Below are 57,671 nucleotides of genomic sequence, written 5' to 3'. Positions count from 1 at the left end.
TCGTCGGCAAACTCGGCCGCGCGCGTGCCGCATCCTGACGAAAAAACGTCTTGTACGAGGTGAGGTTGTGAACAAACAGCTCGATCGGAAAGCCGCAGGCATGCAAGGACTCCCGATATGCGGAAGGAACCCTTTCGTCGACGACTACGATGTCAAGGTCTGACGTCGATGTCCCTTCACCGCGTACATGGCTGCCGGCAAGCAATGCCGCTCGGCAAGCGGGAAAGTGTTCGGAGACGAACTGCATCGCGGCCTTTACTGCACGCTCACGCATGATGGTCACCGTGCTGAAATGACGTCGAAGTTGCCCATGTAAGGGCGAAGCGCTTCCGGAATCACGACAGAACCGTCGGCTTGCTGGTAGTTCTCGAGGATTGCGGCGACCGTGCGGCCGATGGCGAGTCCGGATCCGTTCAACGTATGGTAAAATTCCGGCTTCGCTTTCGGTTCGGGGCGATAGCGTAAGTTTGCGCGCCGCGCCTGGAAATCCTCAAAGTTCGAGCAAGAGGAGATTTCACGGTAAGTGTCATAGCTTGGCAGCCAAACTTCGATGTCGTATTTTTTCGCTGCGTGGAAGCCGAGATCGCCGGTGCACATGCTCATGACGCGATAAGGCAGCTCCAGCAGCTGCAAAACTTTTTCCGCGTGACCAGTGAGCTCTTCGAGCGCCGCATAAGAATCTTCCGGTTTTACAAGCTGCACGAGCTCGACTTTGTTGAATTGATGCTGGCGGATAAGTCCGCGCGTGTCACGGCCGGCAGAACCTGCTTCCGAACGAAAAGACGCGCTGTAAGCAACGAATTTTGCAGGTAAATCGTCTGCTTGTAAAATTTCTCCCGTGAAGTAATTCGTCACCGGCACCTCAGCCGTCGGAATCAAGAAGTAATCAAACTCGCGAATTTTGAACGCATCTTCCTCAAATTTCGGCAGCTGGCCGCTTCCCGTCATGCTGCCTCGGTTGACCAAGTACGGCGGGAGCATTTCTTCATAGCCGTGCTCCGACTGGTGCAAATCCATCATAAAATTAATGAGCGCCCGCTCGAGACGCGCTCCGAGTCCGCGATAAAACACGAATCGGCTGCCGGTCACCTTTGCTGCCCGTTCAAAGTCGAGAATGCCGAGATCGACGCCGACATCCCAGTGCGGCTTCACCTCAAAATCGAACGTCGGCACGTCGCCCCATTGGCGAATTTCGACGTTGTCATCCTCATCTTCGCCAATCGGCACGCTTTCATGCGGCACGTTCGGAATCGTCAGCAGGATTTGCTGCAAGTCCGCTTCCACTTCGTTCAACGATTCGTCCAATTGCTTAATTTCCTTGCCGACTTCCCGCATTTCGGCAATCTTGTCCGCGGCATCTTCTTTCGCCTTTTTCGCTTTCGCAATTTGTTCAGACACTTCATTTCTTTGCTGCTTCAACGTTTCCGTTTTTTGAATAAGTTCACGGCGTTTCTCATCAAGCGCCTCGAACCGATCCAGCGCGCTTAAATCTTCCCCGCGATGCTGCAACCGTTCCTTCACTTCGTCGAAATGATTGCGTACGTATTTTAAATCGAGCATTCCTGAAACCTCCTTCGAAAAATAAAAAAAACTCCCGTCCCTCGTAGGGACGGAAGTTGTCTTCCGCGTTGCCACCCTGATTGCCGTCCGAATTCGGTCGAACGGCCTCTCAAGTCCGTTATCGGCGGACAAACCGAAAATGCCTACCGCGAAAACGCGTCGTTTCGGCATTTTTCCTCAGAGACGGATTCGCGAACGCCTCAGATCGGTTTACACCTAACCACCGACTCTCTGGACTGAAGCCGTTTCGCTACTGATTCTCTTCATCGGATGTCAAAGCCTGTTCTCATTAATAAATTAATCTACACCATTTTCACCCGTTATGCAAGCTGCGTTTTCGCCTTCTCGACCATTTCGACAAAAAGTCCGTGAAAACGGGAATCTTCCGCCAGCTCCGGATGAAAAGCACACGTCAACAACCTCTCTTGGCGTGCAGCGACAATTTTATCCTCATGTTTCGAAAGCACCTCGACGGATTCCCCGACTTCGAGAATGTAAGGCGCCCGAATGAACACACCGGTAAAAGAACCTTCCAGTCCTTTGACGAGCAGCTCCGCTTCGAAACTCTCGCGCTGGCGGCCGAAGGCGTTGCGCTTCACTTTCATGTCCATCAAGCCAAGATGAACGCCGGAATGCCCTTCGATTTCTTTCGCCAGCAAAATGAGCCCCGCACAAGTACCGAAGATCGGCTTGCCTTCTTCCGAAAAGCCCTTCAAAGGCTCGATAAATCCGTATTTATCCATTAAACGGCGCATCGTCGTGCTCTCGCCGCCGGGCATGACAAGGCCGTCAATTTCCTCAAGCTGTTCCACGCGCTTGACGACGATCGTTTCCGCGCCGCACGCTTCAAGAGCCTTCACATGTTCTGGAACCGCCCCTTGAAGGCCAAGTACTCCAATTTTGACCATTTGCATTTCCCTTCTTCGTCCGAAACTTTAAAAACTACGGTCTTGCATGCGTTGTCCCGGTTCAAGCGTCGACATTTCGATGCCTTTCATCGCTTCGCCGAGATCCTTCGACAATTCGCCGATCAATTTGTAATCTTCATAATGCGTCGTCGCTTCAACGATGGCACGCGCGAATTTCTCCGGATTCTTCGATTTGAAAATACCGGATCCGACGAACACGCCGTCGGCACCGAGCTGCATCATCAAAGCCGCATCCGAAGGGGTCGCGATTCCGCCCGCGGCAAAGTTTACGACCGGCAAACGGCCTTTTTCGCGAATTTGCAAAAGCACGTCATAGGGAGCGCCCAAGTTTTTCGCTTCCGTCATGAGTTCGTCTTCCGACATGGCGACGACTTTCCTCACTTGCGACTGCACGACACGCATATGCCTAACGGCCTCCACGATGTTGCCCGTACCCGGCTCGCCTTTCGTCCGAAGCATCGAAGCCCCTTCGCCGATGCGGCGCGCAGCTTCACCCAAATCACGGCATCCGCATACAAACGGCACCGTAAATTCCCGTTTGTTGATGTGAAACTCTTCGTCCGCCGGCGTCAGCACTTCACTTTCATCAATGTAATCAGCTCCGAGCGCTTCCAACACACGCGCCTCTACGATATGTCCGATTCTCGCTTTCGCCATCACCGGAATCGAAACGGCGTTCATCACTTCTTCCACGATCGTTGGATCCGCCATACGCGCCACACCGCCGGCCGCGCGAATGTCCGCCGGGACCCGTTCCAAAGCCATAACCGCTACCGCTCCGGCTTCTTCAGCGATTTTTGCCTGTTCGGCATTCACAACGTCCATGATGACGCCGCCTTTTTGCATTTCAGCCATCCCTCTTTTTACCCGATCCGTACCTGTTTGTGCCATTCTGTTTCCCTCCGCATTTATAAAAGTCCGACTCCCTCATTCGATGAAGAGCCCTTATAACGAATCTCCGGCAAACGAAGACGAGGGAAGCCGCACACCTCGTCCATCGCCCAAGCCGAAGACTAGAGAAAACCTTATTTCCATTGTACTGTGCCCTTCCGAAAAAGACAATTTAAGCCGTTTGAAGCACAAAGCTGCGATTAAAACCAGCCTTTGATCATGTCACCGATCCCGGAAAAGAAATGAGAAAGGCCGTGTCCGATCGAGCGGAACATGAGACTGAACCAACTCGCTTTTTCGACTTGCCCCGTCGTCACAATCGCGCTTGCCGCTTGCGCTGCCTGTTGTTTCGTTAAGTATCCGTACGTATCCGTCTTTGTATTTTCAATTGTTACGGTACCGACTTGCTGCCCCTTTTTCACGGGAGCCGTGAGCGCGCCGTCTTTCGTGAACAATGACTCGTCAAAGGTCACTTTCGGTTTGTATTGATTCTTCGTGCCGCTGCGAATCAACAGTTGAATCGACTGTTTTGCTTCGATCCCGACTTGATCTTCTTTTCCTTTAACGACCGGAAGTTGTTTCTTGCCTTTCGGTTGATAGCCTTTGTTCAACAACGTCACTTTATGAAAGTTATTGAATCCGTAATCAAGCAACACTCTCGTCTGCGCAAATCGCTGTTTCAGCGAATCAGTTTTCATCACGACTGAAATCAAGTGAACATCGCCGCGTTCGGCATACGATGTGAAACAATAGCCCGCTTTGTCCGTATGTCCGGTCTTCAACCCGAGAACGCCTTCGTATTCAAACACGAGACCGGGAAGCATGAAATTCCAGTTCGGCATATTGATCGGCGATTCCACGCCTTTCGTGAACTTCGCTTTCGGAATGCTCGTATATTTGAGAACGTTCGGATGATCTTTGACGAGCCGATAGGCCAGCAAAGCCGCGTCGTGTGCGCTCATCACGTTCTCGTCATTCGGGCCGCCGAACGGCTCATGTCCCATGAGATCGCTGTTGTTCAGCCCCGTGCTGTTGACGAATTTCGTGTCTTTCAGCCCGAGTTCCTCGGCCTTCTCGTTCATCGCTTCGACGAATTTCTTCTCGCTGCCGTAAATTTTTCGGCCAATCGCAATCGTCGCCGAATTCGCCGAATAGATGGCCATTGCTTTATACAATTCCTGAACCGTATACGTTACATCTTTCCGAAGCGGGACGCCGGAAAGATTCCGGTTTTGCGACAATTTATAAATATAATCGTTAATCCGGACGGGCGTATCCCACGAGATTGTGCCTTTCTTGATAGCTTCGAGAATCAAATATTCAGCCATCATTTTCGTCATGCTTGCCGGAGACCGCTTCACGTCCGCGTTTTTTTCGTACAAAATTCTCCCCGTGTCAGCGTCGACAAGAATCGCCGACGGCGCTTTCACGTCAATCGGAGGCTCTGCTGCCTCAACCTTTGTAGTCGTAACGTTTGACATGACAGCTCCCGCCACCATTATGGCGAGTGTCATAACCAGCCCTCTTGGAATTAGGCTTTTCAACTTTCCCACACCTCCAGTACCTCTCACACAACCGCTATTTTATCATAAAAAAGAGACAGAGGAGAACCCCTGTCCGATGAAAAAATGTGTGGAAACTTTGCCCGTTTGTTCACAAACGGAGCCTTTCGACTTCCCTTTTGCATTAAACCGAGTAATTCGGCGCCTCTTTCGTAATGCTGACGTCATGCGGATGGCTTTCGCGCAATCCAGCACCGGTGATTCGCGTAAATTGCGCCTTTTCCCGCAAATCCTCGATCGTTGGCGTTCCACAATAACCCATGCCGGCGCGAATGCCTCCAACCAGCTGGTAAATCGTGTCTTCGAGCGGCCCTTTGTACGGGATCCGGCCTTCGATGCCTTCCGGAACGAGTTTCTTTTGGTTTTCCTGGAAGTAACGGTCGCTCGAGCCGCTTTCCATGGCACCGACCGAACCCATGCCGCGATATACTTTAAATTGGCGGCCTTGGTAGATTTCCCGTTCTCCCGGCGCCTCTTCGACACCGGCCAACAGACTGCCGAGCATGACTGCATGCCCGCCGGACGCCAATGCTTTTACGATGTCGCCGGAATACTTAATGCCGCCGTCGGCGATAATCGGGATGCCGTGTTTCCGTGCTTCCGTCGCGCAGTCGTAAATCGCGGTGATCTGAGGTACGCCGACGCCCGCAACGACCCGCGTCGTACAAATCGAACCCGGTCCGATGCCAACCTTCACGACGTTCGCCCCGGCTTCGATCAAATCGCGCGTACCTTCCGCCGTTGCCACGTTTCCGGCTATGATGTCAAGGTCTGGATACGCACCACGCACTTCACGAACCTTACTTAACACGCCTTCCGAATGGCCGTGCGCAGTATCGACGACAATCGCGTCAACACCAGCAGCAACAAGCTTATCCACGCGCAACAGCGCATCTGCAGTAACGCCGACCGCCGCGGCAACAATAAGACGGCCTTGGCTGTCTTTCGCCGCATTCGGAAACTCAATCGCTTTCTCGATGTCCTTGATCGTAATTAAGCCTTTCAATGTGCCGTCGGCATCGACGAGCGGAAGCTTTTCGATCTTATGCTTTTGCAACAGCAGCTCCGCTTCTTTCAACGTCGTTCCGACCGGAGCGGTGACGAGGTTTTCCTTCGTCATCACCTCTTTGATTTGAATCGAATAATCGTTGACGAAGCGCATGTCGCGGTTCGTGATGATGCCGACAAGCTTCTGGTTTTCATCAACGATCGGAACCCCGGAAATGCGGAATTTGCCCATCAAATGCTCCGCATCAAACACTTGATGCTCCGGTGTCAAATAGAACGGATTTGTGATGACCCCGCTTTCCGAGCGTTTCACGCGGTCCACGTGTTCCGCCTGCTTGTCGGAAGACATGTTTTTGTGAATGACACCGAGACCGCCTTGGCGCGCCATCGCGACGGCCATTTCCGCCTCTGTCACCGTGTCCATACCGGCGCTGATGATCGGAATTTGCAAGTTCAACCGTTCGCTCAACTGCGACTGCACGGAAACGTCGCGAGGCAAGATCGATGATCTTGCAGGCATAAGCAACACATCGTCAAAGGTTAAGCCTTCCTTTGCAAATTTGGATTCCCACACTTTTGCTCTCTCCCTTTTATCAACTCGTCTGTATGAAAAAACTCGGCTGGTGCCAAGCGTTGGTACCTGATCCTTTCGTTGCGGCCGCATAGGAAATACGGATGAGGCCGAAAAGATTATTAGTAGGTTATCAATTGGACACACTACTGTCAAGAAAGAGGGGATTCCATGGCCGAAAACCGATGGAACCGTCTATCTCCTTTTCAAACGGTTTCGTACACAAAGCCTTTTCTTCACCGCGCGTACGCGAACAGCAACGTGGAAAATCCGGAAAAACAAAGCTATCGCAACAGCTACCCGTTTCTGTATTACTTGCAGCACGGGAAAAAACATTATGAACTCGCCGGCAAGGCACCGGTCGAACTTCGCCCGTTATTGTTGTTTTATGGATTCACCCAGCTGATCAAAGCTTGTTTGCTCACCGTCGACCCGGACTATCCGAAGACTACCTCAGTGTTGGCGCATGGGGTTTCGACCCGTAAAAAAAAGAAAAAAAACTACCGTTTCTTCACCGATGAAGTGCGCATTCAAAAGTTCGGACTCGTGACGCATTTCGCCGAGCAATTGTTCGGCCGGAAAAACCTTGACGGAATCAAATTCTCGATGCGCGACTTGTTGGAACGTATCCCGGACTTAAACGATCTGTTCACCGACTTGGACTTCGAAGCCCCGTTTTACCTGCTGACGAAGGAAAACGACGGCAAACGAATGACTTTGTCAAACGCCATTCTCGACGATCTTCACATGACCGGCCACCGGTTTGTCGAGTTTTTGAACCGAAAACGATTCGGACCCGCAGCATTCGGCGCCGAAACGAAAAAAACGATCGCCTTGCATGTCGAAGGATCGATCGCTTGTCCGACATCGCTGTCCAACCGCAAATACTTGCCAAGAAAAAAAACGCATTACGACGGTCTCCCGGAAATGGTCGTCCATTGTTTGCTCTTGTATAACTTAAGCATGATTTGCCGATACGAAACAGAATGGTGGAATGAGTTGTTTCATCACGCTTCTGCCGAAGAACTGCCGTTCATTACGTCTTTTCTTGACGTTACGGAAAAAAAAATACCGCTGCTCGTGGAACGGTACTTACGGAGCCTTATGTGAGCAACGTTTCGATGGAAAGGTCGGGATGCTCCGCGAGCGACAAAAGTTCGCCGCTGTCTTCAAGGCGCACAAACGGCCGTGTCGGGTTGCGCGGCGGAATAAAGGCGATCTCACCGAAGCGCTGGTCGGTGAGACGAACCTTCGTTCCGACGGAATACGTCAACAGCGCTTTTGATAATTCTTGCAATACCCGCAAGTCATATTGACCGAACTCTTCTTTCGTCATCACTTCGAGCACTTGAAAAGGCGAGCGTTTCTCCCGGTAAGCCCGTTCGCACGTCATGGCGTGGTAGCTGTCGGCGACGGCGACGATCTTGCCGAACGGATGAATTTGCCTGCCGCTGATGCCGAGCGGATAACCGCTTCCATTCTCTCTTTCGTGATGTTGAGAAACAGCGAGGCTGACGCCTTCTTTCAACGCCGGAATCGCTTTGATCATATGATAGCTGTACACCGGGTGCTGGCGAATTTGCTCCCTCTCGCCGGGAGAAGGTTTGCCTTTGTTTTTCAAAAACGACAGCGACACGCGAGCCATCCCGCAGTCCGAAAGCGCCCCAGCCAATCCGACTTGCAATAGGTCCCCTTTCGAATACCCTAACCGCTTGGCCAAGTAAGCGGCCAAAACCCCGGTCGAAACCGCGTGATGGTACAAGTAATCGGCGCGCTTGTTGAACAGGTGAAGATGAAACACTTCCCGTTCGGCTTCCGCTGCTTTTTCCAACAATGGGATGAGCACGTTCCGGATTCGCTGAATGTCCACTTTTTGTCCGCTTTGCCACCGTTGAAAACAAAGTTTGTACTGGGCCACAGACGATAAATATTGATCAATGAACGGAGAATAGGTTGTAACGTCCTCTACCTTCTCTGACGCATTCTTCCGCTTTTCCACTTCTTCGACCGGCCGTTTATTAATCATAACTTCGCGAACAAAGAACGCTTCGAGCACTTGCAAATGTTCAGCGCTCAATTTCGTTTTCCTTCGCATAATCGGCTGTGCCGTTCCGACATACACGTCTTCGTCAAGAACATCTCCGGGCTTGAGCGCGAGACGCTTCACCTTCATTCTTCATCCTCACCTTCGGCACCGGTTTCGGAATCATGGTCTTCGTCTCTCATCACCCGTGCCACCGTGGAAACTTTTTCCCCGTCTTTCAAACGAATCAAGCGCACGCCTTGCGTATTTCGGCTCATCACCGAGATGCCTTCGACTTCCGTGCGAATGATCACGCCGGCAGCCGTAATGATCATAATATCTTCATCTATCGTGACAGGCTTCAAGGCCATCAACGGACCGTTTTTCTCGGTAATGTTGCACGTGATGAGCCCCTTGCCGCCGCGGCTTTGCAAGCGATATTCCGTTGCCGGCGTTCTTTTGCCGTAACCATTTTCGGTCACGATCAAAATATCTTCGCCGCCTTCGAGAATTCCCATACCGACGACTTCGTCGTCCTCGCCGAGCGTGATGCCTTTAACGCCCGTAGCGGTACGTCCCATAAGGCGGACGTCGGTTTCTTTAAAACGAATCGCCATGCCGTTTCTCGTTCCGATGATGATGTCTTTGTTGCCGTCCGTCAAACGAACGCCGATCAACTCATCGTCGATACGCAAATTTAAGGCAATCAATCCACCTTTGCGAATGTTGGCGAATGAAGAGAGCAGCGACCGTTTCGAAATGCCTTTTTTTGTCGTGAAAAACAAGGCTTGCTCATCGTTGAACGATTCAATCGGAATGACCGCAGATACGCTTTCGCCCGGTTCGATTTGCAACAAATTGATGATCGGAATGCCTTTCGCCGTCCGGCCGAACTCAGGAATCTCATACCCTTTCAATCGGTATACCTTGCCTTTGTTCGTGAAAAACAGGACGGTGTGATGCGTGTTCGTCGTCAGCAGTTGCTCAACAAAATCGTCCTCGTTCGTTCCCATGCCTTGAATGCCGCGGCCGCCGCGCTTTTGCAGGCGGTACGTCTCAATGGGAAGCCGCTTAATATATCCGTTATGAGTGATTGTGATCAACACGTTTTGCTGCGGAATTAAATCCTCGTCTTCGATGTTTTGCAAATCCATGCTGATCGCCGTTCGCCGTTCATCGTTAAATCGTTCTTTAATTTCCAATAGCTCTTCGCGAATCAGTTCGAGCACCTTTTCTTCGCTCGCCAAGATCGCTTTCAATTCAGCGATTTGTTTCAGCAACTCTTGGTATTCGTTTTCGATTTTGTCACGTTCAAGACCCGTTAACCGCTGCAAACGCATGTCGAGAATCGCCTGCGCCTGCTCTTCGCTCAGCTTGAACTGTCCCATTAATCCTTCACGGGCCTCGTCAGTCGTTTTCGAGCCGCGAATCAAAGCGATGATTTCGTCAATATGATCGAGCGCGATACGTAACCCTTCGAGAATGTGGGCGCGCTTCTCCGCCTTGTCGAGTTCAAACTCGGTCCGGCGGCGAATGACTTCTTTTTGATGTTCAAGATAGTAATGCAGACATTGCTTCAACGTCAGCACTTGCGGTCTGCCGTCGACGAGCGCAAGCATGTTGATTCCGAAACTCGTCTGCATCGCCGTATGCTTGTACAAATTGTTCAAGAGCACGTTGGCATTTGCATCGCGGCGTACTTCAATCACCACGCGCATGCCGTTGCGATCGGATTCGTCGCGAATGTCGGTAATGCCGTCAATTTTCTTATCGCGCACGAGATCGGCGATTTTCTCAATCAATTTCGCCTTGTTCACTTGATACGGAAGCTCGTGAACGAGAATCGTCGGCTTTCCGTTCGCTTGTTCGACGATTTCCGTCTTCGCGCGCAGCGTAATCGTGCCGCGTCCCGTTTCATACGCTTTCCGAATGCCGGAACGGCCAAGAATTTCTCCCGCTGTCGGAAAATCCGGTCCCGGAATGTATTCCATCAGTTCCATCGTCGTAATGTCGGGATTCGTGCTCACTGCAAGCACGCCGTCGATCACTTCGCCAAGCTGATGCGGCGGAATGTTCGTCGCCATGCCGACAGCAATCCCCGATGCCCCGTTGACGAGCAAATTTGGAAAACGAGCGGGGAGCACTTGCGGTTCCCGCTCGGTGCCGTCATAGTTGTCGCCGTAATCAATCGTATTCTTCTTGATGTCGCGAACCATTTCCATCGAGATCTTCGACATGCGCGCTTCCGTATAACGCATCGCCGCTGCCGCATCGCCGTCCACGGAACCGAAGTTTCCGTGCCCGTCAACTAGTTCATAGCGGTAACTGAAATCTTGCGCCATGCGCACCATTGTATCGTAAACCGCACTGTCTCCGTGCGGATGATATTTACCGATCACTTCACCGACGATTCTCGCCGATTTTTTGTAAGCTTTGTCCGCCGTCATGCCGAGATCGTTCATGGCATACAAAATTCTTCGATGCACCGGCTTCAATCCGTCGCGCACGTCAGGCAGCGCTCGGCTGACAATAACGCTCATCGCATAATCGATGAACGATGTTCGCATCTCTTGACTTATATTGACTTCCTTGATTCTCGACCGTTCATTGTCCGACATGTTCACACCTCCATATCGCCTTAAACATCCAAGTTCTGTACGTAATGCGCGTTATCTTGAATGAATTCGCGCCTTGGTTCGACGCGGTCGCCCATTAAAATATCGAATATGCTGTCCGCCTCGATCGCATCTTGCAAGTTCACTTGCAAAACCGTCCGGTTTTCCGGATCCATCGTCGTTTCCCACAGCTGAGTCGGGTTCATTTCCCCCAAACCTTTGTAGCGTTGAATCGACGGTTTCGGAGCGTCCGGCAACTCATTGAGCATACGATGCAATTCCTTATCGCTGTACGTATAGTACACTTTTTTGTTTTGCTCGACTTTGTAAAGCGGGGGCTGGGCGATGTACACGTAACCGTTTTCGATCAACGGCCGCATGTAACGGTAAAAAAACGTCAAGAGCAGCGTGCGGATGTGAGAGCCGTCAACATCGGCGTCGGTCATGATGATAATTTTATGATATCGGGCTTTCGAAATATCGAAATCTTCGCCGATGCTCGTACCAAGCGCCGTGATAATCGTACGGATCTCATTATTGGATAAAATTTTGTCCAACCGGGCTTTCTCGACGTTGAGAATCTTGCCGCGCAACGGTAAAATCGCCTGAAAATGACGATCGCGCCCTTGTTTTGCGGAGCCGCCAGCGGAGTCACCCTCGACGATGTACAGTTCGGAAATTGAAGCGTCCCGAGAAGAACAATCCGCCAATTTCCCGGGCAATGATGATACTTCAAGCGCACTTTTCCGGCGCGTCAATTCACGCGCCTTTTTCGCAGCCATCCGTGCCCGCGATGCCATGATGCCTTTTTCGACGATCTTTTTCGCCACCGCCGGGTGTTCGAATAAGAACGTCGAAAGCCGCTCGGAAAACAACGAATCCGTAATCGTGCGAACTTCTCCGTTGCCGAGCTTCGTCTTCGTCTGTCCCTCGAACTGTGGATCCGGATGCTTGATCGAAATGATTGCAGTCAAGCCTTCCCGGACATCGTCTCCCGTTAAATTCGCATCGTTTTCTTTGAACAATTTATTTTTCCGTGCATAGTCATTGATTACACGGGTTAACGCCGTTCGGAAGCCGACTTCATGCGTTCCGCCTTCAGTCGTATGAATATTGTTCGCAAAGGAATACAGTTGACAGGAAAAACTGTCATTGTACTGCATCGCAATTTCAAGGGATATGCCGTCTTTTTGACCGACGAGAAAGATCGGTTCGGCGTGCAGCACCTCTTTTGTGCGGTTCAAATGCTCGACGTAACTCTTGATGCCGCCCTCGTAATAATATTCATACTTGTTGCCTTCTCCGCGCTTATCTTCGATGGTGATTTTTAATCCGCGATTCAAATAAGCCAGTTCGCGCGCACGATTAGCCAAAGTTTCGAAATCGTATTCTTGGGTTTCGGCGAAAATTTCCGGATCCGGTTTAAAATGCGTCGTTGTGCCGGTTCTATCCGTATCCCCGATGATCCGCAAATCACCTTGCGGCACACCGCGATGGTATTCTTGATAATAAACATGACCGTCTCGATGCACGGATACTTCGCACTGACTTGACAGCGCGTTTACGACCGATGCACCGACGCCGTGCAAGCCGCCGGATACTTTATATCCGCCGCCGCCGAATTTGCCGCCGGCATGAAGCACCGTCATGATCACTTCCAGCGCAGGGCGTCCAGCCTTCTCGTGCATACCGACCGGTATGCCGCGTCCGTTATCACTTACGGTAATGCTATTGTCCGGTTCGATCGTGATCGATATTTCGTCGCAAAAATCGGCAAGTGCTTCGTCAATGCTGTTATCCACAATTTCCCATACGAGATGGTGCAGCCCGCGCGTTTCCGTCGATCCGATATACATTCCGGGTCGTTTGCGAACCGCCTCAAGCCCCTCGAGCACTTGAATTTGACTTTCATCGTACGTTTGATTCGCTTGTTGTTCCATCGTCACATTTCTCACCTTTACCTTTCTTCACTGCCCTGATTTCCGCTCGTCGTCCGGCACGGCCGCCCCATTTTATCCGGGCGTTTCCGAATTCAGACGCCTCTTTAACGTTAACGTGGAAAAGGGAGACAGGTAAATGTTCTCATCCGTCGTCACGACTGCCGATTTTGTCTCCTGTTTGCCGATATCGATGACGAGATACGTTTTCTTGTGGTTTTCCAAAAACGCTAAGTTCCGCTTTTCGAGCAACGCATAATCCAATATCGCGACAATCTCTCCCGCCGGAACCATCACATCGTTCCCCAAATGGATAAACAATCCGTGTTCACCTCATTTTTCGGTATTGACCTTTCCGTTGGCAACCACATAATGCGCGGCTTCTTTTATTGTATCATGGTCAATGCCGTCAACGCTTGTAGTCGTAACAAACGTCTGGACCTTTCCTCGAATCGCGTGCAACAAGTGAGATTGCCGATAGCCGTCAAGCTCGCTTAAGACATCATCAAGCAACAATAACGGATATTCGCCGACTTCCGCCGCGATCAGCTCGATTTCCGCCAGTTTCAAAGATAAAGCCGCGGTTCTTTGCTGCCCCTGCGACCCGTACGTCTGCACTTCCTTGCCGTTTATATGCAATCCGAGATCCTCACGATGCGGTCCAAGCAAAGTAACCCCGCGCTCAATTTCTCTCGTGCGGATGTCGGAAAATTTTTGACATAATGTATCTATCATGTTCGACAAATCTGCTCGTTCTGATACGTCAACGCTTGACTTGTAGGTGATTTGCAACTGTTCCGCGCCCCGGCTGATTTCGCGGTGAATCGGTTCCGCCCTTTCCTGAAGCAATTCAACGAACGCCCGTCTTCGGGTCATGATCTTTACGGCTGATGCCGCCAGCTGTTCCGTTAATACGTCCAACATTTCGTTCGGCTGTTTGATCGACTTCAGAAGCGCGTTCCGTTGCTGCAAAATGTTATGGTAACGGCTCAATTCATGAAGATAAACCGGATAGACTTGCCCCATCTCCATGTTCAAAAACCGCCGCCGCACTTGTGGACTCCCCTTAACGAGATTCAAGTCTTCGGGAGCGAACATGACAACATTGAGCGACCCTACGTATTCACTCAATTTCCGCTGTTCGATATGATTGACTTTCACCTTCTTGCCTTTATTTGAGATCACAACATCAAGAGGAAGGCCGCCTCTCGCGTTTATAACCTTCCCCTCTATTCTAGCATATTCTTCGTTCCAATGGATTAACTCTTTATGGTGAGGCGTGCGATGGGAGCTTGCCATCGCCAGTACGTAAATCGCTTCAAGCAAGTTTGTTTTCCCTTGTGCATTTTCTCCGATAAATAAATTGATCTCGCCGTCGAAACGAAGTTCGGCTTTTTCATAATTTCGATAATGGACAAGTTTCAACGTTTCCAGTTTCAAACGGCACACCCTTTTCGTCAGCGTGAAATCTCAAAGGTTCCGATTCCGGGAATTTCAACCGTATCGCCTGCATATAATTTCTTACCTCTGCGTGTATCAAGTTCACCGTTAATGTACACGTCATTTTCAGCAAGAAACGGTTTGGCTGCGCCTCCAGAATCGATGATTCCCGCATGTTTTAAAAATTGCCCGAGTGTGATGTACTCTCCCGACAGTGTGATTTGTTGCGACATCCAAGGCCTCCAAACTTTTTCATCTCGTCTGCCTTCCGTTCACGGGGCATTCGTCGTTTAGTGAGACGGTCAATCAGCAAATGGTTTCAAAGCGAGCCGAGTGTCAAGGCCTAATAGCTTCGAACCGGCAAAACAAGCTGCAACACTGAATCATCTTCGGTCGGCTGGATCAAGAACGGACGCATGGCTCCTGTAAAACGAATGCGTACTTCTGGTGCGTCAATGACACGAAGCGCAGCCATGACGTATTTCGCACTAAAGGAAATTTTGACTTCGTCGCCTTCGATCGAACGAGCAGTCACCTTCTCAAACACTTTTCCAAGCTCCGGAGAATTCGAGGAGATTTCCATCTCGCTGTCATTCAATGTCGACAATTTCACAACATTATGGCTCCGGTCTTCCCGCGCAAGCAGCCATGTGCGGTCAAGGGCTTGGAGGAATGCTTTCGTATCAACGATCACGTCCGTCTTCGATTCTTGCGGAATTAATCGTTTTGTATCCGGGTAATTGTCGTCAAGCAGCCGCGTGAAAAATAACAAATGATTCGTTTTGAACAACGTTTGGCTTTCCGTGACGACGAAATCGACCCATTCTGATCCGTCATCAAGAATTTTGCCAAGTTCATTCAAGCTTTGTCCGGGAATAACAATGTTTGAAACTTGTCCTGCATTTTCTTCAACAGCAACTGTTCTTGAAGCGAGACGATGTCCGTCTGTTGCAACACAGGAAAGGGTGCCGTCAGAAATCTCCCAGTTTACACCTGTCAATACGGGTTGTGCTTCTGAGGTGGACACAGCAAAGACCGTTTGACGAATCACGTCTTTTAATAAATCGGTTTTAATGCGAAACGTGTTTTCTTCGTCAATTTTCGGCAACCGCGGATATTCTTCGGGATCGAGACCGTTTAAGTTGAACTCAGAAGAACCAGAACGAATCGTCGTTGTCAGTCGTTCATCAACGGTCATATCTACCGTGTCTTCCGGTAATTTTTTGATTAATTCAGCAAAGAAGTTCCCTGGCAAAACAATGCTGCCTGGATGGGAGACCTCAGCCACTTCTTCTTCATTGTCCGTCAACGGAATCGTGCTCTCAATCGATACATTGGAATCACTTCCCGTTAAAACAACCGCTTGTTTGGATGCGGTTATTTTCATGCCTGTCAAAATCGGGATTGTCGTTTTTGACGATACGGCTTTCATGACGTGATTGATGCTCTTCAACAGCGGTTCGCGGCGAATGGTTAATTTCATCACAATGTTTTGTCCGGATTGAACGACCTTTTCCATAGTGAGCCTCCTGTTATTTATTATTTTATAAAAAATTCGTAGTAATAGTAGGCGCTGTGAATTTGTGTATAAGTCGATCCTGTCGCGCCTGCGGCTCTTATCCACATGTGGATATCTTGTACATAACTTTTTCGCATCGTCCACAGGGTTACGTGATGTTCGCGGTTCCTTTCAACTCGTGGATGATCGATTCTACGTTTTGTTTCAAATCATGATTCGCTTCAACGAGTTTCGAAATTTTTTCATGGGCATGAATGACCGTCGTATGATCGCGGCCGCCGAATTCCTGTCCGATTTTCGGAAGCGAGAAATCCGTAAGTTCCCGCGACAAATACATGGCGATTTGACGGGGGAAGGCAATTGATTTCGTTCGCTTCTTTGCTGCGAAATCTTCCATTTTCACTTGGTAATGTTCGCTTACCGACTTTTGAATGTCGTGAATCGTGATCGTTTTCGGCTTCGAAGAAGGAATGATGTCTTTGAGCGCTTCCGCTGCTAAATCAGCATTCATGTCTTGATTGATCAATGACGAATAAGCGACGACGCGGATGAGTGCGCCTTCGAGTTCGCGAATGTTTGTGTCAATTTGGTTGGCGATGTACAGCATGACTTCGTTCGGAATGTTGAGCCCTTCCGCTTTCGCTTTTTTCCGCAATATCGCGATGCGCGTTTCAAGATCCGGCGGGGTGATGTCTGTAATGAGCCCCCACTCAAACCGGGAACGAAGCCGATCTTCCAGCGTCGGGATTTCTTTCGGCGGCCGATCGCTGGAAATGATAATTTGCTTTGACTCTTCGTGAAGGGAATTGAACGTATGAAAAAATTCTTCTTGGGTTTGTTCTTTTCCTGCAAGAAATTGAATATCATCAATGAGTAAGATGTCCACGTTTCGGTATTTGTTGCGAAAATCAACCGCTTTGTTGTCGCGGATCGAGTTGATGAATTCATTCGTGAATTTCTCCGACGCAATGTAGACGACTTTTGCGTCCGGGTTATTCTCGCTGACGTAATGTCCGATCGCATGCATGAGGTGGGTCTTGCCGAGACCGACGCCGCCGTATATAAATAGCGGATTGTAGGCACGGGCTGGTGCTTCAGCGACGGCGAGCGATGCTGCATGGGCGAAACGGTTGCCGGATCCGATGACGAACGTATCGAACGTGTATTTCGGGTTGAGCATCGTTTTTTTTCCTTCGCCGGAAATCGGCCTCACTCTTGCTTTTTGTTGTTTTTTCCGGATTTCGTACGGGATATCGGATTCTTTTCCGTTTTGCGGGATGATGAACTTTATGTTCAGTTCGGATCCCGTTACATCGCGAAGTGTTTCCGTAAGCAAATCGGAATATTGCGATTCAAGCCAGTCTCTAGCAAATTCATTCGGTGCTTCGACAATGATTGTGTCTTCTTCCATCCCGTCGGCTTTTGTCGATTTCAGCCATGTTTCGTAACTTGGCTTGCTCAATTTTTTTTCAATGGAGGACAGCACTCGATTCCATAAATCCGAGATGTTTTCCAACCTAAAGCCTCCTTCACAATTCAATAAAAATAAATAAATAAAAAAAAAAAAAGAATGCTTCATCCGCACAACTATGTATAAAAATACATGATTTCGCGCGAAATCATCCACAATGATAAACACAAGCAATATTAATAGGAAGAAACTTCGTTTATCGACATTTTTCACAGCATGTGGACGACAATTTTCAACAATTTGAGGACAATGTCCACAACGTATCCACAACATGTGGAGGAAATCGCGCGCAAGAATGAATGATCCACGAGTTAAAGCACAAATATCATATCAAAATAAAGGCTTGAATGCAATGGGATCAAAAAGGTTATCCACAGCGCGAACAGCTGTGGATCTTTTCTTTTCCACAACGAATGAACTTGTGCAAAACTTGTCGATAACTGAGTGGATGGATCGCAGCGAGGCGAAGAAAGTTATCAACAGTGGATAAACGTTTAGCGTCTGCATATGAACAACTTGACAACGGCGGGGGATTGTTCTTATAATTAGCAGGACTGTGTTTATGAAGTGATGGGTATCGTCCTCTGGGAGGTGGAATAGATGAAACGTACTTTTCAACCAAACACCCGTAAACGGAAAAAAAATCATGGTTTTCGCAAACGCATGAGCACGAAAGACGGCCGCAAAATTCTTGCTCGCCGACGCCGCAAAGGCCGCAAAGTATTATCGGCATAGGTCACTGATCCGTCAGTGGCCTTTTTTCGCAGTGAGGCGGAGGGACTCGATGCAATCGAAGCGAAGATTAAAGAAGAACATTGAATTTCAAAGAGTTTTTCGCAAAGGCACGTCTTTCGCGAATCGACAATTCGTCGTTTATTATACGGAACGAAGCGGGATGCCGTTTCGCATCGGCATTTCCGTCAGCAAGAGAGTAGGAAACGCGGTCACGCGCAATCGCATTAAGAGAATCGTTCGCGAAGTGATCCGCGAGGTGGAAGATGATCTTTCCGAGGAAAAAGATTACGTGATCATCGCAAGAAAACCGACGGCAAACATGAATTACCAGCAAATGAAAAGCAGCATGATTCATGTATTGAAACGTTCGGGATTGCTTCGGAAAGGTAATGAAAGGCGGAAAAGAGGATGAAACGGACTATTGTTTTCCTCATCCGAGGTTATCAGAAATGGATTTCGTCTTGGACGCCGCCGACTTGCAGATTTTATCCGAGTTGTTCACAATACGCGTTGGAAGCGGTTCAGCGATTTGGTGTCGTGAAAGGCGGCTGGTTGACGCTCGTTCGTTTGAGCAAATGCCATCCTTTACACAAAGGCGGGATCGATCCGGTTCCGGCAAACCGCAGCGTTGAAGATAGCTCAACGGAAGGATCATGCGGCAGACCATGAGACATGGGCAAGAAGAGGGGGACAAGTTTGTGCGAAAGAAATTAGGAATAGCCGTTTTGCTGATCGGCATCGTTGTTTTGGCTGCCGGCTGTTCTGATTATTATAACGAGCCGGTGACGAAACACTCGCCGGGTTTATGGACGCACTACGTCGTGTGGCCGTTATCTTTGTTTTTAAAAAAACTCGCCGCATTTTTCGGTGGAAGCTTCGGATTGTCGATCATCGTATCGACGGTTATTATCCGCCTGTTTTTGCTTCCTTTGATGATCAAACAAACAAAAAGTTCGAAAGCGATGCAGGATATTCAGCCGGAAATGAAGAAATTAAGAGAAAAGTATAGTTCCAAGGATCAGAAAACGCAGAAAAAGCTGCAGGAAGAAACGATGAAAATGTTCCAGGAACATAACGTAAATCCGATGGCCGGCTGTATGCCGATACTCGTGCAAATGCCGATCTTGATCGCTTATTATCAAGCGATCCAAAAAACGGATGAGATCAAGCACCATACGTTTTTATGGTTTAGTCTTGGGGAAGCCGACTACATTCTACCGATTATTGCAGCCATCTTAACGTTCATTCAGCAAAAATTAATGCTCGGAAGAACCGGGAACACGAACCCGCAAATGGCGATGATGACCTATGTGATGCCGATTATGATTGCGTTCATCGGATTTTATCTCCCCGCGGCGCTTGCTCTTTATTGGGTGGTCGGCAACTTGTTCATGATCGGTCAAATCTTCATCGTTTACAGAGATAAACCGGGTGATCTTAAACCGAGCAAGTAAACAGGAGGCTCGAAAAAAGTGAAAGAAGTCACGAAATTCGGCAAGACCGTCGAAGAAGCGATCGCGGAAGCTCTTCGTGAATTGAAAACGACGAAGGATCAAGTAAAGATCGACGTCGTCGAGGAGCCGAAGAAAGGATTTCTCGGGCTTGGTTCAAAACCGGCGGTTGTCACCGTTAAGGTTGATAAGGATCCGGTTGAATCAGCGCGCACTTTTCTTGAGGAAGTGACACTGAAAATGGGTGTTCCCGTGGCGATCAAAGAGATTCGCGATGACCGTGACGTGATCTTTCAGCTTTCCGGAGAAAAAATCGCGATCTTGATCGGAAAAAGAGGAAGCACGCTGAACGCTTTACAATATTTAACAAATGTAACGGCGAATCGCCATTCGGACGAGCATGTTCATTTTATTGTCGATGCGGAAAACTATCGGAGCCGCCGAAGAGAAACGCTTGAACGGTTAGCGCAGCGAAACGGCCAGCGCGTTCGCGAAACCGGACGGGAAGTTGCGCTTGATCCGATGCCGTCGATGGAACGAAAAATCGTTCATCTCGCTCTAAAGAATGAAGAAGGGATCCAAACGTATTCGGACGGTTCCGAGCCGAACCGACGAGTCATTATTGCTCCCGAATAAAAGAAGGCTTTCTTTCACTTTCCTTTCCGTTGCCGACGGAAAGGTTTTTTTTGTGGGCTGTGTAATTTTGGGAACGTTTCCGTTGTGGACAACTCGTCTTCACGCTGAGTGTTCCTATTGTTTTTTGTTGAGACTATCCGTTAAACTAGAATCATGTGAGTTTGGTTATCCACTGTGGATAAATCGGCTACACTGGAACTAACGGTTACGCACATGTTGAAAATACACGAAGGCTTGAACTATTAGGAGAACTATGCGATTATAGATAGGTTTGACAGGAAGGCGAGGTGAAAATGTGGAATCCGATACGATTGCCGCAATTTCGACGCCGATGGGAGAAGGAGCCATTGCCATTGTTAGATTGAGTGGAGAAGAGGCGGTGGCGATCGCCGACCGCGTCTTTCAGGCGAAGTCCGGCAAAACATTGGCAGAGGTTGAAAGCCACACGATTCATTATGGAGACGTGATCGACAGAGGTCGCGAGGAACGTATAGATGAAGTGATGGTGTCCGTGATGCGGGCACCGAAGACATTTACCCGTGAAGATGTAGTAGAGATCAACTGCCACGGCGGTGTGGTATCCGTGAAGCGCGTTCTGGAAAAGGTGTTGGAGGAAGGAGCGCGGCTCGCAGAGCCGGGTGAGTTTACGAAACGCGCGTTTTTGAACGGGAGAATCGATTTGTCGCAAGCGGAAGCGGTGATGGATTTGATTCGGTCCAAGACGGATCGAGCAATGAATGTCGCTTTGAATCAGATGGAAGGACGCTTGTCGCGGCTTGTGCAGCGATTGCGACAGACGTTGCTTGAGACGGTTGCGCACGTCGAAGTGAACATTGATTATCCAGAATACGATGCAGAAGAAATGACGAATGAACTGCTGCTTGAGAAGACGCGTTACGTAGCAGCGGAAATCGAGAAGCTGTTAGAAACCGCACAACAAGGGAAAATTTTACGGGAAGGACTTTCTACGGTGATTATTGGCCGGCCGAATGTCGGCAAATCATCGTTGCTTAATAGTCTTGTCCATGAAAATAAAGCCATCGTGACTGATATACCAGGTACGACGCGTGACGTGATCGAAGAGTATGTGAACATTAAAGGTGTCCCGCTGCGTCTCGTCGATACGGCTGGGATTCGCGAAACGGAAGATATGGTCGAGCGCATCGGTGTCGACCGTTCGAGAAAAGTATTGAAAGAAGCTGACTTGATTTTATTGTTGTTGAATTCCAATGAACCGCTCACAAAAGAGGATGAAGACTTAGTTGAGGCGGTCAAAGGTATGAATACAATCGTCGTTGTCAATAAAACGGATTTGCCGCAACAGATCTCGCTTGAAGAGGTAAGAAAATTAAGTGGCGGCCGCACGCCGATTATCACAACGTCATTAGTAAAAGATGAAGGTGTGGACGAGTTGGAAACGGCTATTTCCGATCTGTTCTTTGGCGGAAATGTTGAAGCCGGGGACATGACGTACGTATCAAATGCTCGCCATGCGGCATTACTGCGGCAAGCATCCCGGACGATTGCCGAAGCGATTGCTGCGATTGAGTCGGGGATGCCCGTCGATATGGCGCAAATTGACATTACGCGGACATGGGAAATCCTCGGGGAAATCGTTGGGGATACGGTATCGGAAAGCTTGATCGATCAATTGTTTTCGCAATTTTGCTTAGGTAAGTAACGATTGTATGTTATAAGAGTACGAACAAAGGAGGGTATACGAATGCAATACGAAGCTGGTGAATATGATGTTGTCGTCATCGGAGCCGGTCATGCCGGCACGGAAGCGGGATTGGCTGCAGCGCGCATGGGGGCAAAAACATTAATGTTAACTTTGAACCTGGACGCTGTCGCTTTTATGCCTTGCAATCCGTCTGTCGGCGGTCCGGCGAAGGGCATTGTTGTTCGTGAAATCGATGCGCTTGGCGGTGAAATGGCAAAGAACATTGATAAAACGCATATTCAAATGAGGATGTTGAATACGAGAAAAGGTCCGGCGGTGCGTGCGTTGCGCGCGCAAGCGGATAAAGTATTGTACCAGCAAGAAATGAAAAGAACGTTGGAAAAAGAAGAAAAACTGACACTCATGCAAGGCATGGTTGAGAAATTGATTATCGAAGACGGTGTATGCAAAGGAGTCATTACGAAAACCGGCGCAGCTTATCGAGCAAAGACGGTTGTCGTGACGACAGGGACTTATTTGCGCGGAAAAATTATTCTCGGGGATCTTGCTTATGAAAGCGGACCAAACAACATGCAGCCGTCGATTGAGCTGTCGTATCATTTGCAAGAGCTTGGCTTCGAGTTGGTTCGTTTCAAAACGGGAACGCCGCCGCGAGTGAACGGAAACACGATCGATTATTCGAAAACGGAAATTCAACCAGGGGACGAAGAACCGCGTGCGTTTTCTTATGAAACGACGAAGTTCATCACCGATCAAATTCCGTGTTGGTTGACGTACACCGGAGAGGATACGCATCGTTTAATCTCGGAAAATCTTGATCGGTCTCCGATGTATTCCGGCATAGTCAAAGGGACCGGCCCGCGTTATTGTCCGTCGATTGAAGATAAAATTGTCCGTTTCCACGATAAGCCGAGACATCAAATTTTCTTAGAACCGGAAGGCCGCCATACGGACGAAGTTTACATTCAAGGGCTTTCCACGAGTTTGCCGGAAGACATTCAACGGAAATTGTTGAACACGGTCCCGGGGCTCGAAAACGCGCGCATGATGAGAGCGGGTTATGCAATCGAGTATGATGCGATCGTGCCGACGCAATTGTGGCCGTCGCTGGAAACGAAAAAAGTAGAAAATTTGTTCACGGCGGGACAAATTAACGGAACGTCCGGCTATGAAGAAGCGGCGGGGCAAGGTATCATGGCCGGCATCAACGCCGCCAGAAAAGCGCAAAGAAAAGAACCGGTTGTTCTCGACCGTTCACAAGCGTACATCGGCGTTTTGATTGACGATCTCGTGACAAAAGGAACGAATGAGCCGTATCGATTACTCACGTCCCGTGCTGAATATCGTTTGCTGCTTCGGCATGACAATGCCGATTTGCGATTGACTGAGCTTGGTCACGAAATTGGTTTAATTCCGGAAGAGCGGTACCGAAAATTCGTAGATAAGAAAGCCGCCATCCAAAAAGAAATGAAACGGCTGCAAAAGGTAATGATCAAACCGGATGCGGAAGTTAATGAGTTGCTTGAAACTGCTGGTGCCGGAGCATTGAAGGAGGCTGCGAGCGCTGAGCATTTGTTGAAACGTCCGCAAGTGACGTACGATCTTATCCGTCAGCTGGTGCCTGCGGATATAGAAATTCCGGATGATGTTGCGGAACAAGTGGACATTCAAACGAAGTATTCCGGTTATATTGAAAAACAAATGCAGCAAGTGGACAAAATGAAGCGAATGGATCGGAAAAAGATACCGGAAAATCTCGATTATTTTGCTATTCAAGGGCTGGCTACGGAAGCGAAACAAAAATTGAGTCAAGTTCGTCCGTTGTCCGTCGGGCAAGCTTCCCGTGTTTCCGGCGTCAATCCTTCCGACATTTCGATTTTGCTCGTTTATCTTGAACAAGGGAAATTGGCAAAGGTGGCCGAATAATCTATTCATTAAAAGGGTGCGACTATGGAATTTACTTTTCAGCAACAGGTGGAGGAGAAAGGCATTAACCTTTCTCCTCAACAATTTCACCAATTTGAAATGTATTATGAAACATTGATCGAATGGAATGAAAAAATGAATTTGACGGCGATTGTGGATCGAGATGCCGTTTTCATGAAGCATTTTTATGATTCGTTGACATTAAGTTTTTATTATAATTTTACCCGAAAGCTTTCGCTCTGTGATGTTGGATCCGGTGCCGGATTTCCGAGCATTCCGTTGAAAATTTGTTTTCCGCAGTTGTCTGTTTCCATCGTTGATTCTTTGCAGAAACGAACGGTCTTTTTACAAACACTCGTCGATCGACTTCGTCTTGAAAATGTACATATTCATCATGATCGTGCCGAAATTTTCGGTCAAAACCGCGTCTATCGCGAATCTTTTGACGTTGCAACGGCGAGAGCAGTCGCGAAACTGCCTGTACTGTGTGAATATTGTTTGCCTCTCGTGAAAAAAGACGGTCATTTTTTAGCCATGAAAGGTGCATCGGTCAACGCAGAGTTGGAGCAATCAAGGGAAGCAATTGCAACATTAGGCGGCCGTGTTGAAGCGGTTGACGCGTTGACGCTCCCAGGCGAACAAAGCAAACGTCATGTGATTACAATCGCGAAAGAAAAAGAAACTCCTGCAGCTTTTCCACGGAAACCGGGAACGCCGAACAAACGACCGTTATGAAAATGTTTCACGTGGAACATTGCGAAAACGTCGTCATTTTTGGCAGGAAAAACTTGCCGGATCGCGAATTGATAAAGAGTGAGGAGTGTAGCGCCGATGAAACGTCCGATTTCAAAATTATTTAAAACGGATAAAGGGGAAGAACCGGAAGAACATCAAAATGAACAAGTGCATGAAATCCCAGTCAATCGCATTGTTCCAAACCGGTTTCAACCGCGAACCGTCTTTAATGATGAAAAAATAGACGAGCTTTCGCAAACGATACAAAGCCATGGCATGATTCAGCCGATCGTTTTGCGGAAATGGGAAGACAAATATGAGATCATCGCCGGAGAGCGCAGATGGCGGGCAGTCACAAAACTCGGGTGGAAACTCGTGCCCGCGATCATTAAAGATTACGATGATTCAAAGACGGCCTCTGTTGCTTTGATCGAAAATTTACAACGCGAAGAACTGACTTCGATCGAAGAAGCAATGGCCTATGCCCGATTGATCGATATCCATGGACTGACACAGGAAAGCTTAGCTCAGCGGCTAGGAAAAGGACAATCGACGATCGCCAATAAACTGCGATTGTTAAAGCTGCCGGGTGTTGTACAGCAAGCGTTGTTGGAACGCGAGATTTCGGAACGCCACGCCCGAGCGCTCATTTCCGTGAAAAATCACGAACAACAAGAAAAGCTTTTGCACGAAGTGATCGACAAGCAGTGGAACGTCAAGCAATTGGAAGAACGAATCGAACGGCTCAATCAGGAACCGAAAAAGAAAAAACCGCGACGAAAAGCTTTCAGCAAAGATACGCGGCTCGCGCTAAATACGATTCGGCAATCGATTGACATGGTATCGGACAGCGGTTTGAATATCGATACGGAAGAACGGGAAGATGACCATTGTTTTGAAATCACAATTCGCATTCCAAAATCTAAGTAACTGCGGCCCATCTTTCGCACAAGATGGGTTTTTTTCAGCGTCTAGTGAAAAAAGTTGTCGAACAAACGATTTTTTACGGCACATTTCATGATAGAATAAGAGTATTGTTTGCAGAAGGCAGGTGTCAATGTGGGGAAAATCATCGCGATTGCCAATCAAAAAGGCGGTGTCGGAAAAACGACCTCTGCCGTCAATTTAAGTGCCTGCATGGCAAATCTTGGTCAGAAAGTGCTTCTTGTCGACATTGATCCGCAAGGGAATGCCACGAGCGGAGCAGGCATTGAAAAAGGTGATGTGGATCGTTGTATTTATGATGTTCTCGTCGAAGACGTCAAAGTCGAAGAGGTGATCACCGAAACTTCCGTACCGAACTTGTCCATTGTTCCCGCGACGATTCAACTGGCAGGAGCGGAACTGGAACTCGTACCGACGATATCCCGTGAAGTACGGTTGGGACGGGCGTTAAAGAACGTGAAAGATCAATACGATTATATGTTGATTGATTGTCCGCCCTCGCTCGGATTGTTGACGATCAACGCCTTGACGGCAGCGGATGCGGTGCTCATTCCCGTTCAGTGTGAGTATTATGCACTCGAAGGGTTAAGCCAATTATTAAATACGATACGACTCGTCCAGAAACATTTGAACCAGCGTCTCATGATTGAAGGCGTACTGTTGACCATGTTAGACGCTCGTACGAATTTAGGCATTCAAGTCATTGACGAAGTAAAGAAATATTTTCAGGAAAAAGTATATCGAACCGTGATTCCGCGAAATGTTCGTTTAAGTGAAGCACCAAGTCACGGTAAGCCGATCGTTGTGTATGATCCAAAATCAAAAGGAGCGGAAGTTTACTCCGAATTGGCGAAGGAAGTGTTGTCTCATGGCTAAAGGATTAGGCAAGGGGCTCGATGCTTTCTTTCCTCCGATCGATGCGAAAGAAGAAAATATTTCGGAAATCAAATTGGAGGAATTAAGACCGAATCCGTATCAACCACGGAAAGAATTCAACCCGGAAGCGATTCGTGAATTAAAAGAGTCCATTGAAACGCACGGCGTCTTGCAACCGATTGTCGTTCGCCGAACGATCAAAGGATATGAAATCGTCGTCGGTGAGAGAAGATTTCGCGCGTCGAAAGAAGCGGGATTGACGGCGATCCCTGCCGTCATTAAAGATTTTAACGAACAAAAAATGATGGAATTGGCGCTCATTGAAAATTTGCAGCGTGAAGATTTAAATCCGGTTGAAGAAGCACAAGCTTACGAGAAACTCATGGAAGGACTGGACATCACTCAGGAAGAACTGGCGAAACGACTCGGAAAAAGCAGGCCCTATATTGCCAATCATTTGAGACTGCTGCATTTGCCGGGAAAAGTACAACAAATGATCGCCGAACAGGAACTTTCAATGGGTCACGGACGCACGCTGCTCGGTTTGAAAGATAAACAAAAGGTTAGCGATCTTGCTAAGCGAGTCATAGATGAGCGGATGAACGTGAGGCAATTGGAACAGCTTATTCAACAAATGAATGCCAATGTTCCACGTGGAACATCGAAGAAAAAGAGCGAAAGAAAGAGCGTCTTCATTCGCGAAAAAGAATCCGTGTTGCGGGAACGGTTCGGAACTTCTGTAGAAATTAAAAAATCAAAACGAAAAGGAAAAATTGAAATTGAGTTTTACTCTGACGAAGATTTGGAACGGTTGCTCGATTTAATGGGGGCATTTGCAGAAGACGAATGACCGGTATGATCGCCCATTCGATCATGCCAATTTTTGCAGCGGGGTGTACAAGCATAGTGATTTTGTTAGGCACGATTGTAAACGCGGCAGCCATTGTCGCGGGAACGATCATCGGCTCATTTCTAATGAAGGTGCCGGAAAACATCAAAGATACCGTTATGAAGGCGATGGCGTTGGCGGTCATTATTTTAGGCATTCAAATGGCCCTTGAAGGGGAACGGTTTTTAATTGTCATCGGAAGTCTTGCACTCGGCGGGGCCGTCGGAGAAATGATCAATTTGGAGAAAAAATTGAATCAAGCCGGTGCTTGGTTGGAAAGAAAAGTCGGTGAGGGGCACGGTGATATTGCGAAAGCGTTTGTAACAGCAACGCTCGTGTTCACGATCGGGGCGTTGGCGATCGTCGGTGCTCTGGACAGCGGGTTGCGCCACGATCATACGGTGCTTTTCACGAAAGCCCTGCTGGACGGTTTTTGTTCTTTGTTGTTCACGTCAACGCTCGGAATTGGCGTTGTGTTTTCAGCCATTCCCGTTTTCCTATACGAGGGTGCGACCGCACTTTTTGCTACGCAAATCAACCATTTTCTCGCTTCCGCTTTATTGGCAGATTTAATTAACGCAATTACATCAACCGGAGGCATCATGATTCTTGCGATCGGTCTGAACTTGCTCGGCGTTACGAACATTCGCACGGCGAATTTATTGCCTGGGCTGGCGGCAGCGGCGGCGATGACCGCCGGAGTTTATTATTTGTAAGTCGTTTTGAGGGAAAAAGGCGAAGATTGGCGCCTGTATGCGGCATATACGCTGTCAGCGATCGTTTCCGCCATGCTCATGACGAGATTCAACCTTGTGTTTTGCAAGACGAAATATTCCATATACCCGCAAATATTGACGATTCCCGTCAGGTGGGCATCTCCCACAGGCGGGAGTTGTTTTTTTACACCAGCTCCCGGTTTTACCGGACCGTCTGCAAAAGAGATCATGCCTACGCTTTGTTGCTTGCCAAGAGACGCATCAATACCGATGATAAAAGGATCTTTGTAAGACTGTTGGATTTCTTCCAACGTCGTTTCCAAATTTATTGCATGAACCGGTGAATCGAGCGTGCCATGAACGGCAAGACGCGGACCGTGCAGTCGTGCCAATTTTGAACCCGCAATCGGACCGAGAGCATCACCGGTCGACCGGTCGGTACCGATGCACACGATGACCAATTTTCTAGTTTCGTCGTTCGGCAAAACGGATGCCACCGCCGCTGTTAATTTTTTGACGCCTTGAACATCATCGTGCCGCACCTTGATGATGCGGTTTTTTTTCAACGGCTTTTTCTGTCTCAGATTCATAGGTTCTTCTCCTTCGTAATAATAGTAACAGTATACGGAAACCTATCCGGCTTTATACGTTCATGGAGGGGAAGAACATGTTCCGATCGGGAATCAAATGGTTGTTTTTGATCATGGGTACGACGATAGGGGCCGGTTATGCTTCGGGCCGCGAAATCTGGCAGTTTTTCGGACCAGACAGCTTGTTGGCAATCCCTTTGTTCGCTTTATTGTTCAGCATTTGCGTGTTCGTCATCATGACGATCAGTTATGAACAGAAAAGCGTTCATTATATCCCAATTTTACGTATTTTATTGGGAAAAAAGTTGACAAGCATGTATGACGCGATGATCGTCGTCTATTTATTCAGCACCACCGTCATCATGCTTGCCGGCGGCGGCGCGTCATTGGAAATGCTGAACGTTCCTTATTGGATCGGCATCCTGATCATCAGCATGCTTGTCGTTGGTTTGTTTTTATGGGATATTCGCGGCATGTTGTCGATGAATATGGTTCTTATTCCGGTTCTCGTTACGTTGCTCGTGATCGTGCTGGGCACGTTCTTTTTTTCAGGACCGAATCGTACAACCTTGTCTTGGAACATGAGCGAAAAATGGCCGGCGGCATTAACGTTCACAGCCTTCAACATTCTCGGGCTGCTCGCGGTGTTGGCGGGCATCGGCTCTCAAATTAAACAGAAGGGCGAAATTTGGATTGCCAGCATTGGCAGCGGAATTCTCCTCGGCGCGATCTCGCTGTTGTACAACGAGTCGCTGGTAAAAGTCGGCAACGACGTCATGGTGCTTTATGAAATTCCGTTGTTTGCGATTCTCAAACATTATCCTTATTCTATGATCGTTCTCATGTCCGCGTTGTTATGGAGCGCTATTTACACGACGGCCGTCTCGGGTGTGTTCGGTCTTATTTCCCGCATGAGCGATGTAATCGACTGGCCGATGTGGCTGTTTGCGTTTGTCATCGTGGTTATGATGGTACCTTTAACGAAATTCGGGTTTGCCAACTTGATTGCTGTTTTATACCCGATTTACGGGGTTTTGAATCTTTACGTGCTTGCTTCGATTCTCATTTATCCGCTCGTCAAAAGATATCGGTTGTCATAGGATGCCGACGCAGGTAAGATATAAGGGGATCAATCTTTCATTACATAAAGGAGCAGCGTGATGAGTGTCTTCAACGACATGTGGGAAGGAATCGTACACTATGTGACGGATTCAGAGATGTGGCAGCGGTTTGCCGGTCATATCGTAACAATCGTATTTATCATCATCGGAACCGTGATCGCCGTCAAGATCGGGAGAACGGTGCTGAGAAAGCTGTTTCACGGCCGAAAATACAGCCGGCTGCGATTGTCGGAAAAGCGGGAAACGACGCTTGAAAAACTGATTCTCAACATGTTCACGTATGTCGTTTATTTTGTTTCGCTTGTAATGATCCTCGTTGAGCTTTCCGTCGATGTCAAAGGGTTGATCGCCGGTGCGGGCATTGCCGGACTCGCCATCGGTTTCGGAGCGCAAAATCTTGTAAAAGATATTATTACGGGGTTTTTCATCATCTTTGAAGATCAATTTTCGGTCGGTGACTATGTAAGAATCGGGGCTTTCGAAGGCTACGTTGAAGAAGTCGGTTTAAGAACGACGAAAATCACGAGTTGGACGGGAGAGGTTCATATTCTTCCGAACTCCTCGATTAACGAGGTAACGAACTTTTCGATTAACAACAGCGTTGCTGTTGTCGATATCAGCATTGCGTACGAAGAAGATATTTCGACAGCCGAAAGCGTCATTGAACACGTTATCGGCGAGATGACCTCGCAACATCCGGAAATGGTGCGGCCGCCGGAAATTTTGGGCGTGCAAATGCTTGGCTCGTCCGACGTGGTCATTCGCATTATTTCAGAAGTATTGCCGATGGAACATTGGCGCGTCGCAAGAGAAATGCGCAAAGCGATCAAAGACCGTTTTGACAAAGAAGGCATTGAAATTCCGTATCCGCGGATTGTCACGTATAAACGCGATGACATGGACAAGATTGAACAAGAGATCAAAAATAGATAAGGACGGGTGCCGATGGTGGACAAAACGTTTGAATTGAATGATATCGTCGAGATGAAAAAAGCCCATCCGTGCGGAGAAAACCGCTGGAAAGTCATTCGCATGGGAGCCGACATCCGGATTAAATGCGAAGGATGCGGGCACAGTGTTTTGCTTCCGCGCAAAAGATTCGAGCAAAAATTGAAAAAAGTGTTAGAAAAAGGGAAGGATTGAAATTGAAATGGCATTGACTGCAGGAATCGTCGGTTTGCCGAACGTTGGCAAATCGACGTTGTTTAACGCAATCACGCAGGCGGGAGCGGAGTCCGCGAATTATCCGTTCTGCACGATAGATCCAAACGTCGGGATTGTAGACGTGCCGGATGAACGGTTGCAAACGTTGACGGAAATGTTCCAACCGAAGAAAACGATGCCGACGGCCTTCGAATTTACCGACATCGCCGGGATCGTCAAAGGTGCAAGCAAAGGGGAAGGACTCGGCAACCAATTTTTGTCCCATATTCGTGAAGTCGATGCGATCGCGCACGTGGTTCGTTGTTTCGAGGACAGCGATGTGACGCACGTATCAGGCAAGATCGATCCGATTGACGACATTGAGACGATCAATCTCGAATTGATTCTGGCGGACATGGAAACCGTGGACAAGCGTTACGCGAAAGCGGAAAAACTAGCTCGTCAAAAAGATAAGGAAGCCTTAGCGGAATTCGAAGTGTTGAAAAAGCTGAAAGACGCTTTTGAGGACAATCGGCCGGCGCGCAGCGTGTCTTTTTCGAAAGAAGAGCGAAAAGCGGTTCATCACTTGCATTTGTTGACGATGAAACCGGTATTGTATGTTGCAAATGTCGCCGAGGACGAAGTCGCCGCAACCGATGCGAATCCGAACGTGCAAAAGGTTCGTGAATACGCTGCGCAAGAAGGGGCAGAGGTCGTCGTTATTTCAGCGAAAATCGAGTCCGAAATCGCCGAGCTTGAAGGCGAAGAGAAAGAGGCGTTTTTGCAAGACCTCGGCATTGCCGAGTCCGGATTGGATCAGTTGATTCGCGCTTCGTATGATTTGCTCGGCTTGGCGACGTATTTCACAGCAGGCGAACCGGAAGTTCGGGCGTGGACGTTCCGGAAAGGGATGAAGGCGCCGCAAACGGCGGGCATCATCCATAGTGATTTTGAGCGGGGCTTTATACGCGCCGAGGTTGTTTCCTACGATGATTTAGTGGCGGCAGGCTCGATGGCTGCGGTCCGGGAAGAAGGAAAATTGCGGCTTGAAGGGAAAGATTATGTTGTTCAAGACGGAGACGTCATTCACTTCCGTTTCAACGTTTAAGCGGGAATCGCTTGCCATACAAGGGCAAGTTTTGCTATAATACTTAATTGTGCGAGTGACATGTTCGCATCTAAGGTGCTATAAACGACAGCACTCCTTGCTTCCCGGAACGCACGGGAGGCCGTACAGTCCAAAGGGAGGTGAAAGATATGAATAAGTACGAAATCATGTACATCGTCCGTCCGGATCTTGAAGAAGAAGGTCAGAAAAGCGTTGCTGAACGTTTTGACAAAATCTTGACCGACAATGGTGCGGAAATCAACAAAGTCGAAGAGATGGGCAAACGCCGTCTCGCCTATGAAATTGATGATTATCGCGAAGGCGTGTACCGGGTGGTTTATACGACAGCGTCCCCGGAAGCGATCAATGAATTTGACCGCATTGCGAAAATCAACGATGACATCATTCGTTTCATGACGATTCGCGACGAACGCGAAGAGAGTGTAGAAGAATAGGGAGGAGATTTTGATGATTAACCGTACCGTTCTTGTCGGAAGATTGACGAGGGATCCGGAACTTCGATATACGCCGAACGGCGTTGCAGTCGCGACTTTCACGCTGGCCTGCGATCGACCGTTCACGAACCAGCAAGGTGAGCGCGAAGCAGACTTTATCCGTTGCGTCGTGTGGCGGCGCCCGGCGGAAAACGTCGCCAATTATTTGAAAAAAGGCAGTCTTGCCGGAGTCGAAGGCCGCATAGAAACTCGCAGCTTTGAAAATAATGAAGGCCGCCGAGTGTTTATGACAGAAGTGGTTTGTGACCGGGTCCAATTTTTGGAACCGCGTGGAAGCCGTCCTCAGCAAGGTCCGGAAGAATCGTACGGCGGTGGAAACCGACAAAATCAAAATCAAAATCAAACTCCTTACGGGGACGATCCGTTTGCCAATGACGGCAAACCGATTGACATCTCCGATGACGATTTGCCATTTTAACGTTAAGGAGGGATTTCGATGCCGCGTCAAGGAAGAAAAGGACGTCGCCGTAAAGTATGTTATTTTACGGTCAACAAAATCAAGTACATCGATTACAAAGACGTAGATTTGCTGAAGCGCTTCATTTCCGAACGTGGGAAGATTTTGCCGCGTCGCGTTACGGGAACTTCCGCAAAATATCAAAGACCGTTGACGAGAGCGATCAAACGGGCCCGTCAAATGGCTCTGTTGCCTTATACAAAAGATTAACGGAAAAACAGCAAGTTCGTCTTGCTGTTTTTTCTTACCACTCAAAGGGGAGATCGTGTCAGCTGCGGAATTGCAACCGGCTGGCGAAAGGGGCTGGAATGAAAGGTGAAACGAAGTAATCGATTGACGGAAGGAGCCATGGCGGCCGCGTTGTACGGCATCCTGCTGATTCTTGCCTTGTACGTGCCTGTCGTTAGCATCGTCAGCGTCTGGTTTTTACCTTTGCCGTTCATCGTTTACATCATTCGAAACGGCACGCGGTCGGCGCTTCCGCTATGGGGATGCGGCATGGCGATCGGCCTGCTCTTCGGCAGCATCTGGGGGTTGTTTTTTTCCTTGTTGTTTGCAAGCGGAGGAACCGTGGCAGGGATTTTATACCGGCAAAAACGTCCCGCTTTCGGCATCTTGCTCGGAGGCGCACTCACGTATACGGCCGGCGTTATTCTCGTTTATATTTTGACCATTGTTATTTGGGACCTGAATTTAATCAATCAAACGGTGGAGACGATGCGGCAGGCGATGCGGGATTCGCAATCATTGTTGCACACGATGGGCGGTGGTTCGCAACGGAATCTCGAGATGTTTGAACAGCAGTTGGCGTTGTATCGATACTTGGCTCCTGCTCTTCTCGCGTTTGCCGGTGCAACGTATGCGCTCATTACGCAATTGGCCGCGACCCCCGTCTTAAGGAAAATCGGACTGGGCGACCATGTTTTGCCGTGGAAGCCTTTCCGCGAGTGGCAGTTTCCGAAAAGTTTTTTATGGTATTATTTGATCATTCTCATCATAGGATTTTTCCATGGTTTCGAGGCCGGATCGGTTGGGTCTATTGTTTATTATAATCTGCTTGTTGTCTTGCAGGTCGTCATGTTTATACAGGGACTTTCGTTTGTTTTCTTTTACATGCATTTGCGGAAGTGGTCAAAAGGATTGAAAGGGCTCACGTTGATCCTTTTGGTTCTTTTGTCCGTGGCGACCGGCATGATTTTCAGGCTTGTCGGCGTGATCGACCTTGGATTCCAAATGCGTGACCGACTTCGCTCTTCCTGATGCCCGAAATGGAGGCTTAACGTATGCCGGATCAACTGAAAAACCGTCTCTTCGAGTACATTTTCGGCGGTGTCTTTCTTATTGCGTTGTTGTGCGTCCTAATTTTATTTGCGTATAATTGGCCGATGGGTGCCGTTGGCCTCGTCACTCTGGCCGTTTTGCTTTTCTTGGCGGTTCGGGAACAGCTTCGTCACCGGAAAGAATTGGAGTCGTATGTTTCGACGCTTTCCCACCGGGTGAAAAAACTCGGCGACGAGGCTCTGACAGAAATGCCAATCGGGATTTTACTGTATAATGAACATTACCAGATCGAATGGATGAACGCATACATTGGAACCTTGCTCGGGGATGAATCTTTCTTTGGCAATTCTTTGAACCACATTTCCGAAGATCTTATTCCTTGCTTGCAAAACGAAGTCGAACAAGAGATCTTAACGATCAACAAAAGGAAATTTCGCGTTTATTTCAATCGCGACGAACGGTTGCTGTATTTTTTCGATGTTACCGAATTGGTGCAGTTGAAGCAAGTGTACCACGAGGAACAAACGGTGCTCGGCATTATTTACTTGGATAACTACGAGGAACTGACGCAAGGGATGGACGACCAAGTTCGCAGCCATTTCAACAGCGAAGTCACTTCGATTTTGAAAAATTGGGCGACCGAAACCGGCATTTTCTTAAAGCGCATCGACTCGGAGCGTTTTTTTGCCGTCCTGAATCAACGGGCGCTCGAAAGTTTGGAAAAAAACAAATTCAGCGTGCTCGACAAAGTCCGCGAATCGACAGCCAGGGAAAATGTGCCGTTGACGTTGAGCATCGGGATCGGCGCCGGAAATGCAACTTTGCCGGAACTCGGCGTCCTTGCCCAATCGGGGCTTGATCTTGCGCTTGGCCGCGGCGGCGACCAAGTTGCCATTAAACGGACGGACGGCAAGGTGATTTTTCACGGCGGGAAAACGAATCCGATCGAAAAGCGGACGCGCGTGCGTGCGCGCGTCATTTCCCACGCGCTGCGGGAACTTGTCCTCGCGAGTGACAAAGTGATCATCATGGGACACCAACATCCGGACATGGATGCGATCGGAGCATGCATCGGGATTTTAAAAATCGCCGAAGCGAACGACAAGGAAGGCGTCATCGTCCTCGACAAACAAGGGCATGGTACCGGCATTGAGCGTCTATTAACGGAAATCAAAAAAGACGGTTCGCTCTGGTCGCGCTTCTTTTCGATCGATGCCGTCCTTGAAGCGGCGACGCCGAACAGTTTGCTCGTAGTCGTCGATACCCACCGCCCGTCGATGGTCATTGAGCCGCGCCTGCTCAACAAAACGGAAAATGTCGTCGTTATCGACCATCACCGGCGTGGAGAAGATTTTATCGAAGATCCTGTTCTTGTGTACATGGAACCTTATGCGTCCTCGACCTCGGAACTCGTGACCGAGCTGCTCGAATATCAACCGAGCCGGCTGCGGATGAACGTCCTTGAAGCCACCGCATTGCTGGCCGGCATCACTGTCGATACGAAGAGTTTCACGCTTCGCACTGGATCGAGAACGTTTGATGCTGCCTCTTATTTGCGGGGCCGCGGAGCGGATACGATTCTCGTGCAAAAATTACTCCGCGATGATTTGAAAGCGTTTCTCCAACGCGCAAAACTGCTTGAAAGCGCGGAGTTGTACCGCGAAGGGTTCGCCATCGCGAAAGCGAGTGACGATCAGCGGTTGGATCAAGTGTTGATTGCGCAAGCTGCCGACACGTTGTTGTCGATGAGAGGGGTGAACGCGTCGTTCGTGCTTTGTCGGCGCGAAGACGGCAAAATCGGCATCAGCGCGCGTTCGCTCGGCGACATGAATGTGCAGATGATCATGGAAGCGCTCGGCGGCGGAGGCCATTTGACGAATGCCGCGGCGCAGCTTGAAGGCGACGATTTGGATGAGGCCGTGAACCAGCTGAAAGCGATCATTGACGAAACGCTCGAAGGGGGAGACGAGTCATGAAAGTGATTTTGTTGAAAGACGTGAAGGGAAAAGGAAAAAAGGGCGAAGTGAAGAATGTTTCGGACGGATACGCCAGGAATTACCTTTTGCCGAACGGTCTTGCCAAGGAAGCGACGAAAGGCAATTTGAACGCGTTGGAAGCGGACAAGAAAAAGCAGCGCAAGCGGGAAGAAGCGGAGCGTGCGGAAGCCGAACGGCTGAAGGGGAACATCGAAAGCTTGACGGTCCAGCTTACGGCGAAATCCGGCGAAGGCGGCCGGTTGTTCGGGGCGGTGACGAATAAGCAGATCAGCCAAGAACTGAAGAAACAAGGTATTCAAATCGACAAGCGGAAGATTGAATTGGATGAGCCGATTCGTACACTTGGATATACAAAGGTGCCGGTGAAGCTGCATCCGGAAGTGACGGCCGTCGTAAACGTTCATGTCGTCGACGGGAACTAGAAGGAGCGTGTCCACGAATGACTGATTTGTTTGCCGATCGTACGCCGCCGCAAAACATTGAGGCGGAACAGGCGGTGCTTGGCGCGATCTTCCTCAGACCGGAAGCGATCAGCCTGGCGTCGGAACGGCTGATGCCTGAAGACTTTTATCGGACGGCTCATCAGCGCATCTTCGACGTCATGCTGGAGCTGACCGACAAGAATGAACCGGTTGACTTGATCACGGTCACTTCAGAATTGAAGGACAAACGGTTGCTCGAAGAAGTCGGCGGTGTCTCCTACTTGAGCGAGCTTGCGGACTCGGCGCCGACTGCCGCGAACATCGAATATTACAGCCGCATCGTCGAAGAAAAGTCGTTATTGCGGCGGTTGATTCGGACGGCGACCGACATCGTATCGGAAGGCTATATGCGCGAGGAAGAAGTGGAGACGATTCTCGACGATGCCGAGAAATCGATTCTCGAAGTGTCGCAACGCCGGAATTCGAGCGCGTTTAAGGCGATCAAGGACGTGCTCGTGGAGACGTACGACAACATCGAAATGCTGCAAAACCGCAAAGGCGAGGTGACCGGCATTCCGAGCGGGTTCGTCGAACTCGACCGGATGACGGCTGGCTTTCAACGCAACGACTTCATTATCGTTGCGGCGAGACCGTCGGTCGGGAAAACAGCGTTTGCGCTCAACATGGCGCAAAGCATTGCAACGCAGACGGAAGAGAACGTCGCGATCTTCAGCCTGGAGATGGGGGCGCAGCAGCTCGTCATGCGGATGTTGTGCGCGGAAGGCAACATCGACGCGCAGCGGCTCCGGACGGGGCGCCTGACGGATGATGATTGGCAGAAACTGACGATGGCGATGGGGAGCCTTTCTTCAGCCGGCATCTACATCGATGACACACCCGGCATTCGCGTGAGCGAAATTCGCGCCAAGTGCCGGCGCTTGAAGCAGGAGCAAGGGCTCGGTGTCGTCTTGATCGACTACTTGCAACTCATTCAAGGAAGCGGCCGTTCGCGGGACAACCGCCAGCAAGAAGTGTCGGAAATTTCGCGTACGCTGAAAGGGCTCGCCAGGGAGTTGGAAGTGCCGGTAATCGCGCTTAGTCAGCTTTCCCGCGGCGTGGAATCGCGGCAAGACAAACGGCCGATCATGTCCGACATCCGGGAATCGGGCAGCATCGAGCAGGACGCTGATATCGTAGCGTTCCTGTACCGCGACGACTATTACGACAAAGAGTCGGAAGATCAGAACATGATCGAAATCATCATTGCGAAGCAACGGAACGGACCTGTCGGAACCGTGGAACTCGCATTTATTAAAGAATACAACAAATTTGTGAATTTGGACCGGGCGCACCGGGAACAAAGTGCGCCGCCGGCTTGATGAACCTCTTGTCCTGTTATGGATAAGAGGTTTTTATTGATCTTGGAAAAAACGAACATAAACACCTTCTAAAGTCATGAATGTTCGGGTTTCCATTGACTTTTCCAGACAATCTTGATAAACTGGGCGTGGATTATGTGGAGGTGGGGAACGATGTCATCTGTTGTAGTAGTAGGAACACAATGGGGCGATGAAGGAAAAGGGAAAATCACGGATTTCTTGTCGGAACAGGCGGAAGTGATCGCCCGCTATCAAGGCGGCAACAATGCGGGGCACACGATCGTATTTGGCGGCACGAAATACAAGCTGCATCTCATTCCGTCGGGCATTTTTTATAAAGATAAAATTTGTGTGATCGGCAACGGGATGGTGATCGATCCGAAGGCGCTCGTCGAGGAACTCGCTTATTTGCACGGCCACGGCGTTTCGACAGCCAACTTGCGGATTTCCAACCGGGCCCATTTGATTTTGCCGTATCACCACAAGCTTGATGTGCTTGAGGAAGAAAGCAAAGGTACGAACAAAATCGGCACGACGAAAAAAGGAATCGGACCGGCGTACATGGACAAAGCCGCGCGCATCGGCATTCGCGTCGCCGATTTGCTCGAGCCGGCTGAATTTGCTGAGCGGCTCGAACGCAATTTACAAGAGAAGAACCGTTTGCTTGAGAAAGTATACGAAGTCGAAGGGTTTCAACTCGAAGACGTTCTGCAAGAATACTTGCAATATGGCAAAGAACTGGAACAATATGTGTGCGACACGTCCGTCGTACTCAATGACGCGCTCGACAACGGCCGCCGTGTCTTGTTTGAAGGCGCCCAGGGCGTTATGCTCGACATCGATCAAGGTACTTATCCGTTTGTGACTTCGTCGAATCCGGTTGCCGGCGGAGTCTCGATCGGTGCCGGTGTCGGCCCGACGAAGATTCACCATGTTGTCGGGGTTGCGAAAGCGTACACGACGCGCGTCGGCGACGGACCGTTTCCGTCCGAAGTCGAGGGCGAAACCGGCCACTTCATTCGCGAGGCCGGCAACGAATACGGAACGACGACCGGCCGGCCGCGCCGCGTCGGCTGGTTCGACAGCGTCGTCGTCCGCCACGCTCGCCGCGTGAGCGGCATTACCGACTTGTCGGTCAATTCGCTCGACGTCCTTACCGGCCTTGATTCGATTAAGATTTGCACCGCGTACCGCCATAACGGCAAAGTAATCGAAGAATTTCCGGCCAGTCTCAACGTGCTCGCCGAATGCGAGCCGGTGTACGAAGAAATGCCGGGGTGGACGGAAGACATCACCGGCGTCGAACGGCTCGACGATTTGCCGGATAACGCGCGCCACTATCTTGAGCGAATTACTGAGCTCACCGGCATTTCGTTGTCCATTTTCTCGGTCGGGCCGGACCGCTCACAAACGCATTTGCTTCGCGGCGTATATGCCTAATAGACATCAGAGTGGAGATTTTAATCTCCACTCTATTTTTTTGCCACTAAGTTTTGCTGCCCACCTGTCTTACCTTATATCAGGATTCTAACCTAGCATAAAATACTCATTTTTCAGTTTGTTGAAAATACAGCCAATTAATGGTTGCCATAAAAAGGAATAATGAATATCATAGTAGTAAGTACAGTTTCTCGACGGGGTGTATACGATGTGAAAGGAAATATCCGTTTGGTTCATATGAGGTATACCTGATCGAAATAGCGGAAAAATTGTATAAATCTAAGAATACGGTAAAAAGCGACATTCGAAAAATTCGTCGGAAAATGATTGAAGAAAGCCTTGTTGATGCTGCACTTAAGGCAAGAAAATTGGGAATTTTGTAAAAAGTAGGGGTAAAAAAAGCACCCTCCCCACCTCCAAGATATCGGTTTATGATTAAAATGTAATCGAAATTCGTTGAAGAAAGAGGTAACAAGCATTGTAGTACCTGACGATTGCAAGATTTAGAAGAAGGTTTACTAAATGTTAAAGGTTTTTTTAAGTAGTCAAAAAGCGTTAGCGTTTGTTCTTGTCTTGGGTTTCGTTGCAGGATTTACAGTTATTGGCGGGTTTAATGGAGAAAGTGTACCGGCAAGTGTAGAAACCGAAAGAAATACCTACAGACTTTACGATCCAGGTACCTATACGATGTGTCAAGGATTACTTGTATGCAACCGACTACAACTACAATCAATGGAACTTCCAGTAGAGCATACCCATAGGGATACAATAGCGATGCATACTGGGCGAAATTTGATTATCAGGTTTGGGATGCTTATTACATCGATACAGGTCGCCCATACTGGATGTATCAATGGATAAGTGACAACGCAAATAGCCAGGATGTTTTTTGGACAGGTGATTATAACGGCGTTGAATTAAGGGACGATCCTTATATTTATATTGATTTAAATGTCTGGGCACTGGACAACAGTGACGGGTCACCAACTTCTTTGTTACAAATTATGGGCAGTTACGGTATATCGGCATATTACAAGACAGCCACAAAGTATCAAATGTTTTCTGACTTCCAACTATATTACTAGAAAGGGTGATTAGATGTCTTGGAAATGAATTCTCGTTCCGACGATTGTTATCACTTTGATCGGTGTAGTTGTTGGTTATAAAATTGCTGGGATTGATCTGAAAGACGTATATAATGATGCACCTGAAGAAGTATTCCAAAGTCATCCACATAATCCGGCCAAAGATATACCAGAAGAAAAACAGCAACAGGGAGAAAAGAAAACGAGCGGCGTTAAAAAACTTCCGGGTTTTATCCCATTAAATGAAGCTTTGGGGAAAATTCCAGATAAGTTAAAAGACAAAATGAAAATGCCGACTAAACTCCCTTTTCAAGTGAACCATGTGATGGGTCAAGTTACAGTCTTGAGCGGGATTCCAAAAAAACTTAATGGCTCTAACAAAGAAGACTATATTCATCAAGAAAGGATTACATTAAAGGATGGGACGACTGCCGAGTTTATCGACAACGGTTCTTTTCAAATGATCGAGTGGGCTTATAAAGAAAACGATTTGTTTTTAAAAATTTCAAAGATCAACTTCACTTATATCCAATCTCCAGCAATAGCTGGAGGTTCTTTTCATTCTCCTCTTTTTCCCATTACAAATTTCATCATCGTTTTCAACTCGGAGCTATAAGCGGTCTCTTATTTTATTGAAACTTTTTTCCTGATTTCCCTATCCAAAGAGTAGAAGCTTGCGGGGATCCCGTGCGCTTTTCAAAGAAAAAAAGGGGAAGGAGAACGTTTCATGGTTCGAAGTCATTTGGAACGATTGCTGCATAACAAATTAAGTCGTTACATGTTTCTCTTCGTTTTGTTGCTTCCTTTGGTTGATTTTGCTCAATTGCTGCGTGAGAAACTGCGATTCGGCGTCGAGCTTCATCCGGCATCTGCTTTTTTCCTGTCGGGCTCGACCATTGGTCATACTGCGCAAATTTTGCTGCTTTGGTTTTTGCCGTTTTACAGCTTGCTCATAGGAGCCGAGGATGCAATTCAAGACAAAAAGACCGGTTATCGGAACCTTCTTATCAGCAAAGCGGGACGAAAAAACTACGTTTTGGAAAAATTAATGACCTCATTTGTTGTTTCATTTGCTGTTTTGTTCACCGCCCTTTTTGTGAACTTCGCGTTGTGTTTCTTGTTTTTTGCGAACGGAACGTCGATGCACGGGCTGGAGGAAATCAAGATGCCGGATCGTTCACTTTTCTCTTTAAGTATCGCTCACCCGTATTTGACGGTCCTCCTGTTTTCGCTCGCGGCCAGCTTGTTGGCGGGATGCGCCGGAATGCTCGGGGCTTCGGTGAGCTTGTTTTTCGCCGACCGGAAATTTGCCTATACGGCGGCCTTTTTTATTTGGTTCCTGCTCGTTTTGCGGGACCCTTCGTTGATGCTCGTCTTTCAACCGTTTGCCGAGTACGGATTCGACGTCCTTGTTCCCACCTTCCTCTTTTCGTTGACCGTGTTCATCGTTGTTGCGGTTTTTACTTTTATTTACGAGTGGAAGTTTCATGAAAACTAACAAGGTCATGGCGGTTGCCGGAATTTTGGCTTATCTTACGATGCTTTGGCTGCAGCAGAACGGCAAGTATTTGTCATTGCCAGTTCCGAAAGCGTTGTATTGGATGAATAATACGGCACACGGTTTCAACTCGATTCGGTCGCTGGCTTTGTTTTATCCTATTCCGTTCTTTCTGTTCATCAATCATTTATTTCTTGGAGAGCGCCCTTACACGATCATCAGACGACGCTCTAGAATGACTTTATACCGGGCTGTAGTTTTGAGGATTTTGGCGGCATCTGTCTTGTTTTCTATTTGCCATCTGTCCGTCAATGTCGGATGGAGCTATGTTTTCTTGGACGGGCAGGCTTTAAACGAGAGTCGTTTTCTATCTATTGCATTGGCGAACATGGTCGGTCTCGTTTGTTATTTCTTCTGGGTCGGCCTCTTGTATAGACTCGTTCATGATCTCAGCCATTCCGTCGGTGCGGCCATGCTTTTTACCGCATTCTTGCTAGGAGCGGTCTATTTCGTCGGAAAGCTTTATTTGTCTCCGGAAACGCTATGGCAGCCGTTGAACGACATGGTCCTCTTCCAATTTTTAATAGAGCGGAAATGGACGGGGATTGACGTTCTGTTGACTTATGTCAGGCAACTCAGCCTCGGTCTCGGGTTTTGTTTCATGGGTTCAGTCGTTTTGTTGCGGAAGGATTTTACATCATGAGACGGAACGCGAAAGTCGGGTTGTTTGTTTTGGTGACGATCGTTCTGCAAGCCCTGTTGATGCGTCGTTTCGGCAGTTTCGGCCCGCATTTGTCTTTTTTGGACGGCGTTCCGATCGCCGCTTCTTTTCCGATCGTGTCGCAGCTGTTGATGTATTGGTTTTTGCCGGTTGCAGGCATGAGCTTGTATTTCTCCGGCTTTTTAAGTGACAGGCTCCAAAGCTACGGAAAAGTCCTGATCGTGCGAAAGTTCAGCAAATCGAAATGGGCGGTTCAAAGGTATTTGAAGTTCATCGTCATTTTGGCTGTTTTTGTGGTGATGCAAGGGTTTCTCACCTTTCAAGAGCCGGGAACGCCGCTTTCAGCCCAATCGGCAGGTCAACTCGGGATGTATTTTTTTACACTGCTGACCGTGTTCGGTGCTCAAATCTTGTTGGAATTGTATGTTTCATCGAGGATTGCCCCGTTCCTCACGAATTTTTATATCATTTTGTCTGTTCTAATTGCCCAACGGCTCATCTTTGCCGATGCGCCGAACACCATTTGTTATTTGTTCTTGCCGAATTACGCAATGGGTTTCCGCACGGGAATCAGTCGATTTCCTGTATGGCGTACAGAAGTCATCGATCCGGCCGTCGGTTTCACGATCTTGATTGTCTTGCAAGCTGGCATCTTGATGGCGATGGTTTACAGAATTAAAAGAATGGATATTTACTGAGGGGGACGAGTGAAAATGATCGAAATGAGAGACGTCAGCAAGCAATTGAAACGGAAGCCCATATTACGCAACATTTCCGAAACCTTCGAAAGCGGGACGATCTACGGGATTTTCGGGCGAAACGGTTCCGGAAAAACGATGCTGCTTCGTGCGCTGGCGGGACTTATGGTTCCTACGGAAGGAGAAATCTTCATTAACGGGAAACAACTGCATAAAGACGTGTCGTTTCCGCCGAATGCAGGGGTGATCATCGAACATATGGAGCTGCTTCCGCAATATGATGCGTTTACGAATTTGCGCATCTTATCGAAGATCAATAAAACTGCTTCCACTGAGGATATCATTCAAGCCATTGAAAGAGTCGGACTGGATCCTTACTCCAAATTAAAAGTGAAGAAATTTTCGTTAGGGATGAAGCAAAGATTGAACATCGCACAGGCGATCTTCGAAAAACCCGATCTTTTGTTGCTTGACGAACCGACGAATGCGATCGACGAAAACGGCATCTCGCTCGTTCATCAAGTCTTTATGGAAGAAAAGGAGCGCGGCGCAACCCTTTTGATCGCCAGCCATCATCAAGAAGATATCGCACCGCTTTGTGATGTAAGATTGCGAATGGCGGAAGGGCAGTTGTTCCATGAATAAAATGCAAGGCATCGGGTTCGTTCTGCTTGCCGGTCTGTTTTCCGTTGTTCTCTTGAAAACCATTTACAACCCGCTCATGGATCTGATTCATCCAAAGGCGGCTGTCGATTTGTCTAAGCCTGTGCTGTTAAGGCCAGGGGATTATTTGGTTGGAAAAAATGAATCAGTCAAACCGGGGTTCTATGACATTAAAGCGCTTGAAGGAAAACCGGCGTTCGATAAAGTGCAGCTTTCGGAAGCGGACCAGCTGCTTGGGTGGCATTTAAAGAAAAACACGCATGTGTTGATCGAGGGCAAAGGGACGGTTCAATTGCTGCCCGCCACATACGAACCGCTTTCGATCAAGGCAAATGATACATACATGATCCACCATTCCGGATTTTATAAAATTGGTGAGCAGATTCGCGCAGGAACATATAAATTGAGCTGCACGAACAAAGCCGGGGAGAAACTGGATCAAAAGCCATTGATAAAAATCATGCCCGGTTACGAAGAAACGGCGCGCAGTGCCTATTCCTTTATAAATAAAAGCAGTTATACCATTGTGTTGAAAAAAGGAGATTTGCTGGAAATTCACAAATCGCTGTTCAACGAATATGACCATGTCGTGATTCAATTGAAACGGATTGACTAGCGCATCATTTTCGCCCGGGAGAAAGCCCGGGATTTTTTTATGGAAAATGGTTGATTTTTCCCTTCGCGAGGCTTAGATTTAAAGCTTTTCCTTAATATGATAAAATAGGAGAGATAAAAGCGAAAGTGAGGCGTGTTGTATGGAAAAACGCGTACTTGTCGTAGATGATGAAAAACCGATTGCGGATATTTTGCAATTTAACTTAGAAAAAGAAGGGTACTCGGTGACGTGTGCCTATGACGGAGACGAAGCGCTTGAAAAGGTTGAGCAGCAAAAGTTCGACTTGATTTTGCTCGACATTATGCTTCCGAACCGGGACGGCATGGAAGTATGCCGTGAGATTCGCAAGACACATGAAATGCCGATCATTATGTTGACGGCAAAAGATTCGGAGATTGACAAGGTACTGGGTCTTGAGCTCGGCGCAGATGATTATGTGACGAAGCCGTTCAGTGCCCGTGAATTGATCGCGCGGGTGAAAGCGAACATGCGCCGCCATCAGCAGGAAGCCGAGAAGAGTCCGAACGAAATGAGCGAAATTGTCATCGGCGACCTTTCGATTCATCCAGACGCTTATCTCGTGACGAAGCGAGGGGAGTCGATCGAGCTTACGCACCGCGAGTTTGAATTGCTGCATTATTTGGCGAAGCACCTCGGCCAGGTCATGACGCGGGAGCATTTACTGCAAACCGTGTGGGGTTACGATTATTTCGGGGACGTCCGGACCGTCGACGTAACGGTTCGCCGCCTCCGCGAGAAAGTCGAAGACAATCCGTCCCGGCCGGCGTGGATCGTCACGCGCCGCGGCGTAGGGTATTATTTGCGAAATCCGGAACAGGAGTAGTTCCACATGCAAAAAGTCGGGTTTTTCCGATCGATTCATTTCAAAATCGCGCTCGTTTATGTGTTGTTGCTCTTGCTGGCGATGCAGGTGATCGGGGTTTATTTTATAAGCACGCTTGGCAAGGAATTACGCGAGAATTTCAAGACGTCCATTGAAAATCAAGCTTCGACGTTGAGCCCTACCGTTGCTGAATTGATTAAAGATGCTTCCTTGAGCAACAACCGGGAGCTGCAGGACAGTTTGAGCAACATCTTATCCAACACGAACAAGAACTTGGATCAAGTCGTGCAAGTGATTTCCGCTGATAATCAGGTCGTGCTCGGAACGTCGAACACGTACAATCGCGATCATATCGTCGGCAGGAGAACTTCCGAAACTCAACTCGTTCAACAGGCCTTGTTGCTTGGTGATCCGCAGCACATGGAGGTTCGGACGGCTTCGAACAAACGAATGTATGTTTATGCCTCGCCGGTTCAACTGTACCCGAACAACAACTCGGGCGAAATTCTCGGTGTCATCTTGATCAAGGCGCCGATGGAAGATCTTTATAAACAAATTTCGGATATCATTCATATTTTCGAGGTCGGGATTGTCCTTTCGCTCGTTACCACTGCGGCGATTGGCGTATTTTTGTCGAGGACGATCACACAGCCGGTGTCGGCGATGAGAAAGCATGCCTTGCAAATTGCGCACGGGGATTTTACGCAGAAAGTCAAAGTATACGGCTACGACGAAATCGGGCAATTGGCGACCGCATTCAATCAAATGACGACTCGGTTGAAAAATGCGAACGAAACAACGGAGGCAGAACGAAAGAAACTGCGCTCGGTGTTGTCGTACATGACCGACGGCGTGATTGCCACGGACCGAAACGGCAATATCGTGCTTATGAACAATCGTGCTGAAGAAATGTTGAACGTTTACAGGCAGAATGTCTTTGGCATGCCGATTCTTTCGTTGCTGAAGCTGGAGGACACGATCTCATGGGAAGGCTTGGATGAAAACATCACCTCGAGGCTCATCGATTTAAGCGACGAGGAACAAAAGTATATTTTGCGTGCGAATTTCTCGATGATCCAAAAAGAAGAAGGGCCGTTCAACGGCGTGATCGTCGTCTTGCACGACGTGACTGAACAGGAACAAATCGAACAAGACCGACGCGAATTCGTTTCGAACGTCTCGCATGAATTGCGGACGCCGCTGACAACGATGAAAAGTTATTTGGAAGCGTTGAGCGAAGGGGCGGTCGAGGATCCCGAAATCGCGCCGAAGTTCATCGCCACTGCGCAAAACGAGACCGACCGGATGATTCGGCTCGTCAATGATTTGTTGAAACTGTCGAGAATGGACGCAAAAGATCCAAAACTGGAACTGAACCGCGTCGATTTCGTCGAGTTTTTCCACCAAATAATCGATCGTTTTGAAATGACGAAGAAAGAAAATATTCAATTCGTCCGAAAGCTGCCGAACCGGAAAGTGTATGCGACCATCGATGTTGACAAGATGACGCAAGTGCTTGACAACATTATCTCGAATGCGTTGAAGTATTCGCCGAACGGCGGTACGGTGACTTTCCAGCTGAGGCGGCTGCAGCATCATTTGCATATAACGATCAGCGATGAAGGCGTCGGAATTCCGAAATCGAAAACGACGAAAATATTTGAAAGGTTTTACCGCGTCGATAAAGCCCGTTCGCGCCAGCTCGGCGGAACCGGCCTCGGTTTGGCGATCGCCAGGGAAATGATCCATGCTCACGGCGGAGAAGTTTGGGCGGAAAGCGAATGGAACGTGGGAACCTCCTTTCACTTGACCTTACCGGTAAAAGAAAAGAAAGGAGGTGCCGTCTATGAGCTGGGAAGGGTTTAAATCGTTGCTGCTCACCTTGCTCGTCGGCTTGAGCTTCGTTCTTACGTGGAATTTGTGGACGTACCAGTTTCAATACCGCACGACTGAAAACACGGAGCCGATCAATTCGGCGCTCGTTGAGGACGGCAAACGAAATGTCGCCGACGTCGTGCAACCAATCGAAGCGGTCTATCATAAAGACACTAAACATTACGGCGTGTCGATCGGAACGGGCGTAGACAAAGTATACGAAAAAGTGAGAAATGCTGTATTCACCAACTTTGAACCGTATCCGCAAGCGATTACGAATTTGACGATTAAAGAAAAAACGAATTGGCAAGAACCGGACAGGGATCACATTGCCCTCGTTTTTCCATCCGTGATTCCGACGAACTTGTTCGGGAAGATCGTGCTTGCCAACCTTTCCGAAACGCGTGACGAACGGAAAAGCAACATTGCCGACGGCCCCGAACTATACTTTGATCGCATGGTGATTTACAATATATCGAAACAAGATGCGTCGTATTTAAAAGTATTTTTCAAAAAAGGGAATAAAACAGTCGCCCGCGCGCGATTGAATCGCATATCGTTTGGAGATCTCTCAGACCTGTTTCAAAACAGCGACGAATATGTGGAAGTCAAGGTCGACGGCCGCGAGCTGTATTTTCCGATGCATCCGAAAGTTGCGCAAGTGAGTTATGTCCGCGACGGCCAAGACGGCGGGTGGATACCGGACGAAGATTTCAAGCGAGCTTTGTTTACGTATCCGGACATTGTCGATCACCAAGGAAACGTCTATACGTCGAACGCTCAAGTGATGATCGTCAAGAACCATATCATTACGCTGCACGGGACGAACCAACCGAAAAGCAACAGTTCGAAGGACGACCAATCGATCATCCAGAAAAGCTTTGACTACATTAACAGTCATAATGGTTGGACGGACGATTACATGTTGTTTCACATGAACCTTTCGCAACCGGAAGAAAAAGTGTCGGTGGCGGAAGGGAAAGTGGTTTATCGATTGTTGATCGCGATGGCGTCTGGAAAGGCGCTGCCGGTTTTCAGCGGATCGATGATTGGCTTTGATCCAGTTACGCTGTCGGTTTCTTTCGTCAACGGAGATATCGATGAATACAGAAGATCTCAAATCAACTTCGACAAAAATCCTTTGGACGAGAAGGAAGTCGAACTTCCCTCGGGCGAACAGGTGTGGGAACGGCTGGAAAGTTCCGATTTGGATTTGGAGAAGCTTTCGGCCGTGACCGTCGGCTATTATATGGATTATCCGCCGGACGCGATGACGATTCGATTCTCGCCGAAATGGTTCGTTCGCTATGACGGGAGATGGCAAACGATCGACGATTTGTTGAAAAAGAACGAGGAGCAAGAAAGGAGGGGCGATGAATGAATTGGAGCCGCACGAAAATGATTTTTCTCGTCGCCTTCCTCGCCCTGGACTTGTTTCTTGGCTTTCGGTTGTATGAGGCAAGACAATTTACGATTCCGGTACAGGATTCGAACGGACAATCGGCGAAGGACGAACTGAAGTATCAAAATATTACGTACCATCCGGAGGAACTTCCGCAAATCAAGGAAGCCAGCTACATTAAAGGGGAACTTGTGTCGTTTTTCGAGGATACTCCGGTTCCGAATGATCAAGGGCAACCCTCGCCGGATGGCGGAAAGGACAACAAAGGCGGCAAGGGGAAGATCAATCAACCGCGATTAAAACCTTTTGCACGGGATTTGCAGTTTATCGAAGGGAAGAAAGTTCAGGTCATTCGACAAGGAAACGATAAAGCGGAAATCTTTGTTAAATTGTTAAAGCCGTTTGCCATATCCGAGCCTTCTTCCGAAACTTTTTCTTCGGAGCTCGCCACGTTTCTGAAAACCTATGTGTATCAAGGGGGCGAATACCGGTATTGGAAAACGGACGAGTCAACGGGAATGTACATTTTGGTGCAAAGTTACAAGGATCATCCGGTGTTTGCGAAAAGCACCTTTGAAAATGGGGCATTGCGACTTTTTCATGCGAACGGTCAAATCACGGATTATAAACAAACGTACTTGAAAATTACCCCTATCGAAAACAGCGCAGGGAAGAAAATGATCCTTTCCCCGATCAATGCGATCTACGCATTGTTCAATCATAATTACATTTCGACCGGCGGTGAGGTTGAAGACGTCGAGTTGAGTTATTACAATGGATTAGAAGCGAATCGGGACACCAAAATTTTTGCTCCGTACTGGCATGTGAAGGTAATGCCTAGTCCAGGGAAGAAGGCGAGATGGTATTTCGTCAACGCCGTTAACGGAGCGATACAAGTTCCCGATCAAGAAGACGAAACGGCGGGGTGAAACGATGGGGTTGAGATTCAGTGTGCTGGCGAGCGGAAGTACGGGGAACGCCGTATACGTGGAATCGGACAAGCAGCGGTTGCTCATCGACTGCGGATTAAGCGGTAAAAAAATAACCGAGCTGCTGGCACAAATTGACTGCAAACCGGAAACATTGGACGGCATTCTGGTCACGCACGAGCACAGTGATCACGTGAAAGGACTCGGCGTCGTGGCCAGACGCTTCCAATTGCCGATCTACGCAAATGAAAAAACTTGGAACGCCATGAAAGACGCGATTGGCGACGTCGACACCGGACAAAAATTCATTTTTAACACGGAAACCGTACATACTTTCGGCGACATAGACGTCGAATCGTTCGGCGTCTCTCATGACGCGGCCGAACCGATGTTTTTCGTCTTTCACCATGAAGGGCGCAAACTGGCACTGGCGACCGATCTCGGTTATGTTTCCGATCGCATCAAAGGCACGGTGAGAAACGCGGACAGTTTTATTTTTGAAGCGAATCACGATATTAACATGCTCATGTCGGGCAAATATCCGTGGAACGTCAAGAGACGCATTCTCGGGGATCTTGGGCACATTTCGAACGAAGATTCGGCCGAAGCCCTCGCCGAGGTGATCGGCGACCAGACGAATAAAGTCTATCTTGCGCACTTGAGCAAGGATAATAACATGAAAGAGCTCGCCCGCATGTCTGTCGAGCAAAAGTTGCGGGAAAGAGGCATCGAGGTCGGACGATCGCTTCGCTTATTCGATACCGACCCGGCTGTACCGACAGAACTGGATGCCGTATAAAGCTCCGTTTAGGGCCATCGATTTGGGGGAATGTAGTAATAGGATGAAAGATGTGAAAATCTCCCCACATTCAGCGGCTGACGGAGAGAAATCCGCTATAATACAGACAGCACGTTATGGAAAGGAAAGGTGACAGCAGTGGGTTATTATGATCAAGACTATGAACGAAACGAATCCGGCGGTCGGGGGACGCGAAAAGGCGGACGCGGCGGCTGGTTTTTCGCTGGGCTGCTCGGAGCCATCATCGGCGTATTGATCTCGGCATTTCTCTTTCCGGCGATCGGCATCATGAATCCCGACTCTGCGAACGTCACGCCCGAACAAAAGGATCAACAACCGGCGCCGACGGTGAACAAAACCATCAACGTAGACGTGAACACCGCCGCTGAAAAGGCGGTCGACAAAGTTTCCGACGCGGTCGTCGGCGTCATTAACTTCCAAAGCGGCGATTTCTTCGCCCAGCAACAAGCGCAGCCGGAAGGTCTCGGTTCCGGGGTCGTTTATAAGAAAGAGGACGGCAAAGCATACATCGTAACGAACAACCATGTCGTGGAAGGCGCCACAAAGTTGGAAGTGAGCTTGAAGAACAGTAAAACGATTCCGGCGAACTTGATCGGCAGAGATCCGGTCATGGACCTTGCCGTACTTACTGTGGATGCGGATAAGGTAAGCACGGTGGCAGAACTTGGCGATTCCGATGGATTGGAACGCGCGGAACCGGTCATTGCCATCGGCAATCCGCTTGGGTTCTCCGGAACGGTAACGATGGGCATTGTCAGTTCGAAAAACCGCACCGTTCCTAGAGACGTCGACGGTGACGGGGAGCCGGATTGGAGCGCCGAAGTCATTCAGACGGATGCAGCAATCAATCCCGGCAACAGCGGGGGAGCCTTGATCAACCTTGCCGGCCAAGTCGTCGGCATCAACTCGATGAAAATTTCCGAAACGTCAGTGGAAGGCATCGGATTTGCGATTCCGATCAATTCGGTGAAACCGATCATTGCTGAAATCGAGAAATACGGAAAGGTTGTTCGTCCGTATATTGGCATCTACTATCGACCGTTGTCTGATTTTCCGGATGCGTACCGCAAGAAATTGTTCAATTTGCCGGATGATGTGAACCGCGGACTCGTTGTTCGTGCTATTCAACCGGGAGGTCCGGCAGACAAAGCAGGATTGAAACCAGAAGACGTGATCGTCACGATCAACGGCCATAAGATCGAGAACGCTTTACAATTCAAGCATTACTTGTACACGAAACTCCAGCCAGGCGACGAAGTGAAATTCGACGTCTACCGAAACGGCAACAAGATGACCGTTACCGTCAAGTTGGGGCAATCAAGCTAAACGTGTCATGCCGGAGAGACTCTCTCCGGCCTGTTTTTTGCCAAGGAATTCCGTATATTGTGACAAACCCATGTTCTGCCACGACATGTGGACATCCATGTGTATATGTGGATAACCATTGTGGACAGCCTGTTTATAGGAGTGGATAACTTATGAATATCACGATCGCCTGCGTAGGCAAATTGAAAGAAAAGCATTTGCGGCAAGGAATCGCGGAATATGAGAAGCGGCTCAAACCCTTTGCCAGGCTTGACTTCATCGAAGTTCCCGATGAAAAAGCCCCCGAGTCCATGAGCGAAGCCGAAGCCGAACTCGTGAAACAAGCCGAAGGCGAGCGCCTGTTGATAAAAATTCCGAACGACGCCTACGTCATCGCCCTCTCCCTCGATGGCAAACCGCTCACTTCCGAGCAATTCGCCGCCAAACTCGACGAACTCGCCACCTACGGCCGCAGCAAAATCGTCTTCGTCATCGGCGGCTCCCTCGGCCTAAGCGACGCCGTTTTGCAACGTGCCGACATGAAGCTGTCTTTTTCGAAGCTGACTTTCCCGCATCAATTGATGCGGTTGATTTTGATTGAGCAGGTGTACCGGGCTTTTAAGATTAAACGGGGGGAGCCTTATCATAAGTGACTGCTGTTTTTCTATTTCATTTTTATATTTCAGCAAAAAGGAGACCCAACATGGAAGTCGTATATTTCGCGGGTGGATGCCTATGGGGAGTACAAGCTTTTATAAAATCGTTACCGGGTGTTGAGTTCACAGAAGCGGGAAGAGCGAATGGAACGAGTCATACACTCGATGGAGACTATGACGGCTATGCTGAGTGTGTCAAAACAGGATTCGATCCAAGCCGTGTAACGATCACGGAGTTAATGGGCTATTTCTTTGAAATCATTGATCCTTATAGTTTGAATAAGCAAGGACAGGATGTCGGTGAGAAATACAGAACAGGCGTGTATAGTGAAGAGCCTAAACATTTGGAAGAGGCGAAGGCGTTTATTCGTGAGAGACCCGATCGTGACCGTATTGTTGTCGAAGTCTTACCCCTGACAAACAATGTGAGAAGTGCAGAAGAACATCAAGATCGATTAGCCAAATACCCTAATGATTACTGTCATATTCCGCAAGAAATATTAAGCAAATATCAGTAAAAGTTCATGCAGGGGGCAAATTATGGATCACAATTCACCGACAGAACCGGCCTTACAGCTGAAAAAGTGGCCGAAAGCTACGATAGCGGCGGGACGAAGACATACCGTTGGGTTAAAATCGGACGGTACGGTAATGGCTGCGGGGGACAACAAATCTGGTCAATGCGAGGTCAACGGCTGGCACGATATGATTGCGATCGCAGCGGGCAGTGTCCACATGGCGAGAAACACGGGTAACGCTCATACCATCGGATTAAAATCGGACGGCACGGCCACAGCTGTCGGTTGGAATAACCATGGCGAATGCGAGGTAAGTGATTGGTGTGATCTTGCCGCCATTGCAGCGGGTTGGCGGCGTTCCATTGGGTTGAAATCCGATGGAACCGTGGTTGCTGCGGGGCGAAATAATGAAGGCCAATGCAATGTAGGTGATTGGAGTGAGATTGCAGCGATTGCGGCGGGTGACTGGCATACCATCGGTTTAAAAATGGATGGCACGGTCGCGGCTGCGGGAAATAATCGGTATGGGCAATGCAATGTGGGTGATTGGCACGACATAGCGGCCGTATCCGCGGGTTACCTTCATACCGTTGGCCTGAAATCGGACGGAACAGCGACAGCTGTCGGTATCAATAAGCATAACCAATGCGACGTTAGCGGTTGGCGCGATATTGTGTCGATAAAAGCAGGGAGTAAACACACCGTCGGGTTAAAATCGGATGGCACGGTGGTCGCTGCAGGTTGGAATGAGTACGGGCAATGTAATGTAGATCATTGGCGCGATATTGCAGCGATCGCGGCGGGTTGTGCGCATACCGTGGGTCTTAAAGCGGACGATACGGTGGTGGCTGCAGGTGATAATGAATATGGCCAATGCGAGGTAAGCAACTGGCAAGGCATTCGACTGCCGTAACAAATTAAAACCTAGATAGAAAAAAAGTGTCCCAAAGGACCTTATAATGTTTGTAGCTTTCGCGTCAAACAACAGCTAAACTATTATTATCAAAAAGAATATCCCTATGCGTGTTCCTGCGCATCTGTTTTTTAAGGAGGAAGATCAATGCTGTTCATGCTGGTTGTCAAAGCCTCGAAGCATTCGGAAGCCGGAGAGATGCCGAGTCTAGAGCTCCAGGAAGCCATGGATCAATACAATGAGGAATTAATGGAAGCCGGCGTGCGGGTGATGGCGAAAGGTCTTCATCCCAGTTCAAATGGCCTTCGCATTTCCTACCCAAAACCAGGAGAAGAGCCAGTGGTTACTGAAGGTCCATTTAGTCCAACGAATGAATTGATTGCCGGGTTCTTTCTGCTTGAGGTAAAGTCGAGAGAAGAGGCCATAGATTGGGCGATGCGCTGTCCAGATCCGATGGGACGTGGGGAAGGTCAGGTTGAATTGCGTCAGGTCTTTGATTGAGGCAGTGGAAAAAGGAAGGTCGCCGCATGAAAAAAGCATCTGAAAGCGAGGCTCAACCCTCACTTCAGATGCTTTTTTTTAAACCTTTTAAGACACATAAGCTTGGATCTCGCGAAAAAAAGTGCGGACGCCGTAGGCCCAGTGTCGGTCGGTGGCGTAGACGCCGAGTCCGGCGTGGTTGTTCAAGTCGTTGATCCAGATGATTGGATCTTCGCCGGCCGGCGGCGGGACGGAAAGTTTGACTTGAATGATCTCCGCTGCATAGGCTGCCGATTGGGCGAGTGTTGTGTGATACAGTGCCCAGCTGCCGAAGACGTCAAAGGGATTCGCGAGTTTCATAGCCTCATAGGGTGTGCCTTCTTGAACAAAATTGAGTTCCTGGCCGGTGATCGCGATCATCAGCGCTGGGTTGACGTTATAGGCTTTTGCCACGTTGCAGATTGTCTCGATGTCGTTTAGCGAAAATGCAGAACCTTTATTTTTCACAAAAGCATACAGCTTCTCTGGTGAAATCGGGTGGTAACGAAGGGCCGCGACGACGACGGACGAGGAGCTGCGGTGGCTCGCGAGAATTCTCTTTTGTTGTTCTGCTTGTTCTTTTAATTTTTCAAGCTTCGATTGGATCGATTTTAACGCCTCTTGTTGATGACGGATGTTCGATTGGACCTGATTTTTTTCCGAGTTCAGCTGCTGAATCAGTGCTTTTTGCTGTTGTTGCTTCTTATGCAATTGTGCTTTTAAATGGTTTAAATCATTCAGCTGATGCTGAAGAGAATCGAGTTGTTTTTTCACGTTGGCTTCAGCGGCCACTAATTTTTTCTTATCGGCCATTTGGTTGTCCAACAATCGCTTGTCCTGCTTGACGATCAAGTTGAGCGCGTATACCCGGTCAATCAAATCGCCGAAGCTTTGGGCTCTAAGCAAGACCTGAATGTAAGGCACGCTGCTCCCGTTTTTATACATATAGCGCACGCGTTCTGTCAACAACTCATTGCGGCGTTTAATGCGTTTTTCGGTTGCTGCAATCTCTTTTTTTAACTGGTCAATTTTCTGTTGGGTCTGTTCGATGTGTGATTGTTTTTCAGTGATTTGATGCTGGGTGCTTGAGATTTCATTCGTCAATTCGTTCATTTTTTGAATCGCTTGATTCCAATGCTCGCGGACGGTGTCCAATTTGCTTTTTTGTTGGTTGATTTCTGCTTTTGCGGCGTCTTTTTTCTTATGTACTTGTTTGATTTGCTTGTGCAGTTGATCGAGTGTGTCCGCCGATGCCGGATGAACGCTTGTCATCGCTAGCGAAACGGATACCCCGAGTGCGACGCCGATCATTTTTCGTTTCATAACCACGCCTCTCCCCCCGTGAGATTATGGAAGGTAAAATCACTGAAAGAGCCCCCTATGATACTAAATTTTATTTTATCACCCTAATTGTTCAGTTAAGTTACAATGGAATTTCAAAATGTTACAAAGGGTACGTCGCAGCGAAATGAAATCTGCTGAAGCCAAATTGCGAACGCAGCCGTCTAATGGGTAAATCCTCACATATTGGGAAATGAAGGTGAATGACATTATTCGATTGGTTACGAAAGCTCAGAAGGGTGACAAGGAGGCTTTTCTAACGCTTTTCCAAGAATATGAAAGAGACGTTTACCGGATGGCTTACTTGTATGTCAAAAATAAAGACGATGCCCTGGATGTGGTTCAAGAAACCGCTTATCGCTCATTTAAAAAGCTAAGCACGTTAAAGCATCCGGAATTTTTCAAAACATGGTTAATCAAGATCGCCATTAGCTGCGCGACCGCTCTAGTGTGTAAACTGCCCTTTTTTTCACCCGTTGATAGGTATATAATAGCGTAAAACCATGTCAAAAAATGATACTGTTTAAGAAAGAGACAGCTTTATCGTCATCGGTTTGGGAACGGAACTCAAGAGTCATTACACCGATTTTGCCGGCATTAGCAAGGAAAAGGCGGACTTTTGGGAGGCGGTCAACGGCAAGTTGATGTATTATGCGGGCGTCCTGGCAGAAGGATCGGATGCACCAGAGGAAGCAAGAGTGATCCAATTTCCAAAGGGGGAATACGTGGTCGTAAAAGGCGAAGATAAGTCGGCGGAGGCGTTGCATGAGAAGGTCACCGGTATCGCTTTCGGACAAGCCTTGCCAGAAGCAACAGATGTTGCATATGTTGGCGGACCCAATGCATCGGTTGTGAAGGGACAGCAAGACGGTTTATTTTATGGTGAAATGTTGATTCCAGTCGTTAGGAAATAGAAAAAGGAGGGTTGGCTCATGTCTTATGTCGTCGATTTTAAAAATGTTTCCACGGTCGGTTTAGAGTCTTCCCCTGTAGCCGAAGCACTTGCAGGATTGCGCGCGAATGAAGCTCGTTATTTCATGAACAAATACAAGCATGAATTTACAGTGGTACCGGCAAGCGAAAGCCAAGAGACGATTGATTATGTGAACCGCATTTTAAAAGAAGAACGGGGGATTGAATTTGCGGCGAAACCGTTAGAAACGTCGCAATTCCAAGTCGAAAACATTAAAATGGCTTACGTGTTTTACGAGGATGGTCTTACGGTCAACGTCATGTATACGATGGATGAGGAAGGAAAGCGGGCCGTAGGTTTTAAGCTTTCTGAAGGAATGGAAGTTCCGAAGGAGTTAGAAAGAAAGTTTAAGTTTGCCAGACAGAAGTCGAAGCTGGCAGGAACGATTCGCGGCTCGTATTTCGTCATTAAAGGTGAATATTAATCGCCATTTCTCATAGGCATCCGATGTGAGACTGTGATCTCATTTCGGATGCATTTTTATTAAATCTGATGTGGTAAACTGAAGAAAATGTGAACTTAACAACGAGGCGGTAAATTATGGCGAAACATAGGATTTATACAACGAGTGTTGCAAGTGTCTATCCCCATTATGTGACGAAGGCGGAGAAAAAAGGACGGACGAAAGCAGAAGTCGATGAAATTATCCGTTGGTTGACGGGGTACAGCCAGGAAGCTTTAGAAGCGCAGCTCGAAAAGCAGACTGACTTTGAGACGTTCTTT

The 57,671-nt window shown here is 48.5% G+C and carries 60 protein-coding genes, 1 pseudogene and 1 other annotated feature (1 of these 62 running past the window's edge); of the genes and pseudogenes, 45 read left to right on the top strand and 16 right to left on the bottom strand.

Translation table 11 applies throughout. The features are described 5' to 3' along the window. The 6 genes from VFK44_05010 to guaB all read right to left on the bottom strand — a co-directional run. A protein-coding gene (locus VFK44_05010) for a nucleotidyltransferase domain-containing protein (protein ID HET7627733.1) crosses the window boundary here: on the bottom strand, positions 1-274 show its 5' portion. 437 nt of this gene lie to the left of the window's left edge; only the first 274 of its 711 coding nucleotides appear in the window; its start codon is at positions 272-274; its stop codon lies beyond the left edge, outside the window. A 5-nt stretch (positions 275-279) separates the two neighbouring features. After that, a complete protein-coding gene (gene serS / locus VFK44_05005; protein HET7627732.1) occupies positions 280-1,560 on the bottom strand; it encodes a serine--tRNA ligase in 1,281 nt (426 codons plus the stop codon). Between the two features lie 42 nt (positions 1,561-1,602). Next, positions 1,603-1,836: a binding site (T-box leader), on the bottom strand. Between the two features lie 44 nt (positions 1,837-1,880). Continuing rightward, on the bottom strand, positions 1,881-2,468 hold the full coding sequence (gene pdxT, locus VFK44_05000) for a pyridoxal 5'-phosphate synthase glutaminase subunit PdxT (GenBank protein HET7627731.1): 588 nt from the start codon (positions 2,466-2,468) through the stop codon (positions 1,881-1,883). A gap of 27 nt (positions 2,469-2,495) precedes the next feature. After that, positions 2,496-3,380 (bottom strand): pyridoxal 5'-phosphate synthase lyase subunit PdxS, encoded by an 885-nt coding sequence (pdxS, locus tag VFK44_04995; GenBank protein HET7627730.1) that lies wholly within the window; start codon positions 3,378-3,380, stop codon positions 2,496-2,498. Between the two features lie 200 nt (positions 3,381-3,580). Next, a complete protein-coding gene (locus VFK44_04990) occupies positions 3,581-4,894 on the bottom strand; it encodes a serine hydrolase (GenBank protein ID HET7627729.1) in 1,314 nt (437 codons plus the stop codon). Between the two features lie 172 nt (positions 4,895-5,066). Beyond that, a complete protein-coding gene (guaB, locus tag VFK44_04985) occupies positions 5,067-6,524 on the bottom strand; it encodes an IMP dehydrogenase (GenBank protein HET7627728.1) in 1,458 nt (485 codons plus the stop codon). 168 nt (positions 6,525-6,692) lie between these two features. Between guaB and VFK44_04980 the strand changes: the two genes are divergently transcribed. Further along, a complete protein-coding gene (locus VFK44_04980) occupies positions 6,693-7,631 on the top strand; it encodes a YaaC family protein (protein ID HET7627727.1) in 939 nt (312 codons plus the stop codon). Here the strand turns inward: VFK44_04980 and VFK44_04975 are convergent. From VFK44_04975 to dnaA, 8 genes are all read right to left on the bottom strand, one after another. Then, the gene (locus tag VFK44_04975; GenBank protein ID HET7627726.1) at positions 7,624-8,694 is read right to left on the bottom strand and encodes an HD-GYP domain-containing protein; all 1,071 of its coding nucleotides are present in this window, start codon (positions 8,692-8,694) and stop codon (positions 7,624-7,626) included. The genes VFK44_04980 and VFK44_04975 overlap by 8 nt on opposite strands. Continuing rightward, positions 8,691-11,162: a DNA gyrase subunit A gene (gyrA, locus tag VFK44_04970; GenBank protein ID HET7627725.1), complete on the bottom strand. Its 2,472-nt coding sequence runs from the start codon at positions 11,160-11,162 to the stop codon at positions 8,691-8,693. Before gyrA ends, VFK44_04975 begins: the two co-directional genes overlap by 4 nt. A 20-nt stretch (positions 11,163-11,182) precedes the next feature. After that, on the bottom strand, positions 11,183-13,099 hold the full coding sequence (gyrB, locus tag VFK44_04965; GenBank protein ID HET7627724.1) for a DNA topoisomerase (ATP-hydrolyzing) subunit B: 1,917 nt from the start codon (positions 13,097-13,099) through the stop codon (positions 11,183-11,185). A 72-nt stretch (positions 13,100-13,171) separates the two neighbouring features. Then, complete coding sequence (locus VFK44_04960) at positions 13,172-13,417, bottom strand: DUF370 domain-containing protein (protein ID HET7627723.1); 246 nt, start codon at positions 13,415-13,417, stop codon at positions 13,172-13,174. 12 nt (positions 13,418-13,429) lie between these two features. Beyond that, the gene (gene recF, locus VFK44_04955) at positions 13,430-14,536 is read right to left on the bottom strand and encodes a DNA replication/repair protein RecF (protein HET7627722.1); all 1,107 of its coding nucleotides are present in this window, start codon (positions 14,534-14,536) and stop codon (positions 13,430-13,432) included. 17 nt (positions 14,537-14,553) lie between these two features. After that, entirely contained in the window at positions 14,554-14,769 is a 216-nt protein-coding gene (gene yaaA, locus VFK44_04950; protein ID HET7627721.1) for a S4 domain-containing protein YaaA, read from the bottom strand. Between the two features lie 110 nt (positions 14,770-14,879). After that, positions 14,880-16,019, bottom strand: a complete 1,140-nt coding sequence (dnaN, locus tag VFK44_04945) for a DNA polymerase III subunit beta (protein ID HET7627720.1) — start codon at positions 16,017-16,019, stop codon at positions 14,880-14,882. A gap of 184 nt (positions 16,020-16,203) precedes the next feature. Next, positions 16,204-17,571 (bottom strand): chromosomal replication initiator protein DnaA, encoded by a 1,368-nt coding sequence (dnaA, locus tag VFK44_04940; GenBank protein HET7627719.1) that lies wholly within the window; start codon positions 17,569-17,571, stop codon positions 16,204-16,206. A 555-nt stretch (positions 17,572-18,126) separates the two neighbouring features. On the opposite strand from dnaA, the gene rpmH reads away from it, so the two are divergent. From rpmH to VFK44_04880, 12 genes are all read left to right on the top strand, one after another. Then, positions 18,127-18,261 (top strand): 50S ribosomal protein L34, encoded by a 135-nt coding sequence (gene rpmH, locus VFK44_04935; GenBank protein HET7627718.1) that lies wholly within the window; start codon positions 18,127-18,129, stop codon positions 18,259-18,261. Between the two features lie 49 nt (positions 18,262-18,310). After that, positions 18,311-18,673 (top strand): ribonuclease P protein component, encoded by a 363-nt coding sequence (rnpA, locus tag VFK44_04930; GenBank protein HET7627717.1) that lies wholly within the window; start codon positions 18,311-18,313, stop codon positions 18,671-18,673. Then, the gene (yidD, locus tag VFK44_04925; protein HET7627716.1) at positions 18,670-18,930 is read left to right on the top strand and encodes a membrane protein insertion efficiency factor YidD; all 261 of its coding nucleotides are present in this window, start codon (positions 18,670-18,672) and stop codon (positions 18,928-18,930) included. Before rnpA ends, yidD begins: the two co-directional genes overlap by 4 nt. A 29-nt stretch (positions 18,931-18,959) precedes the next feature. Beyond that, positions 18,960-19,715, top strand: a complete 756-nt coding sequence (yidC, locus tag VFK44_04920) for a membrane protein insertase YidC (protein HET7627715.1) — start codon at positions 18,960-18,962, stop codon at positions 19,713-19,715. Positions 19,716-19,733: 18 nt separating this feature from the next. Continuing rightward, positions 19,734-20,348 (top strand): RNA-binding cell elongation regulator Jag/EloR, encoded by a 615-nt coding sequence (gene jag / locus VFK44_04915; GenBank protein HET7627714.1) that lies wholly within the window; start codon positions 19,734-19,736, stop codon positions 20,346-20,348. A gap of 295 nt (positions 20,349-20,643) precedes the next feature. Further along, a complete protein-coding gene (gene mnmE / locus VFK44_04910; GenBank protein HET7627713.1) occupies positions 20,644-22,029 on the top strand; it encodes a tRNA uridine-5-carboxymethylaminomethyl(34) synthesis GTPase MnmE in 1,386 nt (461 codons plus the stop codon). Positions 22,030-22,071: 42 nt separating this feature from the next. Beyond that, positions 22,072-23,958: a tRNA uridine-5-carboxymethylaminomethyl(34) synthesis enzyme MnmG gene (mnmG, locus tag VFK44_04905; protein HET7627712.1), complete on the top strand. Its 1,887-nt coding sequence runs from the start codon at positions 22,072-22,074 to the stop codon at positions 23,956-23,958. Between the two features lie 24 nt (positions 23,959-23,982). Then, a complete protein-coding gene (gene rsmG / locus VFK44_04900; protein ID HET7627711.1) occupies positions 23,983-24,693 on the top strand; it encodes a 16S rRNA (guanine(527)-N(7))-methyltransferase RsmG in 711 nt (236 codons plus the stop codon). Between the two features lie 96 nt (positions 24,694-24,789). Beyond that, a complete protein-coding gene (gene noc / locus VFK44_04895) occupies positions 24,790-25,623 on the top strand; it encodes a nucleoid occlusion protein (GenBank protein ID HET7627710.1) in 834 nt (277 codons plus the stop codon). A 129-nt stretch (positions 25,624-25,752) separates the two neighbouring features. Then, a complete protein-coding gene (locus VFK44_04890) occupies positions 25,753-26,514 on the top strand; it encodes an AAA family ATPase (protein HET7627709.1) in 762 nt (253 codons plus the stop codon). Further along, the gene (locus VFK44_04885) at positions 26,507-27,364 is read left to right on the top strand and encodes a ParB/RepB/Spo0J family partition protein (GenBank protein HET7627708.1); all 858 of its coding nucleotides are present in this window, start codon (positions 26,507-26,509) and stop codon (positions 27,362-27,364) included. Before VFK44_04890 ends, VFK44_04885 begins: the two co-directional genes overlap by 8 nt. Positions 27,365-27,420: 56 nt before the next feature. Continuing rightward, positions 27,421-28,119, top strand: a complete 699-nt coding sequence (locus tag VFK44_04880; GenBank protein HET7627707.1) for a DUF554 domain-containing protein — start codon at positions 27,421-27,423, stop codon at positions 28,117-28,119. Here the strand turns inward: VFK44_04880 and yyaC are convergent. After that, on the bottom strand, positions 28,110-28,709 hold the full coding sequence (yyaC, locus tag VFK44_04875; GenBank protein ID HET7627706.1) for a spore protease YyaC: 600 nt from the start codon (positions 28,707-28,709) through the stop codon (positions 28,110-28,112). The two genes, VFK44_04880 and yyaC, sit on opposite strands and share 10 nt — an antisense overlap. A gap of 77 nt (positions 28,710-28,786) precedes the next feature. Between yyaC and VFK44_04870 the strand changes: the two genes are divergently transcribed. From VFK44_04870 to VFK44_04735, 28 genes are all read left to right on the top strand, one after another. Further along, positions 28,787-29,809: a hypothetical protein gene (locus VFK44_04870; GenBank protein ID HET7627705.1), complete on the top strand. Its 1,023-nt coding sequence runs from the start codon at positions 28,787-28,789 to the stop codon at positions 29,807-29,809. 60 nt (positions 29,810-29,869) lie between these two features. Then, on the top strand, positions 29,870-30,763 hold the full coding sequence (locus tag VFK44_04865; protein HET7627704.1) for a mechanosensitive ion channel family protein: 894 nt from the start codon (positions 29,870-29,872) through the stop codon (positions 30,761-30,763). Between the two features lie 12 nt (positions 30,764-30,775). Beyond that, positions 30,776-30,973: a DUF951 domain-containing protein gene (locus VFK44_04860; protein HET7627703.1), complete on the top strand. Its 198-nt coding sequence runs from the start codon at positions 30,776-30,778 to the stop codon at positions 30,971-30,973. A 7-nt stretch (positions 30,974-30,980) separates the two neighbouring features. Further along, complete coding sequence (gene ychF / locus VFK44_04855) at positions 30,981-32,081, top strand: redox-regulated ATPase YchF (protein HET7627702.1); 1,101 nt, start codon at positions 30,981-30,983, stop codon at positions 32,079-32,081. Positions 32,082-32,230: 149 nt separating this feature from the next. Further along, positions 32,231-32,536, top strand: a complete 306-nt coding sequence (rpsF, locus tag VFK44_04850) for a 30S ribosomal protein S6 (GenBank protein ID HET7627701.1) — start codon at positions 32,231-32,233, stop codon at positions 32,534-32,536. Positions 32,537-32,549: 13 nt separating this feature from the next. Continuing rightward, the gene (ssb, locus tag VFK44_04845; GenBank protein ID HET7627700.1) at positions 32,550-33,014 is read left to right on the top strand and encodes a single-stranded DNA-binding protein; all 465 of its coding nucleotides are present in this window, start codon (positions 32,550-32,552) and stop codon (positions 33,012-33,014) included. 18 nt (positions 33,015-33,032) lie between these two features. Beyond that, a complete protein-coding gene (rpsR, locus tag VFK44_04840) occupies positions 33,033-33,263 on the top strand; it encodes a 30S ribosomal protein S18 (GenBank protein HET7627699.1) in 231 nt (76 codons plus the stop codon). 105 nt (positions 33,264-33,368) lie between these two features. After that, positions 33,369-34,313, top strand: a complete 945-nt coding sequence (locus VFK44_04835; GenBank protein ID HET7627698.1) for a YybS family protein — start codon at positions 33,369-33,371, stop codon at positions 34,311-34,313. A gap of 23 nt (positions 34,314-34,336) precedes the next feature. Further along, the gene (locus tag VFK44_04830; GenBank protein ID HET7627697.1) at positions 34,337-36,310 is read left to right on the top strand and encodes a DHH family phosphoesterase; all 1,974 of its coding nucleotides are present in this window, start codon (positions 34,337-34,339) and stop codon (positions 36,308-36,310) included. Further along, on the top strand, positions 36,307-36,753 hold the full coding sequence (gene rplI, locus VFK44_04825) for a 50S ribosomal protein L9 (GenBank protein HET7627696.1): 447 nt from the start codon (positions 36,307-36,309) through the stop codon (positions 36,751-36,753). Before VFK44_04830 ends, rplI begins: the two co-directional genes overlap by 4 nt. A gap of 17 nt (positions 36,754-36,770) precedes the next feature. Beyond that, a complete protein-coding gene (gene dnaB, locus VFK44_04820; GenBank protein HET7627695.1) occupies positions 36,771-38,132 on the top strand; it encodes a replicative DNA helicase in 1,362 nt (453 codons plus the stop codon). 153 nt (positions 38,133-38,285) lie between these two features. Then, the gene (locus VFK44_04815; GenBank protein ID HET7627694.1) at positions 38,286-39,572 is read left to right on the top strand and encodes an adenylosuccinate synthase; all 1,287 of its coding nucleotides are present in this window, start codon (positions 38,286-38,288) and stop codon (positions 39,570-39,572) included. A gap of 1,140 nt (positions 39,573-40,712) precedes the next feature. After that, positions 40,713-41,273 carry a hypothetical protein gene (locus VFK44_04810; protein ID HET7627693.1) on the top strand — a complete coding sequence of 187 codons (561 nt, stop codon included), beginning with the start codon at positions 40,713-40,715 and terminating at the stop codon, positions 41,271-41,273. A gap of 111 nt (positions 41,274-41,384) precedes the next feature. Next, positions 41,385-42,155, top strand: a complete 771-nt coding sequence (locus VFK44_04805) for a hypothetical protein (GenBank protein HET7627692.1) — start codon at positions 41,385-41,387, stop codon at positions 42,153-42,155. Then, the gene (locus VFK44_04800; GenBank protein ID HET7627691.1) at positions 42,145-42,858 is read left to right on the top strand and encodes a WxPxxD family membrane protein; all 714 of its coding nucleotides are present in this window, start codon (positions 42,145-42,147) and stop codon (positions 42,856-42,858) included. Before VFK44_04805 ends, VFK44_04800 begins: the two co-directional genes overlap by 11 nt. Beyond that, entirely contained in the window at positions 42,855-43,574 is a 720-nt protein-coding gene (locus VFK44_04795; GenBank protein HET7627690.1) for a DUF2705 family protein, read from the top strand. Before VFK44_04800 ends, VFK44_04795 begins: the two co-directional genes overlap by 4 nt. Before the next feature lie 15 nt (positions 43,575-43,589). Beyond that, positions 43,590-44,219 carry an ATP-binding cassette domain-containing protein gene (locus VFK44_04790; protein ID HET7627689.1) on the top strand — a complete coding sequence of 210 codons (630 nt, stop codon included), beginning with the start codon at positions 43,590-43,592 and terminating at the stop codon, positions 44,217-44,219. Further along, entirely contained in the window at positions 44,212-44,853 is a 642-nt protein-coding gene (locus VFK44_04785) for a hypothetical protein (protein ID HET7627688.1), read from the top strand. Before VFK44_04790 ends, VFK44_04785 begins: the two co-directional genes overlap by 8 nt. 139 nt (positions 44,854-44,992) lie before the next feature. After that, positions 44,993-45,697, top strand: a complete 705-nt coding sequence (yycF, locus tag VFK44_04780) for a response regulator YycF (GenBank protein ID HET7627687.1) — start codon at positions 44,993-44,995, stop codon at positions 45,695-45,697. 6 nt (positions 45,698-45,703) lie between these two features. Continuing rightward, entirely contained in the window at positions 45,704-47,563 is a 1,860-nt protein-coding gene (gene walK, locus VFK44_04775; GenBank protein ID HET7627686.1) for a cell wall metabolism sensor histidine kinase WalK, read from the top strand. Beyond that, a complete protein-coding gene (yycH, locus tag VFK44_04770; protein ID HET7627685.1) occupies positions 47,544-48,953 on the top strand; it encodes a two-component system activity regulator YycH in 1,410 nt (469 codons plus the stop codon). The genes walK and yycH overlap by 20 nt, the downstream gene beginning before the upstream one ends. Continuing rightward, positions 48,950-49,903: a two-component system regulatory protein YycI gene (yycI, locus tag VFK44_04765; protein ID HET7627684.1), complete on the top strand. Its 954-nt coding sequence runs from the start codon at positions 48,950-48,952 to the stop codon at positions 49,901-49,903. Before yycH ends, yycI begins: the two co-directional genes overlap by 4 nt. A gap of 4 nt (positions 49,904-49,907) precedes the next feature. Continuing rightward, entirely contained in the window at positions 49,908-50,702 is a 795-nt protein-coding gene (locus VFK44_04760; protein HET7627683.1) for an MBL fold metallo-hydrolase, read from the top strand. A gap of 138 nt (positions 50,703-50,840) precedes the next feature. Further along, complete coding sequence (locus VFK44_04755) at positions 50,841-52,049, top strand: trypsin-like peptidase domain-containing protein (protein ID HET7627682.1); 1,209 nt, start codon at positions 50,841-50,843, stop codon at positions 52,047-52,049. Positions 52,050-52,201: 152 nt separating this feature from the next. Further along, positions 52,202-52,681 carry a 23S rRNA (pseudouridine(1915)-N(3))-methyltransferase RlmH gene (rlmH, locus tag VFK44_04750; GenBank protein HET7627681.1) on the top strand — a complete coding sequence of 160 codons (480 nt, stop codon included), beginning with the start codon at positions 52,202-52,204 and terminating at the stop codon, positions 52,679-52,681. Positions 52,682-52,731: 50 nt separating this feature from the next. Next, positions 52,732-53,202 (top strand): peptide-methionine (S)-S-oxide reductase, encoded by a 471-nt coding sequence (locus VFK44_04745; protein HET7627680.1) that lies wholly within the window; start codon positions 52,732-52,734, stop codon positions 53,200-53,202. A gap of 22 nt (positions 53,203-53,224) precedes the next feature. Continuing rightward, positions 53,225-54,115 carry a chromosome condensation regulator gene (locus VFK44_04740; GenBank protein ID HET7627679.1) on the top strand — a complete coding sequence of 297 codons (891 nt, stop codon included), beginning with the start codon at positions 53,225-53,227 and terminating at the stop codon, positions 54,113-54,115. A gap of 147 nt (positions 54,116-54,262) precedes the next feature. Further along, positions 54,263-54,616, top strand: a complete 354-nt coding sequence (locus tag VFK44_04735; protein ID HET7627678.1) for a YciI family protein — start codon at positions 54,263-54,265, stop codon at positions 54,614-54,616. Between the two features lie 87 nt (positions 54,617-54,703). Here the strand turns inward: VFK44_04735 and VFK44_04730 are convergent, their stop codons facing one another. Further along, on the bottom strand, positions 54,704-55,957 hold the full coding sequence (locus VFK44_04730; protein HET7627677.1) for a hypothetical protein: 1,254 nt from the start codon (positions 55,955-55,957) through the stop codon (positions 54,704-54,706). A 211-nt stretch (positions 55,958-56,168) separates the two neighbouring features. On the opposite strand from VFK44_04730, the pseudogene VFK44_04725 reads away from it, so the two are divergent. The 4 genes and pseudogenes from VFK44_04725 to VFK44_04710 all read left to right on the top strand — a co-directional run. Next, positions 56,169-56,414, top strand: a pseudogene (locus VFK44_04725) (sigma factor). Between the two features lie 103 nt (positions 56,415-56,517). Continuing rightward, a complete protein-coding gene (locus VFK44_04720; GenBank protein HET7627676.1) occupies positions 56,518-56,889 on the top strand; it encodes an effector binding domain-containing protein in 372 nt (123 codons plus the stop codon). Positions 56,890-56,907: 18 nt separating this feature from the next. Further along, complete coding sequence (locus VFK44_04715) at positions 56,908-57,372, top strand: phage tail protein (GenBank protein ID HET7627675.1); 465 nt, start codon at positions 56,908-56,910, stop codon at positions 57,370-57,372. A gap of 116 nt (positions 57,373-57,488) precedes the next feature. Beyond that, the coding region (locus VFK44_04710; GenBank protein HET7627674.1) for a DUF2200 family protein at positions 57,489-57,671 on the top strand (183 nt) is incomplete at its 3' end.

The sequence above is a fragment of the Bacillales bacterium genome (genome assembly GCA_035700025.1).
GTDB lineage: Bacteria > Bacillota > Bacilli > Bacillales > DASSOY01 > DASSOY01.
The sequence above is the reverse complement of the archived record's forward strand: the minus strand, read 5'-3'. Positions and strand labels throughout refer to the sequence as shown.

Coding starts and splice junctions, on each gene's coding strand:
- rpsF (HET7627701.1), top strand. CDS start 32,231: ATGAATAAGTACGAAATCATGTACATCGTCCGTCCGGATCTTGAAGAA.
- yaaA (HET7627721.1), bottom strand. CDS start 14,769: ATGTCGCAACAAATCACACTGTCGGGAGAGTACATCACACTCGGGCAA.
- walK (HET7627686.1), top strand. CDS start 45,704: ATGCAAAAAGTCGGGTTTTTCCGATCGATTCATTTCAAAATCGCGCTC.
- VFK44_04785 (HET7627688.1), top strand. CDS start 44,212: ATGAATAAAATGCAAGGCATCGGGTTCGTTCTGCTTGCCGGTCTGTTT.
- pdxT (HET7627731.1), bottom strand. CDS start 2,468: ATGGTCAAAATTGGAGTACTTGGCCTTCAAGGGGCGGTTCCAGAACAT.
- VFK44_04800 (HET7627691.1), top strand. CDS start 42,145: ATGAAAACTAACAAGGTCATGGCGGTTGCCGGAATTTTGGCTTATCTT.
- yidD (HET7627716.1), top strand. CDS start 18,670: ATGAAACGGACTATTGTTTTCCTCATCCGAGGTTATCAGAAATGGATT.
- serS (HET7627732.1), bottom strand. CDS start 1,560: ATGCTCGATTTAAAATACGTACGCAATCATTTCGACGAAGTGAAGGAA.
- gyrA (HET7627725.1), bottom strand. CDS start 11,162: ATGTCGGACAATGAACGGTCGAGAATCAAGGAAGTCAATATAAGTCAA.
- yycF (HET7627687.1), top strand. CDS start 44,993: ATGGAAAAACGCGTACTTGTCGTAGATGATGAAAAACCGATTGCGGAT.
- dnaB (HET7627695.1), top strand. CDS start 36,771: ATGACTGATTTGTTTGCCGATCGTACGCCGCCGCAAAACATTGAGGCG.
- VFK44_04745 (HET7627680.1), top strand. CDS start 52,732: ATGGAAGTCGTATATTTCGCGGGTGGATGCCTATGGGGAGTACAAGCT.
- yycI (HET7627684.1), top strand. CDS start 48,950: ATGAATTGGAGCCGCACGAAAATGATTTTTCTCGTCGCCTTCCTCGCC.
- VFK44_04715 (HET7627675.1), top strand. CDS start 56,908: ATGTCTTATGTCGTCGATTTTAAAAATGTTTCCACGGTCGGTTTAGAG.
- ychF (HET7627702.1), top strand. CDS start 30,981: ATGGCATTGACTGCAGGAATCGTCGGTTTGCCGAACGTTGGCAAATCG.
- VFK44_04805 (HET7627692.1), top strand. CDS start 41,385: ATGGTTCGAAGTCATTTGGAACGATTGCTGCATAACAAATTAAGTCGT.
- rpsR (HET7627699.1), top strand. CDS start 33,033: ATGCCGCGTCAAGGAAGAAAAGGACGTCGCCGTAAAGTATGTTATTTT.
- yycH (HET7627685.1), top strand. CDS start 47,544: ATGAGCTGGGAAGGGTTTAAATCGTTGCTGCTCACCTTGCTCGTCGGC.
- rplI (HET7627696.1), top strand. CDS start 36,307: ATGAAAGTGATTTTGTTGAAAGACGTGAAGGGAAAAGGAAAAAAGGGC.
- rlmH (HET7627681.1), top strand. CDS start 52,202: ATGAATATCACGATCGCCTGCGTAGGCAAATTGAAAGAAAAGCATTTG.
- mnmG (HET7627712.1), top strand. CDS start 22,072: ATGCAATACGAAGCTGGTGAATATGATGTTGTCGTCATCGGAGCCGGT.
- yyaC (HET7627706.1), bottom strand. CDS start 28,709: ATGAATCTGAGACAGAAAAAGCCGTTGAAAAAAAACCGCATCATCAAG.
- VFK44_04990 (HET7627729.1), bottom strand. CDS start 4,894: ATGACACTCGCCATAATGGTGGCGGGAGCTGTCATGTCAAACGTTACG.
- rpmH (HET7627718.1), top strand. CDS start 18,127: ATGAAACGTACTTTTCAACCAAACACCCGTAAACGGAAAAAAAATCAT.
- VFK44_04730 (HET7627677.1), bottom strand. CDS start 55,957: ATGAAACGAAAAATGATCGGCGTCGCACTCGGGGTATCCGTTTCGCTA.
- VFK44_04815 (HET7627694.1), top strand. CDS start 38,286: ATGTCATCTGTTGTAGTAGTAGGAACACAATGGGGCGATGAAGGAAAA.
- noc (HET7627710.1), top strand. CDS start 24,790: ATGAAACGTCCGATTTCAAAATTATTTAAAACGGATAAAGGGGAAGAA.
- VFK44_04975 (HET7627726.1), bottom strand. CDS start 8,694: ATGAAGGTGAAGCGTCTCGCGCTCAAGCCCGGAGATGTTCTTGACGAA.
- VFK44_04830 (HET7627697.1), top strand. CDS start 34,337: ATGCCGGATCAACTGAAAAACCGTCTCTTCGAGTACATTTTCGGCGGT.
- pdxS (HET7627730.1), bottom strand. CDS start 3,380: ATGGCACAAACAGGTACGGATCGGGTAAAAAGAGGGATGGCTGAAATG.
- VFK44_04795 (HET7627690.1), top strand. CDS start 42,855: ATGAGACGGAACGCGAAAGTCGGGTTGTTTGTTTTGGTGACGATCGTT.
- VFK44_04870 (HET7627705.1), top strand. CDS start 28,787: ATGTTCCGATCGGGAATCAAATGGTTGTTTTTGATCATGGGTACGACG.
- VFK44_04760 (HET7627683.1), top strand. CDS start 49,908: ATGGGGTTGAGATTCAGTGTGCTGGCGAGCGGAAGTACGGGGAACGCC.
- VFK44_04980 (HET7627727.1), top strand. CDS start 6,693: ATGGCCGAAAACCGATGGAACCGTCTATCTCCTTTTCAAACGGTTTCG.
- VFK44_04860 (HET7627703.1), top strand. CDS start 30,776: ATGGTGGACAAAACGTTTGAATTGAATGATATCGTCGAGATGAAAAAA.
- rsmG (HET7627711.1), top strand. CDS start 23,983: ATGGAATTTACTTTTCAGCAACAGGTGGAGGAGAAAGGCATTAACCTT.
- VFK44_04865 (HET7627704.1), top strand. CDS start 29,870: ATGAGTGTCTTCAACGACATGTGGGAAGGAATCGTACACTATGTGACG.
- VFK44_04790 (HET7627689.1), top strand. CDS start 43,590: ATGATCGAAATGAGAGACGTCAGCAAGCAATTGAAACGGAAGCCCATA.
- dnaN (HET7627720.1), bottom strand. CDS start 16,019: ATGAAATTAACCATTCGCCGCGAACCGCTGTTGAAGAGCATCAATCAC.
- VFK44_04885 (HET7627708.1), top strand. CDS start 26,507: ATGGCTAAAGGATTAGGCAAGGGGCTCGATGCTTTCTTTCCTCCGATC.
- rnpA (HET7627717.1), top strand. CDS start 18,311: ATGCAATCGAAGCGAAGATTAAAGAAGAACATTGAATTTCAAAGAGTT.
- VFK44_04740 (HET7627679.1), top strand. CDS start 53,225: ATGGATCACAATTCACCGACAGAACCGGCCTTACAGCTGAAAAAGTGG.
- gyrB (HET7627724.1), bottom strand. CDS start 13,099: ATGGAACAACAAGCGAATCAAACGTACGATGAAAGTCAAATTCAAGTG.
- ssb (HET7627700.1), top strand. CDS start 32,550: ATGATTAACCGTACCGTTCTTGTCGGAAGATTGACGAGGGATCCGGAA.
- VFK44_04735 (HET7627678.1), top strand. CDS start 54,263: ATGCTGTTCATGCTGGTTGTCAAAGCCTCGAAGCATTCGGAAGCCGGA.